Annotated in this window: 50 protein-coding genes and 4 tRNA genes (1 of these 54 running past the window's edge); 19 read left to right on the forward strand and 35 right to left on the reverse strand. The window is 73.1% G+C overall.

From position 1 onward, the window contains the following. Positions 1–38: 38 nt before the first annotated feature. The 12 genes from fusA to ACFI33_RS07315 form a co-directional block, all read right to left on the reverse strand. Positions 39–2,153 carry an elongation factor G gene (gene fusA, locus ACFI33_RS07260; RefSeq protein ID WP_127434968.1) on the reverse strand — a complete coding sequence of 705 codons (2,115 nt, stop codon included), beginning with the start codon at positions 2,151–2,153 and terminating at the stop codon, positions 39–41. A 117-nt stretch (positions 2,154–2,270) separates the two neighbouring features. Further along, a complete protein-coding gene (gene rpsG, locus ACFI33_RS07265) occupies positions 2,271–2,741 on the reverse strand; it encodes a 30S ribosomal protein S7 (protein WP_010080379.1) in 471 nt (156 codons plus the stop codon). Beyond that, a complete protein-coding gene (rpsL, locus tag ACFI33_RS07270; protein ID WP_002854787.1) occupies positions 2,741–3,115 on the reverse strand; it encodes a 30S ribosomal protein S12 in 375 nt (124 codons plus the stop codon). The genes rpsG and rpsL overlap by 1 nt, the downstream gene beginning before the upstream one ends. Before the next feature lie 309 nt (positions 3,116–3,424). Then, positions 3,425–7,321 carry a DNA-directed RNA polymerase subunit beta' gene (locus ACFI33_RS07275; protein WP_127434970.1) on the reverse strand — a complete coding sequence of 1,299 codons (3,897 nt, stop codon included), beginning with the start codon at positions 7,319–7,321 and terminating at the stop codon, positions 3,425–3,427. An 83-nt stretch (positions 7,322–7,404) separates the two neighbouring features. Then, positions 7,405–10,911 (reverse strand): DNA-directed RNA polymerase subunit beta, encoded by a 3,507-nt coding sequence (rpoB, locus tag ACFI33_RS07280; RefSeq protein ID WP_036337930.1) that lies wholly within the window; start codon positions 10,909–10,911, stop codon positions 7,405–7,407. A gap of 285 nt (positions 10,912–11,196) precedes the next feature. After that, entirely contained in the window at positions 11,197–11,583 is a 387-nt protein-coding gene (gene rplL, locus ACFI33_RS07285; RefSeq protein ID WP_002854784.1) for a 50S ribosomal protein L7/L12, read from the reverse strand. 70 nt (positions 11,584–11,653) lie between these two features. After that, positions 11,654–12,175, reverse strand: a complete 522-nt coding sequence (gene rplJ, locus ACFI33_RS07290; RefSeq protein WP_127434969.1) for a 50S ribosomal protein L10 — start codon at positions 12,173–12,175, stop codon at positions 11,654–11,656. A gap of 344 nt (positions 12,176–12,519) precedes the next feature. Beyond that, complete coding sequence (rplA, locus tag ACFI33_RS07295; RefSeq protein ID WP_036337924.1) at positions 12,520–13,227, reverse strand: 50S ribosomal protein L1; 708 nt, start codon at positions 13,225–13,227, stop codon at positions 12,520–12,522. Between the two features lie 77 nt (positions 13,228–13,304). Further along, the gene (rplK, locus tag ACFI33_RS07300) at positions 13,305–13,736 is read right to left on the reverse strand and encodes a 50S ribosomal protein L11 (protein ID WP_010080374.1); all 432 of its coding nucleotides are present in this window, start codon (positions 13,734–13,736) and stop codon (positions 13,305–13,307) included. A gap of 132 nt (positions 13,737–13,868) precedes the next feature. Continuing rightward, positions 13,869–14,753: a transcription termination/antitermination protein NusG gene (nusG, locus tag ACFI33_RS07305; protein WP_036337921.1), complete on the reverse strand. Its 885-nt coding sequence runs from the start codon at positions 14,751–14,753 to the stop codon at positions 13,869–13,871. 105 nt (positions 14,754–14,858) lie between these two features. Continuing rightward, positions 14,859–15,110, reverse strand: a complete 252-nt coding sequence (gene secE / locus ACFI33_RS07310; RefSeq protein WP_002854774.1) for a preprotein translocase subunit SecE — start codon at positions 15,108–15,110, stop codon at positions 14,859–14,861. Between the two features lie 80 nt (positions 15,111–15,190). Further along, positions 15,191–15,263 (reverse strand) — tRNA-Trp (locus ACFI33_RS07315). Positions 15,264–15,436: 173 nt separating this feature from the next. Between ACFI33_RS07315 and ACFI33_RS07320 the strand changes: the two genes are divergently transcribed. Beyond that, a complete protein-coding gene (locus ACFI33_RS07320) occupies positions 15,437–16,645 on the forward strand; it encodes a pyridoxal phosphate-dependent aminotransferase (RefSeq protein WP_078025933.1) in 1,209 nt (402 codons plus the stop codon). Between the two features lie 47 nt (positions 16,646–16,692). Here ACFI33_RS07320 and ACFI33_RS07325 read toward each other — a convergent pair whose 3' ends face one another. Together ACFI33_RS07325 and ACFI33_RS07330 are read right to left on the reverse strand one after the other, a co-directional pair. Next, positions 16,693–17,391, reverse strand: coding sequence for a LuxR C-terminal-related transcriptional regulator (locus ACFI33_RS07325; protein ID WP_095353621.1), 699 nt, complete (start codon positions 17,389–17,391; stop codon positions 16,693–16,695). Continuing rightward, a complete protein-coding gene (locus ACFI33_RS07330) occupies positions 17,388–18,647 on the reverse strand; it encodes an ATP-binding protein (RefSeq protein ID WP_036381519.1) in 1,260 nt (419 codons plus the stop codon). The genes ACFI33_RS07325 and ACFI33_RS07330 overlap by 4 nt, the downstream gene beginning before the upstream one ends. Positions 18,648–18,743: 96 nt before the next feature. On the opposite strand from ACFI33_RS07330, the gene ACFI33_RS07335 reads away from it, so the two are divergent. The 3 genes from ACFI33_RS07335 (at position 18,744) to ACFI33_RS07345 (ending at position 21,677) form a co-directional block, all read left to right on the forward strand. Continuing rightward, positions 18,744–19,808: a PspC domain-containing protein gene (locus ACFI33_RS07335; RefSeq protein WP_036381516.1), complete on the forward strand. Its 1,065-nt coding sequence runs from the start codon at positions 18,744–18,746 to the stop codon at positions 19,806–19,808. Between the two features lie 88 nt (positions 19,809–19,896). Then, positions 19,897–20,928, forward strand: coding sequence for a 6-phosphofructokinase (locus tag ACFI33_RS07340; RefSeq protein WP_036381514.1), 1,032 nt, complete (start codon positions 19,897–19,899; stop codon positions 20,926–20,928). Next, positions 20,925–21,677: a GNAT family N-acetyltransferase gene (locus tag ACFI33_RS07345; RefSeq protein ID WP_036381511.1), complete on the forward strand. Its 753-nt coding sequence runs from the start codon at positions 20,925–20,927 to the stop codon at positions 21,675–21,677. The genes ACFI33_RS07340 and ACFI33_RS07345 overlap by 4 nt, the downstream gene beginning before the upstream one ends. A gap of 13 nt (positions 21,678–21,690) precedes the next feature. On the opposite strand, the gene ygfZ is transcribed toward ACFI33_RS07345, so the two are convergent. From ygfZ to ACFI33_RS07360, 3 genes are all read right to left on the reverse strand, one after another. Continuing rightward, positions 21,691–22,887, reverse strand: a complete 1,197-nt coding sequence (gene ygfZ, locus ACFI33_RS07350) for a CAF17-like 4Fe-4S cluster assembly/insertion protein YgfZ (protein ID WP_036381508.1) — start codon at positions 22,885–22,887, stop codon at positions 21,691–21,693. Continuing rightward, the gene (locus tag ACFI33_RS07355) at positions 22,884–23,564 is read right to left on the reverse strand and encodes a nitrobindin family protein (protein ID WP_036317725.1); all 681 of its coding nucleotides are present in this window, start codon (positions 23,562–23,564) and stop codon (positions 22,884–22,886) included. The genes ygfZ and ACFI33_RS07355 overlap by 4 nt, the downstream gene beginning before the upstream one ends. A 187-nt stretch (positions 23,565–23,751) precedes the next feature. Continuing rightward, positions 23,752–24,558 carry a hypothetical protein gene (locus ACFI33_RS07360; protein ID WP_233263201.1) on the reverse strand — a complete coding sequence of 269 codons (807 nt, stop codon included), beginning with the start codon at positions 24,556–24,558 and terminating at the stop codon, positions 23,752–23,754. A gap of 101 nt (positions 24,559–24,659) precedes the next feature. Between ACFI33_RS07360 and mshD the strand changes: the two genes are divergently transcribed. From mshD to asd, 7 genes are all read left to right on the forward strand, one after another. Continuing rightward, positions 24,660–25,613 carry a mycothiol synthase gene (gene mshD / locus ACFI33_RS07365; protein WP_036381502.1) on the forward strand — a complete coding sequence of 318 codons (954 nt, stop codon included), beginning with the start codon at positions 24,660–24,662 and terminating at the stop codon, positions 25,611–25,613. 138 nt (positions 25,614–25,751) lie between these two features. Next, entirely contained in the window at positions 25,752–26,762 is a 1,011-nt protein-coding gene (locus tag ACFI33_RS07370) for an NUDIX hydrolase (protein ID WP_036381499.1), read from the forward strand. A gap of 75 nt (positions 26,763–26,837) precedes the next feature. Beyond that, positions 26,838–27,194 (forward strand): GNAT family N-acetyltransferase, encoded by a 357-nt coding sequence (locus tag ACFI33_RS07375; protein ID WP_002854752.1) that lies wholly within the window; start codon positions 26,838–26,840, stop codon positions 27,192–27,194. A gap of 121 nt (positions 27,195–27,315) precedes the next feature. Further along, the gene (locus ACFI33_RS07380; RefSeq protein WP_002854751.1) at positions 27,316–28,146 is read left to right on the forward strand and encodes a thymidylate synthase; all 831 of its coding nucleotides are present in this window, start codon (positions 27,316–27,318) and stop codon (positions 28,144–28,146) included. A 22-nt stretch (positions 28,147–28,168) separates the two neighbouring features. Beyond that, the gene (locus tag ACFI33_RS07385) at positions 28,169–28,729 is read left to right on the forward strand and encodes a dihydrofolate reductase (RefSeq protein WP_036337888.1); all 561 of its coding nucleotides are present in this window, start codon (positions 28,169–28,171) and stop codon (positions 28,727–28,729) included. 1 nt (position 28,730) lies between these two features. After that, the gene (locus ACFI33_RS07390) at positions 28,731–28,961 is read left to right on the forward strand and encodes an NF038396 family protein (protein WP_036337885.1); all 231 of its coding nucleotides are present in this window, start codon (positions 28,731–28,733) and stop codon (positions 28,959–28,961) included. Positions 28,962–28,971: 10 nt separating this feature from the next. Next, positions 28,972–30,144: an aspartate-semialdehyde dehydrogenase gene (gene asd / locus ACFI33_RS07395; RefSeq protein ID WP_052001111.1), complete on the forward strand. Its 1,173-nt coding sequence runs from the start codon at positions 28,972–28,974 to the stop codon at positions 30,142–30,144. A gap of 177 nt (positions 30,145–30,321) precedes the next feature. Here asd and ACFI33_RS07400 read toward each other — a convergent pair whose 3' ends face one another. From ACFI33_RS07400 to ACFI33_RS07430, 7 genes are all read right to left on the reverse strand, one after another. Next, positions 30,322–31,521 carry a UDP-N-acetylmuramate dehydrogenase gene (locus ACFI33_RS07400; RefSeq protein WP_036381496.1) on the reverse strand — a complete coding sequence of 400 codons (1,200 nt, stop codon included), beginning with the start codon at positions 31,519–31,521 and terminating at the stop codon, positions 30,322–30,324. Beyond that, the gene (locus tag ACFI33_RS07405; protein ID WP_036381494.1) at positions 31,518–32,009 is read right to left on the reverse strand and encodes a MaoC/PaaZ C-terminal domain-containing protein; all 492 of its coding nucleotides are present in this window, start codon (positions 32,007–32,009) and stop codon (positions 31,518–31,520) included. Before ACFI33_RS07405 ends, ACFI33_RS07400 begins: the two co-directional genes overlap by 4 nt. Then, positions 32,009–32,458: an FAS1-like dehydratase domain-containing protein gene (locus ACFI33_RS07410; RefSeq protein WP_036381490.1), complete on the reverse strand. Its 450-nt coding sequence runs from the start codon at positions 32,456–32,458 to the stop codon at positions 32,009–32,011. The genes ACFI33_RS07405 and ACFI33_RS07410 overlap by 1 nt, the downstream gene beginning before the upstream one ends. Before the next feature lie 40 nt (positions 32,459–32,498). Continuing rightward, the gene (locus tag ACFI33_RS07415) at positions 32,499–32,792 is read right to left on the reverse strand and encodes a hypothetical protein (RefSeq protein WP_036381486.1); all 294 of its coding nucleotides are present in this window, start codon (positions 32,790–32,792) and stop codon (positions 32,499–32,501) included. A gap of 89 nt (positions 32,793–32,881) precedes the next feature. Next, a tRNA-Met gene (locus ACFI33_RS07420) sits at positions 32,882–32,955 on the reverse strand. A gap of 59 nt (positions 32,956–33,014) precedes the next feature. Then, positions 33,015–33,086, reverse strand: a tRNA-Thr gene (locus tag ACFI33_RS07425). An 85-nt stretch (positions 33,087–33,171) separates the two neighbouring features. Then, a complete protein-coding gene (locus ACFI33_RS07430; protein WP_095346308.1) occupies positions 33,172–35,319 on the reverse strand; it encodes a DEAD/DEAH box helicase in 2,148 nt (715 codons plus the stop codon). Between the two features lie 308 nt (positions 35,320–35,627). Here ACFI33_RS07430 and ACFI33_RS07435 point away from each other — a divergent pair, with 308 nt between their 5' ends. Beyond that, on the forward strand, positions 35,628–36,257 hold the full coding sequence (locus tag ACFI33_RS07435; protein WP_036337595.1) for a hypothetical protein: 630 nt from the start codon (positions 35,628–35,630) through the stop codon (positions 36,255–36,257). Positions 36,258–36,297: 40 nt separating this feature from the next. Here ACFI33_RS07435 and ACFI33_RS07440 read toward each other — a convergent pair whose 3' ends face one another. From ACFI33_RS07440 to ACFI33_RS07450, 3 genes are all read right to left on the reverse strand, one after another. After that, positions 36,298–37,506: an amidohydrolase gene (locus ACFI33_RS07440; protein ID WP_095346306.1), complete on the reverse strand. Its 1,209-nt coding sequence runs from the start codon at positions 37,504–37,506 to the stop codon at positions 36,298–36,300. 63 nt (positions 37,507–37,569) lie between these two features. Then, a complete protein-coding gene (locus ACFI33_RS07445; RefSeq protein ID WP_036383880.1) occupies positions 37,570–38,829 on the reverse strand; it encodes a cystathionine gamma-synthase in 1,260 nt (419 codons plus the stop codon). Between the two features lie 61 nt (positions 38,830–38,890). After that, the gene (locus ACFI33_RS07450; protein ID WP_095346304.1) at positions 38,891–40,456 is read right to left on the reverse strand and encodes a pyridoxal-phosphate dependent enzyme; all 1,566 of its coding nucleotides are present in this window, start codon (positions 40,454–40,456) and stop codon (positions 38,891–38,893) included. Between the two features lie 162 nt (positions 40,457–40,618). On the opposite strand from ACFI33_RS07450, the gene ACFI33_RS07455 reads away from it, so the two are divergent. Together ACFI33_RS07455 and ACFI33_RS07460 are read left to right on the forward strand one after the other, a co-directional pair. Next, a complete protein-coding gene (locus ACFI33_RS07455) occupies positions 40,619–41,647 on the forward strand; it encodes a DNA-3-methyladenine glycosylase family protein (protein ID WP_462623910.1) in 1,029 nt (342 codons plus the stop codon). Positions 41,648–41,852: 205 nt separating this feature from the next. After that, on the forward strand, positions 41,853–42,317 hold the full coding sequence (locus ACFI33_RS07460) for a hypothetical protein (RefSeq protein WP_036383888.1): 465 nt from the start codon (positions 41,853–41,855) through the stop codon (positions 42,315–42,317). A gap of 15 nt (positions 42,318–42,332) precedes the next feature. On the opposite strand, the gene ACFI33_RS07465 is transcribed toward ACFI33_RS07460, so the two are convergent. Together ACFI33_RS07465 and ACFI33_RS07470 are read right to left on the reverse strand one after the other, a co-directional pair. Next, positions 42,333–44,117 carry an AMP-binding protein gene (locus ACFI33_RS07465; RefSeq protein ID WP_036383891.1) on the reverse strand — a complete coding sequence of 595 codons (1,785 nt, stop codon included), beginning with the start codon at positions 44,115–44,117 and terminating at the stop codon, positions 42,333–42,335. A gap of 220 nt (positions 44,118–44,337) precedes the next feature. Continuing rightward, a tRNA-Tyr gene (locus tag ACFI33_RS07470) sits at positions 44,338–44,419 on the reverse strand. A 209-nt stretch (positions 44,420–44,628) separates the two neighbouring features. Between ACFI33_RS07470 and ACFI33_RS07475 the strand changes: the two genes are divergently transcribed. Then, positions 44,629–45,117: a YajQ family cyclic di-GMP-binding protein gene (locus tag ACFI33_RS07475; RefSeq protein WP_036383893.1), complete on the forward strand. Its 489-nt coding sequence runs from the start codon at positions 44,629–44,631 to the stop codon at positions 45,115–45,117. A 40-nt stretch (positions 45,118–45,157) separates the two neighbouring features. After that, positions 45,158–45,661, forward strand: a complete 504-nt coding sequence (locus tag ACFI33_RS07480) for a hypothetical protein (RefSeq protein ID WP_036383920.1) — start codon at positions 45,158–45,160, stop codon at positions 45,659–45,661. Positions 45,662–45,869: 208 nt separating this feature from the next. On the opposite strand, the gene ACFI33_RS07485 is transcribed toward ACFI33_RS07480, so the two are convergent. Beyond that, a complete protein-coding gene (locus tag ACFI33_RS07485) occupies positions 45,870–47,165 on the reverse strand; it encodes an MFS transporter (RefSeq protein WP_036383922.1) in 1,296 nt (431 codons plus the stop codon). A 41-nt stretch (positions 47,166–47,206) separates the two neighbouring features. Further along, positions 47,207–48,625 (reverse strand): FAD-dependent oxidoreductase, encoded by a 1,419-nt coding sequence (locus ACFI33_RS07490; RefSeq protein ID WP_036383925.1) that lies wholly within the window; start codon positions 48,623–48,625, stop codon positions 47,207–47,209. Positions 48,626–48,767: 142 nt separating this feature from the next. Between ACFI33_RS07490 and rarD the strand changes: the two genes are divergently transcribed. From rarD to ACFI33_RS07505, 3 genes are read left to right on the forward strand one after another with little or no spacing between them, the layout of a single operon-like run. After that, positions 48,768–49,787 carry an EamA family transporter RarD gene (gene rarD, locus ACFI33_RS07495; protein ID WP_044659539.1) on the forward strand — a complete coding sequence of 340 codons (1,020 nt, stop codon included), beginning with the start codon at positions 48,768–48,770 and terminating at the stop codon, positions 49,785–49,787. Positions 49,788–49,796: 9 nt separating this feature from the next. Next, entirely contained in the window at positions 49,797–50,291 is a 495-nt protein-coding gene (locus ACFI33_RS07500) for a hypothetical protein (RefSeq protein WP_036337079.1), read from the forward strand. Continuing rightward, a complete protein-coding gene (locus ACFI33_RS07505) occupies positions 50,288–50,785 on the forward strand; it encodes an HIT family protein (protein WP_036337071.1) in 498 nt (165 codons plus the stop codon). The genes ACFI33_RS07500 and ACFI33_RS07505 overlap by 4 nt, the downstream gene beginning before the upstream one ends. A 43-nt stretch (positions 50,786–50,828) precedes the next feature. On the opposite strand, the gene ACFI33_RS07510 is transcribed toward ACFI33_RS07505, so the two are convergent. From ACFI33_RS07510 to ACFI33_RS07525, 4 genes are all read right to left on the reverse strand, one after another. Further along, positions 50,829–51,893, reverse strand: coding sequence for a polyprenyl synthetase family protein (locus ACFI33_RS07510; protein WP_036337060.1), 1,065 nt, complete (start codon positions 51,891–51,893; stop codon positions 50,829–50,831). Beyond that, positions 51,890–53,290 (reverse strand): geranylgeranyl reductase family protein, encoded by a 1,401-nt coding sequence (locus tag ACFI33_RS07515; RefSeq protein WP_095346300.1) that lies wholly within the window; start codon positions 53,288–53,290, stop codon positions 51,890–51,892. The genes ACFI33_RS07510 and ACFI33_RS07515 overlap by 4 nt, the downstream gene beginning before the upstream one ends. Continuing rightward, on the reverse strand, positions 53,287–55,230 hold the full coding sequence (menD, locus tag ACFI33_RS07520) for a 2-succinyl-5-enolpyruvyl-6-hydroxy-3-cyclohexene-1-carboxylic-acid synthase (protein ID WP_095346401.1): 1,944 nt from the start codon (positions 55,228–55,230) through the stop codon (positions 53,287–53,289). The genes ACFI33_RS07515 and menD overlap by 4 nt, the downstream gene beginning before the upstream one ends. 116 nt (positions 55,231–55,346) lie before the next feature. Beyond that, positions 55,347–56,612: the 3' portion of a PhoX family protein gene (locus tag ACFI33_RS07525; RefSeq protein ID WP_174233337.1), read on the reverse strand. 864 nt of this gene lie beyond the right edge of the window; 1,266 of the gene's 2,130 nt are visible here — the last part of the coding sequence; the start codon falls outside the window, past its right edge — the gene reads right to left on this strand; its stop codon occupies positions 55,347–55,349.

A 56,612-nucleotide genomic window follows, 5' to 3' on the forward strand; every position in this document is an offset into this window, starting at 1 on the left:
CCCCCCGGGGCAGGTCGTTCAGAGCAGGTGACCTGCGGTCACTCGCCCTGGGACTTCTGGACGATCTCGTCCGCCACGGCCTTGGGGACCTCGGCGTAGGAGTGGAAGGTCATCGAGTACACCGCGCGACCCTGCGTCTTGGAGCGCAGGTCGCCGATGTAGCCGAACATCTCCGACAGCGGCACGAGGGCGTTGACCACCTTCACGCCGGTGGCGTCCTCCATGGACTGGATCTGGCCGCGGCGGGAGTTCAGGTCGCCGATGACGTCGCCCATGAACTCCTCGGGGGTGCGGACCTCCACGGCCATCAGCGGCTCGAGGATGATCGGGGTGGCCTTGCGGACACCCTCCTTGAAGGCCTGGGAGCCGGCGATCTTGAACGCCATCTCCGAGGAGTCGACGTCGTGGTACGCACCGTCGAGCAGGGTGGCCTTCACGCCGACCATCGGGTAGCCGGCCAGCACGCCGAACTTCATGGCGTCCTGGATGCCCGCGTCCACCGAGGGGATGTACTCGCGGGGCACGCGACCGCCGGTGACGGCGTTCTCGAACTCGTAGACCTCGCCCTCGGCGGTGTCCAGGGGCTCGAAGGACAGCTGCACCTTGGCGAACTGGCCGGAGCCGCCGGTCTGCTTCTTGTGCGTGTAGTCGACCTTGTCGACCTTGCGCTTGATGGTCTCGCGGTACGCGACCTGGGGCTTGCCCACGTTGGCCTCGACCTTGAACTCGCGCTTCATGCGGTCCACGAACACGTCCAGGTGGAGCTCGCCCATGCCGCCGATCTCGGTCTGACCGGTCTCCTCGTTGAGGTTCACGCGGAACGTGGGGTCCTCCGCGACGAGCTTCTGGATGGCGGTGGAGAGCTTCTCCTGGTCACCCTTGGTCTTCGGCTCGATGGCCACGGAGATCACGGGCTCCGGGAAGGTCATCGACTCGAGGATGATCGGGTTCGCGGGATCGCACAGGGTGTCGCCCGTGGTGGTGTCCTTGAGGCCGATCACGGCGTAGATGTGGCCGGCGACCACCTCGTCCACCGGGTTCTCCTTGTTGGCGTGCATCTGGAACAGCTTGCCGATGCGCTCCTTCTTGCCCTTGGTGGCGTTGAGGACCTGCGCACCGGACTCCAGGCGGCCGGAGTACACGCGGATGAAGGTCAGCGTGCCGAAGAAGGGGTGCGTGGCGATCTTGAAGGCGAGCGCCGAGAACGGCGCATCCTTCGACGGCTCGCGCTCCAGCACCACCTCCTCGTCGTTCACGGCGTGGCCCTTGACGGGGCCGGCGTCCAGCGGGTTCGGCAGGTAGGCGACCACGGCGTCCAGCATCGGCTGCACGCCACGGTTCTTGAACGCGGAGCCGCAGAACACCGGGTAGGCCTCGGCGTTCACGGTCAGCTGACGCGCGCCGGCCTGGATCTCCTCGACGGTGAGCTCCTCGCCCTCGAGGTACTTCTCCATGAGCTCCTCGGAGGTCTCGGCGACGGCCTCGACGAGCTCGTTGCGGTACTCCTCGGCCTTCTCCTGGAGCTCGGCGGGGATCTCGCGGGTCTCGTAGGAGGCGCCCATGGTGACGTCGCCCTTGGCGTCGCCCGGCCACACGAAGGCCTTCATGGAGATCAGGTCGACGACGCCCACGAAGTCGTTCTCGGCGCCGATCGGCAGCTGCATCACGAGCGGACGCGCGCCGAGGCGCTTCACGATCGTGTCGACGGTGAAGTAGAAGTCCGCGCCCAGCTTGTCCATCTTGTTGACGAAGCAGATGCGGGGGACGTCGTACTTGTCCGCCTGACGCCACACGGTCTCCGACTGGGGCTCCACGCCCTCCTTGCCGTCGAACACGGCGACGGCGCCGTCGAGCACGCGCAGCGAGCGCTCCACCTCGACCGTGAAGTCCACGTGGCCGGGGGTGTCGATGATGTTGATCTGGTGGTCGTTCCAGAAGCAGGTCACCGCGGCGGAGGTGATGGTGATGCCGCGCTCCTTCTCCTGCTCCATCCAGTCCGTCGTCGCGCCGCCGTCGTGGGTCTCGCCCAGCTTGTGGTTGACACCCGTGTAGAACAGGATGCGCTCGGTGGTGGTGGTCTTGCCGGCATCGATGTGGGCCATGATGCCGATGTTGCGGACCTTGTGCAGGTCAGTCAGCACGTCCTGTGCCACGGTGTCTCCCTTGGTCGGGTGGAATGGGGGGCTCGTGAGGTGGATGCGGTGGGTGGCCCGTCCGAGAGGACGCACCGGCGGCCCGAGGCGCGGATCGCGCGCCCCGGGCCACACGGATCACCAGCGGTAGTGGGCGAAGGCCTTGTTGGCCTCGGCCATCTTGTGGGTGTCCTCGCGACGCTTCACGGCACCGCCCAGGCCGTTCGAGGCGTCCAGGATCTCGTTCATCAGGCGCTCGGTCATGGTCTTCTCACGGCGGGCCTTGGAGAAGCCGACCAGCCAGCGCAGGGCCAGGGCCGTGGAGCGGCCCGGCTTGACCTCGACGGGCACCTGGTAGGTGGCGCCGCCGACGCGGCGGGAGCGCACCTCGAGGGCCGGCTTGATGTTGTCCATGGCCTTCTTGAGGGTGGCCACGGGATCGGCGCCGTTCTTGGCACGGGCGCCCTCGAGCGCGCCGTACACGATGCGCTCGGCGGTGGACTTCTTGCCGTCGACGAGCACCTTGTTGATCAGCTGCGTGACCAGCGGGGAGCCGTAGACGGGATCGACGACGAGGGGGCGCTTCGGCGCAGGACCCTTACGAGGCATTACTTCTTCTCCTTCTTGGCTCCGTAGCGGGAGCGGGCCTGGCCGCGGTTCTTCACGCCCTGGGTGTCGAGGGCGCCGCGCACGATCTTGTAGCGCACGCCGGGCAGGTCCTTCACACGACCGCCGCGGACGAGCACGATCGAGTGCTCCTGCAGGTTGTGGCCCTCGCCGGGGATGTAGGCGGTGACCTCGATGCCGCCGTTCAGGCGCACACGGGCGACCTTGCGCAGCGCCGAGTTCGGCTTCTTGGGCGTGGTGGTGTACACACGGGTGCACACGCCACGACGCATGGGGTTCCCCTGCAGCGCAGGGGCCTTCGTATTGACGACCTTGGGTGAGCGGCCCTTGCGGACCAGCTGCTGAATCGTAGGCACTCTTCAGCCTTCCTGTGTTTCGGTGATCGCTGACGTGATCGACCAGCGCCCGGGGCGCCGGCTGTTCGTTCCTCTGCTCTGCCTCTCCCTGGGGGCTCGCAACGAGCAGACGTCCGCAGGCGTGCAAAAGTGTGGCATCTGCCGCGCAATGACCCCGCGACCCGGACAGCGTCCAATTTGCCACACGAAAAACAATCCTTGACAGCATAGCACGCCCCGGCGCCATCGACGAGCCGGCCCCGCACGGCCAGGAGGCCCGCCCCTCCCCCGCGTGAGCGGCGGAGCGGCGGGCCCCCTGGGGGACACGGATCAGGCGCGGAAGTCGCCCCCGCGGCCGTAGTCGTCGAGCGAGACGGCGTGGAAGTCGTTCTCGCCGAGCGACTGGTCCAGGCCCGGGTAGTCGAAGTCCGCGAAGCCGGCCGGCGAGGCGAACAGGTTGGCCTTCGCCTCCTCCGTCGGCTCCACGACGGTCTTCGTGTAGCGGTCCAGGCCCGTGCCGGCCGGGATCAGCTTGCCGATGATCACGTTCTCCTTCAGGCCCAGCAGCGGGTCGGACTTGCCCTCCATGGCCGCCTGCGTCAGGACGCGGGTCGTCTCCTGGAAGGACGCGGCCGACAGCCACGAGTCCGTGGCCAGCGAGGCCTTCGTGATGCCCATCAGCTCGTCGCGGCCGGAGGCCGGCTGGCGGCCCTCGGCGACGGCGGCGCGGTTGGCGGCCACGAAGCGCGCCCGGTCCGTGAGCTCGCCCGGCAGCAGGTCGGTGTCACCGGACTCGATGACGGTGATGCGACGCAGCATCTGCCGGACGATGACCTCCACGTGCTTGTCGTGGATGCCCACGCCCTGGGACTGGTACACGTTCTGCACCTCGTCCACGAGGAACCGCTGTGCGGCCCGCGGGCCGAGCACGCGCAGGACCTGCTTCGGGTCCACGGCGCCGGCCACGAGCTGCGTGCCCACCGGCACGTGCTCGCCGTCGGCCACGAGGATGCGCGCACGGCGCAGCACCGGGTAGGCGATCTCCTCGGAGCCGTCGTCCGGGGTGAGCAGCAGGCGCACGGACGTCTCGGTGTCCTCGATGGTCACGCGGCCGGCGACCTCGGAGATCGGGGCCACGCCCTTCGGGGTGCGGGCCTCGAAGAGCTCCTGGATGCGGGGCAGACCCTGCGTGATGTCGTCGGCCGAGGCCACACCGCCGGTGTGGAACGTGCGCATGGTGAGCTGGGTGCCCGGCTCACCGATCGACTGGGCCGCGATGATGCCGACGGCCTCGCCGATGTCCACCAGCTGGCCGGTGGCCATGGAGCGGCCGTAGCACTTCGCGCAGGTGCCCACGGCGGACTCGCAGGTCAGGACCGAACGGACCTTGATCTCCGTGACGCCTGCGGCCACCAGCTCGCCGATCAGCACGTCGCCCACGTCGGCGCCGGCCGAGGCCAGCACCGTGCCGTCCTCGCCCGTGACGTCCTGGGCCAGCGTGCGGGCGAAGGCCGAGTTCTCGACCTGCTCGTGGGCCACCAGCTCGCCGTCGGCGTTCGGCGCGGCGATCGTCACGGACAGGCCGCGCTCGGTGCCGCAGTCGTCCTCGCGGACGATGACGTCCTGGGACACATCGACGAGACGACGGGTCAGGTAGCCCGAGTTCGCGGTCTTCAGCGCGGTGTCCGCGAGGCCCTTGCGGGCGCCGTGGGTGGCGGAGAAGTACTCGAGCACGGACAGGCCCTCGCGGTACGAGGACTTGATCGGACGCGGGATGATCTCACCCTTCGGGTTGGCCACCAGGCCGCGGATGCCCGCGATCTGGCGCACCTGGAGCCAGTTGCCTCGCGCACCGGAGGACACCATGCGGTTGATGGTGTTGAGCTCCGGCAGGCCGTCCTTCATGGCCGCGGCGACCTCGTCGGTGGCCTTGTTCCAGATGTCGATCAGCTCGGAGCGACGCTCATCGTCCGCGATCAGGCCCTTGTCGTACTGCTGCTGCACGCGCTGGGCCTGCTCCTCGTAGCCCTCCATGATGGCGGCCTTGTCGAAGTCGGAGGTGATGTCCGAGATCGCCACGGTCACACCCGACCAGGTGCCCCAGTGGAAGCCGGCGTCCTTGAGGTTGTCCAGCGTCTGCGCGGTGACGACCATCGGGTAGCGCTCGGCCAGGTCGTTGACCAGCTGACCGAGGGTGCCCTTGGTCGCCTGCTTGTCCAGCCACGGGTAGTCGTCCGGCAGCAGCTCGTTGAACAGCACCTTGCCCAGGGTGGTCTCGATGAGGGCGATCTCGCCCTCGGACCAGCCCTCGGGGGCCGGCACAGCCGCCGAGGGCACGAAGCCCTCGACGCCGATCCGTGCGGGCGCGTTCAGGTGCAGGTCGCCGCCGTCGAACGCCATGATGGCCTCGCCGACGGTCGCGTACAGGTTGCCCGCGCCGACCTCGTCCGGACGCACCGTGGTGAGGTGGTTCAGGCCGATGATCATGTCCTGGGCCGGCACGGCGACCGCGCGGCCGTCCGAGGGCTTCAGGATGTTGTGGCTCGAGAGCATGAGCAGGCGCGCCTCGGCCTGGGCCTCCGGCGACAGGGGCAGGTGGACCGCCATCTGGTCGCCGTCGAAGTCCGCGTTGAACGCGGAGCAGACCAGCGGGTGCAGCTGCAGGGCCTTGCCCTCCACGAGCTGCGGCTCGAAGGCCTGGATGCCCAGACGGTGCAGGGTGGGGGCGCGGTTCAACAGGACCGGGTGCTCGGTGATGACCTCCTCGAGCACGTCCCAGACCTGCGGACGGAAGCGCTCCACCATGCGCTTGGCGGACTTGATGTTCTGCGCGTGGTTCAGGTCCACGAGACGCTTCATCACGAACGGCTTGAACAGCTCCAGCGCCATCTGCTTGGGCAGGCCGCACTGGTGCAGCTTGAGCTGGGGACCCACCACGATGACCGAGCGGCCCGAGTAGTCCACGCGCTTGCCGAGCAGGTTCTGACGGAACCGGCCCTGCTTGCCCTTGAGCATGTCGGAGAGCGACTTGAGCGGGCGGTTGCCCGGGCCGGTCACCGGCCGGCCGCGGCGGCCGTTGTCGAACAGCGAGTCCACGGCCTCCTGCAGCATGCGCTTCTCGTTGTTGACGATGATCTCGGGCGCGCCGAGGTCGAGCAGCCGCTTCAGGCGGTTGTTGCGGTTGATCACGCGACGGTACAGGTCGTTGAGGTCGGAGGTCGCGAAGCGGCCGCCGTCCAGCTGCACCATCGGACGCAGCTCCGGCGGGATCACCGGGACGGCGTCCAGGACCATGCCCTCCGGCGAGTTGTCCGTGGTCAGGAACGCGTTGACGACCTTCAGACGCTTCAGGGCGCGGGTCTTGCGCTGGCCCTTGCCCGTCTTGATGGTCTCACGCAGCATCTCGGACTCGGCCTCGAGGTCGAAGGTCTGCAGGCGACGCTGGATCGCCTCCGCGCCCATCGCGCCCTCGAAGTACTGGCCGTACTTGTCCCGCATGGCGCGGTACAGGCCCTCGTCGCCCTCGAGGTCGGCGACCTTGAGGTTCTTGAAGCGGTCCCAGACCTGCTGCTTGCGGTCCAGCTCCGCGTCCGCGCGCTTGCGGATCTGCGCCATGGTCTTGTCCGCGGCGTCGCGGGCCTTCTTCTTCTCGGCGGCCTTGGCGCCCTCGGACTCCAGCTTGGCCAGGTCCTTCTCGAGGTCGGCGGCCACCGCGGCGATGTCGGAGTCGCGCTGGTCGGCCAGGACACGGGTCTCCTGGTCGTACTCGGCCTGGAGGTTGGCCAGGTCGCGGTGCCGCGCCTCCTCGTCCACCGAGGTGATCATGTAGGCCGCGAAGTAGATGACCTTCTCGAGGTCCTTCGGCGCCAGGTCCAGCAGGTAGCCCAGGCGCGAGGGCACGCCCTTGAAGTACCAGATGTGGGTGACCGGCGCGGCCAGCTCGATGTGGCCCATGCGGTCGCGGCGCACCTTCGAGCGGGTCACCTCGACGCCGCAGCGCTCACAGATGATGCCCTTGAAGCGCACGCGCTTGTACTTGCCGCACGCGCACTCCCAGTCACGGGTGGGGCCGAAGATCTTCTCGCAGAAGAGTCCGTCCTTCTCCGGCTTCAGGGTGCGGTAGTTGATGGTCTCCGGCTTCTTGACCTCGCCGTAGGACCAGCGGCGGATGTCCTCCGCCGTGGCCAGGCCGATGCGCATCAGGCCGAAAGAGTTGTCAGTGGACATGCTGTTCACGCTCATGCTCCGGTGAACTCCCTTGGTTCAGTGGTTCTCAGGTGACGTCTTGTGGATGCGGGATCGGGCCCGGCTCAGACTTCCTCCACCGAGCTCGGCTCGGCGTGGGAGAGGTCGATGCCCAGCTCCTCGGCGGCGCGGTAGACCTCGTCCTCCGCGTCGCGCATCTCGATGGCCTGGCCGTCGGCGGAGAGGACCTCCACGTTCAGGCAGAGGGACTGCATCTCCTTGATGAGCACCTTGAAGGACTCGGGAACACCCGGCTCCGGGATGTTCTCGCCCTTGACGATGGCCTCGTAGACCTTCACGCGGCCGTGGATGTCGTCCGACTTGATGGTCAGCAGCTCCTGGAGGGTGAACGCCGCGCCGTACGCCTCGAGCGCCCACACCTCCATCTCGCCGAAGCGCTGGCCGCCGAACTGGGCCTTACCGCCCAGCGGCTGCTGCGTGATCATCGAGTACGGGCCCGTGGAACGGGCGTGGATCTTGTCGTCCACCAGGTGGTGCAGCTTGAGCATGTACATGTAGCCCACGGACACCGGGTCCGGGAACGGCTCGCCGGTGCGGCCGTCGAACAGCTGCGCCTTGCCGCTGTCGCTCATGAGACGGTCGCCGTCACGGGTCACGTTCACGTGGCCGAGCAGGCCCGTGATCTCGTACGCCTCGGCGCCGTCGAACACCGGGGTGGCCACGTTGACCGGACCGGACTGCCGCGGGAAGTTCGGCAGGTCCTTGATCCACTCCGGCTCGCCCTGGATGTCCCAGCCTCGCGAGGCGGCCCAGCCCAGGTGCAGCTCCATGACCTGGCCGAGGTTCATGCGGCCGGGGACGCCGAGCGGGTTCAGCACGATGTCCACCGGGGTGCCGTCCGCCAGGAACGGCATGTCCTCGAGCGGCAGGATCTTCGAGATGACGCCCTTGTTGCCGTGGCGGCCGGCCATCTTGTCGCCGTCGGTGATCTTGCGCTTCTGCGCCACGTAGACGCGCACCAGCTGGTTCACGCCCGGGGGCAGGTCGTCGTCCTCGTCGCGGTCGAAGATGCGCACGCCGATGACGGTGCCGGACTCGCCGTGCGGCACCTTCAGGGACGTGTCGCGGACCTCGCGGGACTTCTCGCCGAAGATCGCGCGCAGCAGGCGCTCCTCCGGGGTCAGCTCGGTCTCGCCCTTCGGGGTCACGCGGCCGACCAGGATGTCGCCGGCCTCCACCTCCGCGCCGATGTGGATGATGCCGCGCTCGTCGAGCTGCGACAGCACCTCCTCGGACACGTTGGGGATGTCGCGCGTGATCTCCTCCGCGCCCAGCTTGGTGTCGCGGGCGTCGACCTCGTGCTCCTCGATGTGGATCGAGGTGAGGACGTCCTCCGAGACCATGCGCTGGGACAGGATGATCGCGTCCTCGTAGTTCAGGCCCTCCCAGGGCATGAACGCGACGAGGAGGTTCTTGCCGAGCGCGAGCTCGCCGTTGTCCGTGGCGGGACCGTCGGCGATGATGCTCAGCGGCTCCACCCGCTCGCCCTCGGACACGCGCACCCGCTGGTTGTAGGCGTTGCCCTGGTTCGAGCGGGCGAACTTCATGATCGGGTAGTGCGTGGTGGTGCCGTCGTCGTTCATGACGGTCACCAGGTCCGCGGCCACCTCGGTCACGACGCCGCCCTGGGTGGCCGTCACGGAGTCGCCCGCGTCCACGGCCACGTACTTCTCCATGCCGGTGCCCACGTAGGGGGCCTCGGAGCGGAGCAGCGGCACGGCCTGACGCTGCATGTTCGCGCCCATGAGCGCGCGGTTGGCGTCGTCGTGCTCGAGGAACGGGATGAGGGCGGTGGCCGCCGACACCATCTGGCGCGGGGACACGTCCATGTAGTCGATCTCGTCCACGGTCGAGAGCACGGGCTCGCCGTCGCCGCCGCGCTGGCGGCAGAGCACGAGCTCCTCCTCGAACCGGCCGTCCTCGTCCACCGGGGCGTTCGCCTGGGCGATCTGGAAGGCCAGCTCGTCGTCGGCGGTCAGGTAGTCCACGGTGTCCGTGACCCGGCCGTCGACCACGCGGCGATACGGGGTCTCGATGAAGCCGAAGGAGTTGATCCGGCCGAAGGTCGCCAGCGAACCGATGAGGCCGATGTTCGGGCCTTCCGGGGTCTCGATGGGGCACATGCGGCCGTAGTGCGACGGGTGGACGTCACGGACCTCCATGCCGGCACGGTCGCGGGACAGTCCACCCGGGCCGAGCGCGGACAGGCGGCGCTTGTGCGTCAGGCCGGCCAGCGGGTTGTTCTGGTCCATGAACTGGGACAGCTGCGAGGTGCCGAAGAACTCCTTGATCGCCGCCACCACGGGGCGGATGTTGATCAGGGTCTGCGGGGTGATCGCCTCGACGTCCTGGGTGGTCATGCGCTCACGCACGACGCGCTCCATGCGGGACAGGCCGGTGCGGATCTGGTTCTCGATCAGCTCGCCCACCGCGCGGATGCGACGGTTGCCGAAGTGGTCGATGTCGTCGATCTCCACGCGCACGTCCACCGGCTCGCCGTCGCGCGTGCCCTTGATGGCGGTCTCGCCGGCGTGCAGCGCGGCGATGAAGTGCACCATCTGGACGATGTCGTCCTCGGTGAGCACGGACGCGTTGGGGTCGCCGAGGTGCACGTCCACGCCGAGCTTGCGGTTGAGCTTGTAGCGGCCCACCTTGGCGAGGTCGTAGCGCTTCGGGGTGAAGTACAGGTTGTTCAGCAGCGCCTGCGCGGCGTCGACGGCGGCCGGCTCGCCCGGGCGCAGCTTGCGGTAGATGTCGAGCAGGGCCTCGTCCTGGTCCGCGGTGCCGTCCTTCTCGAGGGTGGCGCGAATGGAGTCGTAGTGCCCGAACTCCTCCAGGATGCGGGACTCGGTCCAGCCCATGGCCTTGAGCAGCACCGTCACGGGCTGCTTGCGCTTGCGGTCGAGGCGGACGCCGACCTGGTCGCGCTTGTCCACCTCGAGCTCGAACCAGGCGCCGCGCGAGGGGATGATCTTCGCCGAGAAGATCTCCTTGTCGGAGGTCTTGTCCGGAGTGCGCTCGAAGTAGGCGCCCGGGGAGCGGACCAGCTGGGAGACGACGACGCGCTCGGTGCCGTTGATGATGAACGTGCCGTTGCGGGTCATCAGCGGGAAGTCGCCCATGAAGACGGTCTGCTGCTTGATCTCGCCGGTCGTGTTGTTCATGAACTCGGCCTTGACGTACAGCGGGGCGGAGAAGGTCGCGTCGCGATCCTTGCACTCCTCCTCCGTCATCTTCGCGTCGGCGAACTCCGGCTCGGCGAAGGACAGGGACATGGTGCCCTGGAAGTCCTCGATCGGGGAGATCTCCTCGAAGATGTCCGTCAGTCCCGAGGTGACGGGCACGGAGTGGTCGTCGGCGGCCAGGGCGGCGTCGACGCGCGTGGCCCACCGCTCATTGCCGATCAGGCGGTCGAACGACTCGGTCTGCAGCGCCAGCAGGTCCGGCACGTCCAGCGGCTCGGAGATCTTGGCGAAGGAGACGCGTCCGGCGGAGGCGCCGGATCGCGGGGAGACGGTAGCGGTTTCGTTGGAGGTGCTCGAGGCGACCACGTAGGATCCTTCCACAGGCCTTCTGGGTTCCGTTCGCTCCCCTGCCGCGAGACGGCGGCGCCGGCCCACCGCTATATGAAGGCCGTGCGGAACCGTGCGAGCCACGGCGGGACGCGGGGTCCTGTGGGCAGCACGGAACAGGGGAGATGCAAAGATCCATCCTATCCCCGCCCGTCGCCCCTGTCCAGTCGCGGATGCGTGACCTGGAACGCCACGAGGCCCCCGGTCCGCAGTGCGGGTCCGGGGGCCTCGTGAGGAAGCGTGATGCGGCTCAGGCCGCGATCATCACTTGAGGGTGACGGTGGCGCCGGCGCCCTCGAGCTGCTCCTTGGCCTTCTCGGCGGCCTCCTTGTTGACGCCCTCGAGGACGGGCTTGGGGGCGCCGTCCACCAGGTCCTTGGCCTCCTTCAGGCCGAGGGAGGTGAGGGCGCGCACCTCCTTGATGACGCCGATCTTCTTGTCGCCGGCGGCCTCGAGGATGACGTCGAACTCGTCCTTCTCCTCGGCGGCGGCCTCGGCACCACCGGCGGCACCGCCGGCGGCGGCCACGGCCACGGGGGCGGCGGCGGTGACGTCGAACTTCTCCTCGAACGCCTTGATGAACTCGGACAGCTCGATGAGGGTCAGCTCCTCGAACGCGGCGAGCAGCTCTTCGGTGGTCAGCTTGGCCATGATGGCTCCTTTACGGGTACGTCTTGACTACGTTGTGAAGTGGTGGGCCGTGCAGCCCGGGGCGGGCTGCTCAGGCAGCCTCGCCCTGCGCGGCGCGCAGCGCCTCGACCGTGCGGACGGTCTTGGACAGCGGCGCCTGGAACAGGGCGGCAGCCTTGGACATGCTGCCCTTCATCGCGCCGGCGAACTTGGCCAGCAGCACCTCGCGGGACTCGAGGTCCGCGAGCTGCTTGATGCCGGCCTCGTCCAGGGGCTGGCCATCCATGTAGCCGCCCTTGAGCACGAGCTTCTCGTGATCCTTGGCAAAGTCACGCAGGGCCTTCGCGACGTTGACCGGGTCCCCGGTCACGAACGCGATCGCGGTGGGACCGGACAGGTGAGCCTCGAGGCCCTCCAGACCGGCGTCCTTGGCCGCGATCTCGGCCAGCGTGTTCTTCGCCACGGCGTAGGTCGCGTCCTGACGGATGGAGTCACGCAGCTGCTTGAGCTCCGCCACCGTCAGGCCACGGTATTCCGTCAGAACAGCGGCGCTGGACTCACGGAACAGGTCCGTGAGCTCAGCCACCGCCGACTCCTTCGCGGACGTCGCCATGGCACTCCTCTCGATGATGCGTGGGAACCGCCACCCCGAGACGAGAAAACGCCCCGTGCAGATGCACGGGGCGCGGCGGGAGCATCGACGCGGTCGGACCCGAAGGGTCGACGAGCGGATGCGAGCGTGGCTCACGTTCACCTGCGCGGGCCGTCTCCGTCAGGGAGATCCTTCGGTGGAGTCTGCCCGGAGGCAGGGCACCACGACCGGCGGTCTTCGGTACGCACCAGCGTACACGTCCGGGGCGGGCCCGCAAAATCGACCCGGGACGACGTCGGCCGGTCGTCCCCGCTGCGGGGACGACCGGCCGACGTCGTGGGCCCCGGTCGCCGGGGCCGCGTGGCTCAGAGCTCCGAGGAGTCCACCGAGGTCACGTTCGGGTCCATGGGCACGCCCGGGCCGAAGGTGGTGGCCACGGTGGCCTTGGAGATGTAGCGGCCCTTGGAGGAAGACGGCTTCAGACGCAGGACCTCCTCGAGGGCTGCGGCGTAGTTCTCCACCAGGGCCTTGGCCTCGAAGGAGGTCTTGCCGATGATGAAGTGCAGGTTGGAGTGCTTGTCGACGCGGAAGTCGATCTTGCCGCCCTTGATGTCGGCCACGGCCTTGGCCACGTCCGGGGTCACGGTGCCGGTCTTGGGGTTCGGCATCAGGTTGCGGGGGCCGAGCACCTTGCCCAGACGACCGACCTTGCCCATGAGCTCCGGGGAGGCCACGGCGGCGTCGAAGTCCACCCAGCCCTCGGAGATCCGGGCGATCAGGTCGTCGTCACCCACGACGTCCGCGCCGGCGGCGCGGGCGGCCTCGGCGCGGTCACCGGTGGCGAACACGACGACGCGGGCGGTCTTGCCGGTGCCGTGGGGCAGGCTCACGGAGCCGCGGACCATCTGGTCGGCCTTGCGGGGGTCGACCGAGAGGCGGAGGGCCACCTCCACGGTGGCGTCGATCTTGGAGGGGTTGGTCTCCTTGGCGAGGCGGATCGCCTCCACCGGCGAGTACAGATCCTCGCCGATCGCGGCCTTGGCCGCCTTGTATGCCTTGCTGCGCTGTGCCATCTGCGTTCTTCTCCTTGTGCAGTCGTGGTCTGCGGGCCGCGCTCGGCCCTGCCACTGGAAGGGGGTGGGGGTGGGCGTCAGCCCTCGACGGTGATGCCCATCGAGCGGGCGGTGCCCGCGATGATCTTGGCGGCGGCCTGCACGTCGTTGGCGTTCAGGTCCTCCATCTTGGTCTGGGCGATCTCCTCGCACTGGGCCTGGGTCAGCGTGCCGACCTTGGCCGTGTGCGGGGTGGCGGAGCCCTTGGCGACGCCGGCGGCCTTCTTGATGAGCTCGGCGGCCGGCGGAGTCTTGGTCACGAAGGTGAACGAGCGGTCCTCGTACACGGTGATCTCGACCGGGACCACGTTGCCGCGCTGCGACTCGGTGGCGGCGTTGTACGCCTTGCAGAACTCCATGATGTTCACGCCGTGCTGGCCCAGGGCGGGGCCAATGGGCGGGGCCGGGTTGGCGGCGCCGGCCTGGATCTGAAGCTTGATCAGACCGGTGACCTTCTTCTTGGGAGCCATGAGTGGATCCTTCTCTCACTGGGGGACCCTCGGCGCAGGAGCGCACCGGGGGCGGTGGCCGCCGTGGCGCGGCGGCCGGTGCCGCGTCCGGGCCGGCAGGCGGCCGGCCCGGTGCGGAAGCGTCGGGTGTCCTCAGATGGCCTTGGTCACCTGGTTGAAGGACAGCGTCACGGGGGTCTCGCGCTCGAAGATCGAGACGAGCACCACGAGCTGCTGGGCTTCCGGCTTGATCTCGGAGATCGTGGCCGGGAGGGTCTCGAACGGGCCGTCGTTGACGGTGACCGACTCGCCGACCTCGAAGTCCACGTGGATCGCAGGGGCGGCGGGCGCACCGGACTCGACCAAGGCGGGGACGGCCAGGCCGGCCTTCTCGGCGGCGCGGGCGGCCTCCTGGATCACGGACGGGGCGAGCATGTCGTACACCTCGTCCAGGCTGAGCGGCTGCGGGTGGTGGGCGTCGTTGCCCACGAAGCCCGTGACGCCCGGGGTGTGCCGCACGACGCCCCACGAGGCGTCGTCGAGGTCCATGCGGACGAGCACGTAGCCCGGGATGCGCACGCGCGAGACGATCTTGCGCGTGGTGTTCTTGATCTCCACGACCTCCTCCATGGGGACCTCGATCTCGTAGATCGAGTCCTCCATGTCCTGGGTCAGGATGCGGGCCTCGAGGTTCGTCTTCACGCGCTTCTCGTAGCCGGCGTAGGTGTGGACGACGTACCAGTCGCCGGGCTGGCGGCGCAGGCGGGTGCGCAGCTCCTCGGCGGGGTCCACGGCGGGCTCGTCGTCGGCCTGCTCCTCGACGGGGGTCGGCGCGTCCTCGCCCTCGGCGACGGCCAGGTCGGCCTCCTGCACGGTGGCCTCGGCGGTCTCGTCACCGCTGCCGGCGGCCTCGTCCAGGGCGTCCTCGACGGGCGTCCCGGCGTCCTGCGCGGTCTCGGCGGTCTCCTCGGCCACGGCGTCCTCCGACATCGGGACGGACTCCTCGGCGGGCTGACGATCCAGTTCCTGCTCGGACACGGTTCCTGCTTTCTGCTGACGGACGGCGGGCCCTGCCGTCGGGGAGGGCCCTCACGGGCGTGCGGGGGGACGCGTCCTGCGATGTCGGGACCGTCCGCGCCGGGCTCAGAGGCCGCCGGCGCCGAACAGGAGACCCGCCACGGTGCCGAACACCCAGTCCAGCCCCATGACCAGCAGGATCATGAACGCCACGAAGGCGAGCACCACTCCGGTCGTACGCAGCAGCTCCTCGCTCGTGGGGGTGACGACCTTGCGGAGCTCGTCCACCACCTGGCGCAGGAACAGCGCGATCCGCGCGAACAGCCCGCGACGCTGCCTGCTCGGCGTGGGGGTGGGTCCCCCGCCGTTCGCCGCCATCTCAGTCACGTGGCCTCACTCGTCGGATCGCCGAATCGCTTTCTACACGTCCGATGCCGAGCACGAGGCCCGGCATCGAGCAGGGCAGACAGGACTCGAACCTGCAACCTGCGGTTTTGGAGACCGCTGCGCTACCAATTGCGCCACTACCCTTCGGACCGACGGAGCCGGCCGAACCCTCGCGGGATCGACCGTGAACGCGGTACCGGAGACCCAGGATACGCCATCGGGCGGCGGGAGTCGAACGGGTCCCGGGCAGTCAGTACCCTGGCAGGACGGAGCCCCGCTCCGCCCCGCCCTCCCCGTCGAGCTCGAAGAAGGTCCCCATGGCCGCGCCCGCCCGCCGCGTCTCCGCCCGTCTGTCCGCCATCGCGCCCTCCGCCACCCTCGCCGTCGACGCCCGCGCCAAGGAGCTCAAGGCCGCCGGGCGCCCGGTGATCGGCTTCGGCGCCGGCGAGCCCGACTTCCCCACCCCGGACTACATCGTGGAGGCCGCCGTCGCCGCGGCCCGGGACCCGAAGAACCACCGCTACTCCCCCGCCTCCGGCCTGCCCGAGCTGCGCGAGGCGATCGCGGACAAGACGCTGCGCGACTCCGGCGTATCCCTCGAGGCCGCCCAGGTGCTGGTGACCAACGGCGGGAAGCAGGCCGTGTACAACGCCTTCGCCGCGCTGCTGGACCCGCAGGACGAGGTGCTCGTCCCCGCCCCCTACTGGACCACCTACCCCGAGGCGATCCGCCTGGCCGGCGGCGTGCCGGTGGAGGTGTTCGCCGGCCCCGAGCAGGGCTACAAGGTCACCGTGGACCAGCTCGACGAGTCCGTCACGGACCGCACCAAGGTGCTCCTGTTCGTCTCCCCCTCCAACCCCACCGGCGCCGTGTACTCCCCCGAGGAGACGGCGGCGATCGGCCAGTGGGCACGGGAGCGGGGGCTGTGGGTGGTCACCGACGAGATCTACGAGCACCTGACCTACGACGGCATGCCGTTCACCTCGATCGTCCGCGCCGTGCCCGAGCTGGCGGAGCAGTCCGTGATCCTCAACGGCGTCGCCAAGACCTACGCGATGACGGGCTGGCGCGTCGGCTGGATGGCCGGTCCGCTGGACGTGGTCAAGGCCGCCACGAACCTGCAGTCCCACGCCACCTCGAACGTGGCCAACGTGTCGCAGCGGGCCGCGCTGGCCGCCATCGCCGGCCCGTTGGACGCCGTGGCGGAGATGAAGACGGCGTTCGACCGCCGGCGCCGGGCCATGGTCGAAGCCATGGACGCCGTGCCGGGCTTCCACTGTCCCACCCCGCAGGGTGCGTTCTACGCGTACGTGGACGTGCGGGAGGCGCTCGCGAAGACCTACCGCGGCGGCGTCACCCCCGCGACGTCGGCCGAGCTGGCCGCCTTCATCCTCGACGAGGCGGAGGTCGCCGTGGTCCCGGGCGAGGCGTTCGGCCCGTCCGGCTATCTGCGACTGTCCTACGCGCTGGGCGATGCGGACCTCGCCGAGGGCGTCGAGCGCATCCGCGCCCTGCTCAGCGCCTGAGCCGCACACCCCACCCCTGAGCCCCGCGACGCCGCGTGCCGCGGGGCTCAGGCGTATCCGCGGCGCGCGGCCCAGCGGGTCAGCTCGTGGCGGTTGGAGAGCTGGAGCTTGCGCAGCACGGAGGACACATGGGTCTCGACCGTGCGGTCCGAGATGAACAGCTCCGCCCCGGCCTCCCGGTAGGTGTAGCCGCGGGCGATCAGCCGCATGACCTCCCGCTCCCGTGCCGAGAGCCGGTCGAGGTCCTCGTCGGGGGCCGCAGCCCCGCTCGTCGCCGCGGCGGGGACGGGCGGGGACGCGGGCGCCGTGCCGCGGAAGGCGTCGAGGACGAACCCGGCCAGTCGGGGCGAGAACACGGCATCGCCGTCGGCCACGCGGACCGCCGCGTCCGCCACCTCCACGCCGGAGGCCGTCTTGGTGATGTAGCCGCGGGCCCCCGCACGGATCACGGCGACGACGTCCTCGGCCGCGTCCGAGACGGACAGTGCCAGGAACCGCTGCGCGGGTCGGCGCGCGAGGACGCGTTCGGCCACCTCCGCTCCCCCGCCGCCGGCCCCGCCGGGCAGGTGCACGTCCAGCAGCACCACATCCGGCACCAGGTCCAGCACGGTGCGGACGGCCTCGTCCACGTCCCCGGCCTCGCCGACGATGGCCAGTCGGTCCGGGTCCAGGTCGGCGCGCAGGCCGGAGCGGAAGATCGCGTGGTCGTCCACGATGACGGCCGTGCGCGGGGCGGGGTCGGTCATGGGTGCTCCTGTCCGGCGCGCGCTCGCGCTCCCTCGGGCTCGGTCAGCGTCAGGTGGACCTCGGTGCCGCCCGGGCCGGACCGGATGCGGGCGGCCCCGCCGGCACGCTCCATGCGGCCGAGGATCGACTCCCGCACGCCGAGCCGGTCGGCCGGGACCGTGTGCAGGTCGAAGCCGGGGCCACGGTCCCGGACGAACACCTCCGCGACGGTGCGGCCATGGTCGTCCTCACCGGCCTCCGCGAAGACCTGCGCGTCGCCGGCGTGCCGGGCCGCGTTCTGCATGGCCTCGCGTGCCGCGGCCGCGAGCGGCTCGAGCCACGCCCCGGCGGCCCGGCCCACGGCCACGACCTCCACCCGGGACCCGTGTGCGTCCTCGACGGCGGCGGCGTGCTCTTCGAGCGCCTCCGCCAGGGAGCGCGGGCCGCCACGGGAGTCCAGGGCGAGGAACTGACGCAGCTCACGCTCCTGGGCGCGGGCCACCCGGGCCACCGCGTCTGCGTCATGGGCGCGCCGCTGGATGAGGGCGAGGGACTGCAGCACCGAGTCGTGCAGGTGCGCCGCGATCTCGGCGCGCTGGACCTGCACCGCGAACGCGGTCCGCTCCGCGTCGCGTCGGCGCAGCCAGGCCAGGACGTAGGGCATGGCCACCAGCGCCGCGCCGGCGAGCATCGCGACGGCGGCCAGCAGGGCCCGCCACAGCTCGCCCGAGCTCACGGCGCCCAGGACGATGGCCAGCACCGCCAGCAGCACGAGGGCCGTGCCGAGCACGAGGCGGACCAGTCGTCCGCTCCGCCCGGCCCGGGGCCCGCCCGCCAGGTCGAGCTGCATCCAGGCCAGGCCGAGGCCGATCACGAGGACGGCCACCGGGCCCACGAGCGCCCAGTCGACGGCGAGGCCGAGGCCGTCCGCGACGGTCAGCACGCCCACGCCGAGCACCACGGCGGCCAGCAGGACCGGCCAGCCGCCCTCGCGCACCCGCTCGAGCACCTCGGGGGCGCGACCACGCAGGGTGGGGGCGTCGGCGGCGGGAGCGCCGTCCGGGCCCTCCTCCGGCATGAGCAGCCAGAGCCACACGTACAGGGCCAGGCCCGCGCCGCCCATCAGGCTCAGCAGCGCCAGGGCCGCGCGGACACGGCCGACGGGCACCCCGAGATGCCGGGCGAGCCCCGCGGCGACGCCGGACACCGGGCGGTCGGCCCCGTGCCGCATCAACGGCGGACGTGGGGCCTGCGCGGGCGCGGACGGGGTGGGCATGCCCCCATCCTGCCGCGTCGGACGGGGTGACACATCCGGGGAGGATTCCGGGAGTTCCCGGATGGGCGGGGGCCGCGGGCGGACGAGGATGGAGACATGACGAGCACACACGACCCGTTCACCGGCCCCGGCCCCCACGTCGCCCCCGACGGAGCCACTGCGGGCGAGACCGGCCCCGACGGACTGGACGCCCTGCCGGGCTGGTTGCGCCGCGCCGTCCTGGGCTGGGGCGTGCGCCGCTCGCCGGCCTCGTGGGTCGGCGGGGTGCTCGGCGGCGTGGCCGAGCGCTACCGCATCGACCCGCTGCTCGCCCGCGGCGTGTTCGTCGCCGTATGCATGGTCTCCGCGGGCCTGGGCCTGCTGGCCTACGCGGCCGCCTGGGCCGTCCTCCCCGACGCCGACGGACGCGTGCAGTTCGGCCGCCTGCGCCGCGGGGAGTGGCAGGACGCCACCGTGGCCATCGGCGTGATCGGGGCGATCGGCGCCCTCAACCTGCTGCTCGGCGCCGGGTTCACCCTCATCGCCCCAGCCGTGGGCGGCCCCGGCTCCCTCGTGGGCCTGGGCGCGCTGGCCGTGCTCGTCTGGTGGCTCGTGACCCGTTGGGACGGCCGGGCGCAGGCCCGCGTGGCCCCGGGCCGGGCCCCCGACGCCGACCAGCCCACCCACGCCGTGCCGCGCCCGGCCTGGTACGTCGGCGGAGGCCCGGGCGAGCGGGCAGCCGAGGTCGCCGACCCGCACGGCTTCCGCCCCGAATGGATCGACCCCGCGACCGGCGCGTGGCGCGAGCCCGTCCACTCTCGCGAGCGGCGGGCCGCGGCGCGTCTGGCCGACGAGGCCCCGCGGGCGGCCACCGCCCCGACCGGCTCGGGGTCCGCAGCCACGGCCGCGAAGCCGCGCCTCGGGCCGATCGCGCAGGCCGCCACCTACGTCGGGGCCGTCCTCGCCGCGCTCGCCGCCCTCGGGATCAGCCTGCTGCTCGGCGTCGGTCCGACCCCCACGCTGCTGGCCGTGCCGATGCTCGTGGCCGCGCTCGCGGTGATCGCCCCCGTCATGCTGGGCACTCTGCTCAGCGGCCGTCGTCCCGGCACCCTCGGCCCGGCGAGCGGCATCCTCGTGGGTGCGACGGCCCTCCAGGTCGCCGTCCTCGTGGCCCTCGGCTGACCCGCCGCCCGTCGCCCGTCCCCTGACGCGACGCGGCGGGCACGCCTAGGGTAGTGCCGACCCCCACGAGAACGCCCGAGAGGACCCCATGCGCGTCGGAATGCTCACCTCCGGAGGCGACTGCCCCGGCCTGAACGCCGTCATCCGCTCCGCCGTCCTGCACGGCATCAAGTCGTACGACATGGAGATGGTGGGCATCCGCAACGGATGGTCCGGCCTGATCGAGAAGGACGTCGAGGACCTGCCCCGCTCCCGCGTGCGCGGCCTGGCCCGCACCGGCGGCACCATCCTCGGCACCTCGCGCACGCACCCCTACGACGCGGAGGGCGGCGGCCCGGAGAACATGCTCCGCAACCTGCGCGAGCTGGACATTGACGCCGTCATCGCCATCGGCGGCGAGGGCACCCTGGCCGGCGCGAACCGCCTGGCCGCGGACGGGCTGCCGATCGTGGGCGTGCCCAAGACGATCGACAACGACCTGCAGGGCACCGACTACACGTTCGGCTTCGACACGGCCGTGCAGATCGCCACGGACGCCATGGACCGGCTGCGCACCACGGGTGAGTCCCACCACCGGTGCATGGTCGCCGAGGTCATGGGCCGCCACGTCGGCTGGATCGCCCTGCACTCGGGCATGGCCGCCGGCGCCCACGCGATCCTCATCCCCGAGGTCCGCACCCCCATGTCCCAGGTCGCCGAATGGGTGCAGCAGGTCCACGACCGCGGTCGCTCCCCGCTGGTCGTGGTGGCGGAGGGCTTCATCCCCGAGGGCCACGACGACCCGCTGGCCGAGGCCGGCGTCGAAGCGTCCGGCCGGCCGCGTCTGGGCGGCATCGGCGAGTGGGTGACCCGCGAGATCGAGGAGATGACGGGCATCGAGACGCGCAGCACCATCCTGGGCCACATCCAGCGCGGCGGCGCCCCCACCGCCACGGACCGCGTGCTCTCCACGCGCTTCGGCATGGGCGCCGTCGACCTCGTCGCCCAGCGCCGCTGGGGACAGATGGTGGCGGCCAACGGCACGGAGATCATCTCCATCCCCATGAGCGCCGCCCTCAAGGGCCTCAAGAAGGTGCCGGTCTCCCGCTACGAGGAGGCGAAGATCCTGTTCGGCCGATGAGACCTGACCACCCCGCCGTCGGCGTGCTGGCCCTCGGGCTGGCGCGTCGGCTCGGCCTGCCCGACACCGCGCTCCTACCCGACGACGCCCCCACGGCGGGCGCCGAGCCGCGCCGCCTCGAGGTGGCCCGGCAGGGCGTGGCCGCGGCAGAGGTGCTGGCCCTGCCCTGGGCCACCGTCGTGGCGGGGCCGGCGTGGTTCACGCGTGCCTGCCGCGGCGTGCCCGCCGAGGCGCTGGGCGTGGAGTCGGCCCTGCTGCGGACGGCGGTGCGGGCGGCCACCGGGGAGGCCGTGCGCTCGCGCGGCGAGTTCACGCTCTACGCGGCCGAGGAACCGCCGCCGGTCGACCCCTCGCGCACCGTCGCCGTGTCCCACGACCCCGCCCACGTCCACGCCGTGGCCGCGCGGGCCCCCGCGGACGACGTGGCCGAGGCGGGTGTCCTCTCCTGGGAGTCCTTGGCCGCGCTCGTTCCCGACGACGGCGCGGGACGGGCGATCGAGGCCCCGGTGGCGGCGGCGGGGTATCACGTGACGGGCGGCGTGCTGGCCTCGCTGGGCACCCTCACCCCACCGTCACTGCGCGGTCGTGGGCTCGGCCGCTACGCGGTGGCCGTGGCGATGGACCGGGCGGCGCTGGAGGGGCTGCTGCCGTTCGCCGAGGTGCCGGCGGGCCACACGGCCGCGCACCACGTGGCGATCGCCGTCGGGCTGGAGGCGGCGGGCACGCGGACCGTGCTCGCGCTGGAGTGAGCGGGCGGGTCGGTCAGCGCAGGCGGCCCACGCCACGCGGTCGGCCGAGGACCTGCCCGGCGTCCGGGGACACGAGCGGCTCCTGGCTCGCGGCGATCCAGCCGCCCTCGGCGACACCGTCCTCGCCGGGAGCGTCCTCGCGGGCCAGCAGCTCGGCGTCCACGGGCACGGTGCGCTTGAGCAGCGCCAGGGCGACGGCGCCCGCCTCATGGTGCTGGGCTGCGGCGGTGACCGTCCCCACCGGACGGGCGGCGGCGCGGGCCTCGGGCGTGTCCTCGGCCGGCCGGAGGATCACGGGGGCACCGTGCTCGGGGAGCGTGTGGACGGAGCCGTCCAGGAGCAGGCGGGTGAGGCGGCGGGGCGGGCGGCCCAGGTTGTGCACGCGCGCCACGGTCTCCTGACCGCGGTAGCAGCCCTTGTCGAGGTGCACGGCGGTGCGCAGCAGGTCCAGCTCGTGCGGGATCGCGCGATCGTCCACGTCGAGGGCCCGGCGGGGGCGGCCGGCCTCGATGCGCAGCGCCTCGGCCGCCGTCGTGCCCGCCAGGGACCAGCCCGCGAGCGCGCCCGTGCCGAGTGCGCGGACGGTGGCCTCGAGGTCGGCCCGGGTGACGAGGTACTCGCGCCAGGCCCAGTCCGCCCCCGGGTGGGCCTCGGGATCCGGATCGGCCGTGTAGGCCCAGCCGCCCGCCCCGACGCGGGGCCACGGGTCCAGCCACACGGTGCGGTCCTCCCAGCCGGGCACGGGCGCGGTGGCACCCACGACGGCGACCGCAGCGGTGTGGTCCCGCAGCGTGACGTCGTGGGAGAAGCGCATCGAGGTGAGCCACGCGGCCAGGCCCGGGCCGTCCTCGCGGTCCGTGACGAGCCAGGCCGCGGCGCCGTCCTCGAGGAGGTGGGCGGCGTGCTCGATCCGCCCCTGCACGTCGAGGAAGAGGATCTCGGTGCTCGTGCCGGGGGGCAGCGTCTCGACGTGCTGCGTGCCGAGCGTGTGCAGCCAGCTCAGCCGGTCCGGGCCGGACACGGAGAGCACGGCGCGGTGGGAGAGGTCGACCAGGGCGCGGCCCCGGGCGAGGGCGCGCTGCTCGGGCAGGGGACGACCGTAGTGCGCGGCGACGCCGCCGTCCGGGCCGCGGCCCTCGACGGCGCCGCCGGCCGGCCCCTGCGGCTCGGCCACGGCCAGGTCCAGCAGCGGGCTGCGGGAGGCCGTCACGACTGCTCCCCGTGCTTCCGCCCGCCGGCGCCGCGAGGACGCTCGGCCCCCGGGGCGAGCCGACCCTCGGCCGCGCTCGGCATGCGGTCCAGGATGGCGGAGGCGTGCGCCTGGAGCTCGGCACCCGCGGCGTCCGCGACGTCCCAGCGCCAGAACAGCTGCCCGTTCACGAGACCGGCCATGCGTGTGGCCCGGTGGTACGGCCCGGCGGCGGAGCCGCGCAGGATCGCGTCCGTGGCCAACTGCAGCTGCGGGCCCTTGATGCGGCCGTAGTACAGCTCGGCCAGCGAGCCCGGATGCGTGATGGTGGCGGTCAGGCCGAAGCCCTGGTCGCCGGCGCGCAGCCCCTCGACGTCCTCGGCGGAGCGGAACGCGGGGACGATGTCCGCCGGGCGCATGCCGGGGCCGACGTCGCCGTCGCGCCGCTCCCGGTCCACCTGCCAGAAGCCGGACTCCACGGTCAGCGGACGCAGCAGCGTGCCGTCCGCCTCGCACAGCCATGATTCCGCGCGGTACTCCACGAACGGCAGACCGTGCTCGGTGAAGTCCACCCGCTGGTAGAAGATCTCAGTGTCGGCGGAGCCGTCGCCGAGGCGGCCCTGGCCCTCCCAGCTGCCGATGAGCCAGGACAGGGGGGCGAGCTCTGGGGTGAGGTCGTACGGGAGTTCAGTCGCCATGGCAGATCACGGCGCGGCCCGCCAGCGGGCCGCGCGTCCTCAGCGCTGGCCCTTGAAGAGGCCGTTGATGACGACCGCGGCGACGGCGGCCATGCCCAGGCCGGCCAGGACCACGAGGGCCAGGAAGAAGATCTCGAGCGCAAGAAGGGTATCCATGCGGGACATCCTACCGAGCGGGTCGGACCTGTCAGGCCAGGAAGCCCACCATGACGTGCGCCACGACGCCGGCCGCTCCCACGGGCGCCAACGCGAGGGCGTAGCCCGCCCGGCGCGGGCGCAGGGTGGTGCCCACCGGCCGGTCCTCGGGCCGCGGCCGCGACGACGGCGCCGTGGCGGCGGTCAGGGACACCAGCACGGCCACCGCGAGCGCCGCGGCCATGACGGCCGGCCGGTCCCGGGCGCCCACGCCGGCCAGCGCGGAGACGGGCCACGCGAGCACCGTGCTGAGGGGGATGACCACGAGCGCCAGGACTCCCGGCCGGCCCTGCATCCACGGGGTGAGGCCGACGAGGGAGACCGCGGCCACCGTGACTGCCAGGGTGATGACCAGCCCGGCGACCGCGGGGGTGTCGCTCCAGCGTGAGACGGCCACCCAGCACGCTGTCACGACGGCCACGAACGCCCCGCCCATCGTGGCGACGGTGGACTCGAGGCGCAGCGGCCGGCCGGTCCCGCGCACCAGCTGGACGACGAACGAGGCCATGGTGCTCCAGGCGACGACGACGGCGAGCGGCTCGAAGAGCGTCCAGGCCCCGCTGTGGCCGTCCTCGAGCGGCGGCCACAGCAGCATGAGCAGCACCGCGATGCCCCCGGCGACGGCCAGGGTGACGCTGAGCGAGAGGCGCGCGGGCGCCCCCATCTGCCGCGGCCAGCCCCAGGCGATGACCAGGATCACGACGGCGGCGGCGAGGGCGGCGGGGACCGGGCCCAGCAACGCGGCACCGCCCAGGACGAGGGCGGCGACGGCCGCACTCAGGGCCATGGACAAGCGCATCACCTGCCCCATCCTGCCAGGTGCGCACCGGCTCGGCCCTGGGCGGGCGACGGCGGGGCGCACCTCGCGGGCCACCGTCCTCCTTCCGTAGGGTGGCCGGCATGGCCGAACACCCCACCCCCACGACCTCCGACGCCGACGAAACGCCGCGCGTCGTCACCCCGCGCCCGGAGGAGGCGAGCGCCGTCCTGGACCTGGCCGACCGCGCCGGGGCGGCGGACGGTCATCCCCCGCTGTCGGACCAGACGCGCGTGCTGCTCGCCCGCGGCGGGCAGCTCTGGTGGGGGGCCACCCGGGGCCCGGACGGCGCGATCGACGGGGCGGCCGTGCTCGTGCCCGAGGGCGCGGCGGCGGTGCTCGAGCTCGTCGTCGACCCGACCGCACGCCGCACCGGCCGGGGGACGGTCCTGGCCGACGCCGCGGCCGCCGCGGTCCGGGACCTGGCGCGGGAGGAGACCACGAGCGTCTGGGCCCACGGCATGCTCCCGGGGGCGGTCCGGCTCGCCCGGCGGCACGGCCTCGAGCCCGTCCGCGAGCTGCGCCGGATGCGCCTGTCGCACGCGGCGCTCGCGGCCCTGCCGGAGGTGCGGCTAGCCGACGGGGTGGCCCTGCGCGGCTTCGTCCCCGGCCAGGACGAGCAGGCCTGGCTGGACGTGAACGCCGCCGCCTTCGCGGACCACCCCGAACAGGGCAGCCTGACCCGCGCCGACCTCGACGACCGCATGGCGGAGGACTGGTTCGACGCCGACGGCCTCCTGCTCGCCGCCCGCGAGGCGGACGGGCGGCTGCTCGGCTTCCACTGGACGAAGGTGGAGCCGGATGCCGGAGCCGACGGCCCGCGCGTCGGGGAGGTGTACGCCGTGGGCGTCTCCCCCGACGCCCAGGGCCTCGGCCTCGGTCGGGCCCTGACGCTGGCGGGGCTGCACCGGATGGCGGAGCAGGGAGTCGACGTCGTGGACCTGTACGTGGACGCGGACAACACGGCCGCCGTCGCGCTCTACGCGTCCCTCGGCTTCGAGCTGTTCGCCGCCGACGCCCAGTACCGCCGCCCCTGAGACCCTCGGGCGGGGACCGGCCGGGCACATCCCGGCGGCCTCGTATCCTGGTGAGGCCGGCCCCCGTGGGGTCGGCCACGCCCCGTGCCCTGCCCCAGCAGTCGTCGCGGCCGCCGCACCCCGAGAGGAACCCGCCCCATGCCTTCGTCCCACGCCGACCGCGTCGCCCGCTGGTCCACGGAGGACCGCGCCTCGGAAGGCCCCCGCGCCGAGGTGCTGGCCGCCGGCATGCTGCCGTGGCGCCGCGTGCCCGGCGGCCTCGAGGTGATGGTGATCCACCGGCCCCGCTACGACGACTGGTCGTGGCCCAAGGGCAAGCTCGATCCGGGTGAGACGCTGCCGGAGTGCGCGGTGCGCGAGCTGCGCGAGGAGGTCGGCCTGGAGCTGCGGCCGGGCATCCCGCTGTGCGTGACCGCGTACGAGGTGCCCGGCAAGCGGGGCGTACGTCAGAGCAAGGAGGTCTGGTACTGGGCCGCCGAGGTCGACGGCCAGCGCGCCCTCCCCGACGGCGACGAGGTGGACGAGGTCCGCTGGGTCGGGCCGGACGAGGCCCGGCGGCTGCTGACGAACGACTCGGATCGCGAACCGCTCGACCTGCTGCTGCGTGCCGCCTCTCGGGGGCGCCTGCGGACCGTGCCGCTGCTGGTGCTGCGCCACGCCAAGGCCAAGCCCCGCTCCTCGTGGTCCCGCGCCGAGCAGGAGCGTCCGCTGGCGGCGACGGGCCGGCGGCAGGCGCTCGCCGTCGAGGGCCTCGTGGGGGCCTGGCAGCCGGAGCGGCTGGTCTCCTCCCCGTGGCGCCGCTGCGTGGAGACGCTGGCCCCGCTCGTGAAGTCCAGCCGGCTGCCGCTGAAGACCAAGGGCGCCTTCACGGAGACCACGGCCCGGGAGAAGCCCAAGAAGACCCGCAAGGTGATGGCCGAGCTCATGGGCCGCTCCCAGCCCCTGGTCGTGTGCACGCACCGGCCGGTGCTGCCGACGCTGTTCGAGGTGATCGAGGACGCGGCCGCCGGCCAGGCGGACCGCGTGCTGCGGGCCCTGCCGACCGAGGATCCGTGGCTGCGGCCCGGCGCCGTGCTCGTGGCGCACCGCGCCCTCGACCTCGACGGCGACGTGGTGGCCGTCGAGGTCTACGACCCCTGGGACGACTGAGCCGCCCGCACAGGCCTCGGCCCGCACGACCGGGCCACCGTTGAGCAGGTCCGCCCCCGGCCCTAGGCTCGGGTCATGGAGAACACCGCCGCCCAGAGCCAGCCTGAGAAGATCGTCCACGAGCGCCTCACGGTGACCCGGGACCCGGACCGACAGCGCTTCGAGCTGCGCCAGGACGGGACGTTCATCGGGTTCCTCGGCTACGACCAGGAGACCGTGCGCGGCGAGGACGGCGAGGACACCGTGGTCCTGCGCCTGCAGCACACCATCATCGACGAGCAGTTCGGCCGCCGCGGCTTTGCCCGCGCCCTCGTGACCATGGTCCTGGACCGGCTGCGCGCGGAGGGTGACCGGATCGTGCCCGAGTGCTCCTACGTGGAGGACTACCTGCGCCGCTACCCCGAGTACCAGGACATGGTGTTCCACGGCTGACCGGGGCAGGGGGCCTGCCCTGCCGGCACCCGCCTCCCTGCCGTCCGGGCCGCGGGCTGGGACGCGGCCCGCCTGCGCCGGGCCGTCGACGACGCTCAGCGCGTCCGCTCGGATCGCTAGAGTGGGCCGGGTGAGCATCCCCACCCCCTACGAGGACCTCCTCGCCGACGTGATGGCCCACGGGGCCGTCAAGACGGACCGGACCGGCACGGGCACGCGCAGCGTGTTCGGCCGCCAGCTGCGCTTCGACCTGGCCGAGTCCTTCCCGCTGATCACCACCAAGCGCGTGCACTTCAAGTCGGTCGCGCTCGAGCTGCTGTGGTTCCTGCGCGGGGACTCGAACGTGCGGTGGCTCCAGGAGCGCGGCGTGCGGATCTGGAACGAGTGGGCGGACGAGGACGGCGAGCTCGGCCCCGTCTACGGCGTGCAGTGGCGCTCGTGGCCCACCCCGGACGGGGGCCACATCGACCAGATCGCCAAGGTCGTGGAGCAGATCCGGACGAACCCCGACTCGCGCCGGCACATCGTCACCGCGTGGAACCCCGCCGAGGTGGACGAGATGGCGCTGCCGCCGTGCCACGCGCTGTTCCAGTTCTACGTCTCCCCCGGTCAGGACGGCGCCCCCGGGCGGCTCTCATGCCAGCTCTACCAGCGCTCGGCGGACCTGTTCCTCGGCGTGCCGTTCAACATCGCCTCGTACGCGCTGCTCACGGTGATGGTCGCCCAGCAGACCGGGCTGACTCCCGGCGAGTTCGTGTGGACCGGCGGGGACGTGCACATCTACGCGAACCACGAGGAGCAGGTGCGCGAGCAGCTCTCCCGCGAGCCGTACCCGTACCCGCGGCTGCGGCTGCGGCGCACCCCCGCGTCGATCTTCGACTACGACTACGAGGACTTCGAGGTCCTCGACTACCGTCACCACCCCACCATCACGGCGCCGATCGCCGTCTGAGCCGAGGATGCGCAGCGACCCCATGAGCCGGGCCACCCGTCCCACCGAGCCCGTGATCGCCATGATCTGGGCCCAGACCCCCGAGCGCGTCATCGGCCGCGACGGCACCATGCCGTGGCACGTCCCCGAGGACCTCGCGCACTTCCGGGCCCACACGCACGGCCACCCCGTGATCATGGGCCGGCGCACGTGGGAGTCGTTCCCGGCGCGCTTCCGCCCGCTGCCCGGGCGCACGAACATCGTGGTCTCCCGCACCCTGACGGCCACCGAGGAGGCCGGCGCGGAGCTGCGGGCCGCGGGCGCCGTCGTCGTGCCGAACTTCGGGGCGGCCCTGGCCGCCGCGGCCGAGGCCGACGGCTGTGACACCGTGTGGGTGATCGGCGGTGCGACGCTCTACGAGCAGGCCCTCGACGTGGCCTCGCGCGCCGAGGTGACCGTGATCGACGCCGACGTCGACGGCGACACGCACGCCCCGCCGCTCGACGCCCGCTGGCGGCGCACCGCCGTCGACCCCGCCCCCGACGCGTGGCTGGACTCCGCCTCCGGCCCGCGCCACCGCTTCGAACGATGGGAACGCGACTGACATGGCCCCGACCGACTCCGACCAGCGTCTGCTCTCCCCGCAGGCGGTCTCGTTCCTCGCGCTCGTCGCCCTGCCCGTGCTGGCGTTCGTGTGCGCCGTGTTCGGGCTGATCCTCGTGCTGCAGGGCAAGACCATCGCCGGGCTGGTGTTCCTGCTCGTGCTGACCCAGGTGTTCGCCGTGGGCGGTCTCATCGCGTGGAACAGGCGGAAGCGTGCGCAGCAGGGCCGCTAGCCTGGAGGGCATGACTTCCGCTGCCCCCGCATCTGTGAACGCCCCCGACGCGGCCGCCGTGCCCACCGTGGGACTGGTCGGCTGGCGCGGCATGGTGGGGTCCGTCCTCCTGCAGCGCATGGCCGAGGAGGGCGACTTCGCCCGCGTCCACCCCGTCTTCTTCTCCACGTCCAACGCCGGCGGTCCCGCGCCCGTGCTCGAGGGCATGGCCGGCGACCCGGGCGTGCTCCAGGACGCGTACGACGTGGACGCGCTCAAGGCCCTGCCCGTGATCCTCACCGCGCAGGGCGGGGACTACACGCAGGCCGTGTACCCGAAGCTGCGCGCCGCCGGCTGGGACGGCATCTGGATCGACGCCGCCTCCACCCTGCGCATGGCGGACACCTCCGTGATCGCGCTGGACCCCGTGAACCGCGGCGTGATCGACGCCGCCCTGGCGAACGGGACGAAGGACTTCATCGGCGGCAACTGCACCGTGTCCTGCATGCTCATGGGCCTGGGTGGCCTGTTCAAGGCGGGCCTGGTCGAGTGGGGCACCGCCATGACCTACCAGGCGGCCTCCGGCGGCGGCGCCCGGCACATGCGCGAGCTGCTCACCCAGTACGCCGAGCTGGGCGGCGCGGTGCGGGCCGAGCTGGCCGATCCGGCGTCGGCGATCCTCGAGATCGACCGCAAGGTGATCGAGCTGCAGCGCGGCGGCCTGGACTCGACGCAGTTCGGCGTGCCGCTGGGCGGCTCGCTGATCCCCTGGATCGACTCCGACCTGGGCGACGGCGTCTCCCGCGAGGAGCGCAAGGCCTACGACGAGACCAACAAGGTGCTCGGGCTGACCGGGGCGGACCGGATCCCGTTCGACTCGCTGTGCGTGCGGATCGGCGCCATGCGCTCGCACTCGCAGGCCCTCACCCTCAAGCTCACCCGGGACGTGCCGCTGGACGAGGTCGAGCAGATCATCGCCGCGGACAACGAGTGGGTGCAGGTGGTGCCGAACACCAAGGAGGTCACGGTCACCGACCTGACCCCGATCGCCGCGACCGGCACCCTGCAGATCCCCGTCGGCCGGCTGCGCAAGCTCAACATGGGTCCCGAGTACCTCTCGGCGTTCACCGTCGGCGACCAGCTGCTGTGGGGTGCGGCCGAGCCCGTGCGCCGCATGCTGATGATCGCCACCGGGAACCTCTGAGCCGCGACGCCGGCGCCGAGGCGCGCACCCGGCCCCGCTCCGGCCCCCGTTTTCGTTCGGGAAACGGCGGGTGCTCGGGCGTTGTCGTTCGGGAAACGGCGCCCGCGCCGCCTCGGGGCGCCGTTTCCCGAACGAAAGCACTCCTGGGGGCGCCGTTTCTCGAACGAAAGTGAGGGGTCAGAGGCTGGTGCCGATGATCATCGGCTCGGGGTGCAGCTCGACGCCGAAGCGTTCACGCACGCCGTCGCGCACGGTGCGCGCGATCGTCAGGACGTCCTCGGTACTCGCGTCGCCGCGGTTGGTCATGGCGAGGGTGTGCTTCGTGGACACCGACGCGCGGCCCCCGGCCAGGCCGGTGCCGTCCACTCCGCGGCCGTCCGGCCCGCCCTCGCGGGGTGCGACCTCGGGCAGCCCGAAGCCCTTCGCGAAGCCCGCGCGATCGATCAGCCAGGCCGCCGAGAGCTTCACGAGCGGCGTCCCGTCCTCGGCCTCCCCGGCGGCGAACGCCGGGGCGCCCTCGGGCAGGGAGGCCCGCACGGACGCGGGCACGATCGGGTTCGTGAAGTAGCTGCCCGTGGACCACGTGTCCGGGTCCGCCGGGTCGGACACCATCCCCTTGGCGGCGCGCAGGGCCAGCACCTCGCGGCGGACCACCGCGAGCGGGGCATGGGCGCCCTCCTCGACGTCGAGCGCGGCCGCCAGCTGCCCGTAGCGGACCGGCGCCGTCGGCTCGGCGTCGGAGGAGGCGCGGCGCAGCCGCAGGTCGACCGAGAGCACGATCCACCGGGGACTCGGCGCGCCGGTCTCCAGCATGGAGCGCTTGATCACGGAGTCGCGGTAGCCGAAGCGCAGGTCCGCGGGCGTCAGCTCGACGACGTCCCCCGCCTCCCGATCCCACGCGCGCAGGGCGACGAGCACCTGCGAGACGTCCGCGCCGTAGGCGCCGACGTTCTGCACGGGCGTCGCGCCGGCCGAGCCCGGGATGCCCGAGAGCGCCTCGATCCCGCCGAGCCCGTGCGCCACGGTCCATGCGACGGCGTCGTCCCACGGGTGGCCCGCCGCGATCCGCACGACGACGGCCTCCCCCTCGTGGTCCGCGGACCGGGCCCCGTCGCCGGCGGGCGGCGCCTCACCCTCGCCGGGCGCCGGCCCGTCCAGCACGTGGATGCCCTCGAAGGCCAGCCGCACGACGGTGCCGGGGAAGCCGGCGTCCGCCATGAGGGTGTTGGAACCGCCGCCGAGGACGAACAGGGGCTCGCCTGCCGCGTCGGCGGCGCGCACGGCCTCGATCGCCTCGGCCTCGGTGCGCGCGGTGACCCACGCGCGCGCGGGCCCGCCGACGCGGGTGGTGGTGTGGTCCGCCAGCCGCTCGCTCACGCGCTCTCCCCCGCGGCTCCGCCGAGGCGGACCACAGCCTGCGCCTTGGTCAGCACGCGCGGCTTCACCGCGTCCGGGTTGGTGACGTTCAGGTCGATCCGCACCGTCCCGGCAGCCTCATCCACGGCGCCGACCGTGCCGACGACCTCGAGCGTGGCGCCGGGGACGGGCGCGCCGTCGTCGTCCGTGCGCCCCGTGGTGTCCGCGACCGGCACCATGCCGGTGAAGCGGGTCTGGTAGTCGACGACGGCGCCCGGGTCGCCCGCCCAGTCCGAGACGAGCTGCACGGCCGCGCCCATGGTGAGCATCCCGTGGGCGATGACGCCGGGCAGGCCGACGTGCTCGGCGAACGTCGGGGACCAGTGGATCGGGTTGCGGTCGCCGGAGGCACCCGCGTAGGCGACGAGGTCGGCGCGGGTGAACGTGACGGTGCGCGTGCCGACCACCTCGCCCCGGGCGAGGTCGGACAGGCGGGGGGCGGTGCTCATCAGGACTCCTCTCCCCGGACCAGCAGGGTGGACGTGACGGTGGAGACGGCAGCGCCGTCCAGATCCGCGATCTCGGTGACGGTGGTGACCATGCGGTTGCCGCCGAGGGACTTCACGGCCTCGACCCGCACGGTCGCCACGACCTCGTCCCCGGCCACCAGCGGGCGGTGGTGGACGAAGCGCTCGTCCGCGTGGACCACCCGCGAGAAGTCGATCCCCAGCTCGGGATCGGCGACGACGGCGGCCTCGGCGCGCTGGGCGATGACGACGGCGAAGGTCGGGGGGGCGACCAGGTCGGCGTGTCCCAGGGCCCGGGCGGCCGCGACGTCGTGGTGCGCGGGATGGTGGGCCTGCACGGCCTCGGCGAAGCCGCGGACCGCCTCACGACCGACCTGGAAGGGGGGCGCGGGCGGATAGCTCCGCCCGGCGACGTCGGGGTTCACGCTCAACTCGGGCCTCCTGCGGGACGGTTCTCGACTGCCGTCCAGCCTAACGGCCGGGGCGCCGCTCCCCCTGCCGGCGGGCGGCCTGGCGGAAGCGCACGAGCTGGGCGGACAGGTGCACGGCGACGCCCGCGCCGAGCACGCCCAGGGCGGTCCCGGAGACGGCGAGGCGTCCGGTGGTCCCGCCGACGACCGCCAGCACGATGCCCACGAGGAACAGCGCGGAGCCGGTCAGCACGAGGGTCCGGTACAGCCGGGAGCCGTGCTCCCACGGGGAGACGAAGCCGCGGGGCGCGGTGGTGCCGCGGGCGGGCTGGGGGGCGGGGCGACGCGTGGACATGCCCGCCAGGCTACCGGGGCGACGGACGGGCCCCGGAACGCGAAAGGACCCGGCCCCTCCGAGGAGGTGACCGGGTCCGTCCGATTCCGTAGCGGCGGGGGGACTCGATCCCCCGACCTCACGATTATGAGTCGTGCGCTCTAACCAGCTGAGCTACGCCGCCACGACACAAGAACGCCCGCACTCACGGTTTCACGCCGCGAGGGCGGGCTCTCATGTCAGAGCCCCGACCGGGAATCGATCCCGGGACCTCCATCTTACCAAGATGGCGCTCTACCACTGAGCTATCGGGGCAACGAGGTGAGACTCTACCAGGGCCCCGGGGCCGATGCAAAATCGGCCCCGGCTACGGCCTCCGGGGGTCCGCACCCCGGCCGGATCAGCGGCGGGCGCCCCGATCCGAGCGCTCCTGGGCGCCCCAACGGGGCTTGCGGCCGCCGGGGCGTCCCCCGCGGTCGTCCCGGTCCTTGCGGAAGCCACCGCGATCCTCACGGAAGCCGCGGTCGTCCCGGTCCTTGCGGAAGCCGCCGCGCTGGCCGCCGTCGCGGTCCCCGCGGAAGCCTCCGCGCTCGCCGCGGTCCTTGCGGAAGCCGCCGCGGCGCTCACCGCGGTCCTCGCCGTCGCGCTCGGCGCGGGTCGGGCGGCCGGTGTCCTTGCGCAGGCCGAGGCGACGGCCGTTGATCTCGGCGTTGGCCGCGGCCTCGAGCTGGGCCGAGGTCAGGTCTGCCGGCAGCTCGACGAGCGAGTGGTTGCCACGCAGGTCGATCGCGCCGATGGCCGAGGCGGGCAGGCCCACCTCGTTCGCCAGCGCACCCACGATGTTGCCCGGCCGCACGCGGTCCTGGTGGCCCACGGCGATCCAGTACGTCGCGTTGCCGGCCGCAGGTTCCCGGGCCGGGCCACGCGAGCCGCGGCCGTCACTCGTGCCGCGCTCACGGCCGCCGTCGCGCCCACCCTCGCGGCCTCCGTCGCGGTCCTTGCGGCCGCGGGCGCCGCCGAACGGGATCTCCTGCTCGCGGGCCAGCAGCGGGCGGCCGCCCTGGGTCATCATGCCCAGCGCGGCGGCCACACGCGCCGGCTCGACCTCGTGCTCGTCGACGTACGCGGCGACGATCTCACCGAACACCGCCAGCTCCTCCTCCGAGGCGCGCTCGAGGGTGCGGGTGATGCCGTCGGCGAAGCGGCGCTTGCGGGCCGCGTTGACGTCGGCGACGGAGGGCACGGCCATCTCCTCGACCTGCTGGCGGGTGGTCCGCTCGATCTGCTTGAGCAGGAAGCGCTCGCGCGGGGTCATGAAGAGCACGGCGTCGCCCTGGCGGCCGGCGCGGCCGGTGCGGCCGATGCGGTGCACGTAGGACTCGGCGTCCTGCGGGATGTCGTAGTTGACCACGTGCGAGATGCGCTCGACGTCCAGGCCGCGGGCGGCGACGTCGGTGGCCACGAGGATGTCCACGCGGCCGGCCTTCAGGTCCTCGACGGTCTTCTCGCGCTGCTTCTGGGCGATGTCGCCGGAGATGGCCACGGCCTTGAACCCGGCGCGCGTGAGCTTCTGGGCGAGCTCCTCGGTGCCGGCACGGGTGCGCACGAAGGCGATGACGCCGTCGTGCTCCTCGGTCTCGAGGATCCGGCTCAGGGCCTCGAACTTCCACTGGTGACCCACCTGCAGGTAGCGCTGGCGGATCGTGGCGGACGTCGTCGACTGACGGGCGACGGCCACCTCCTCCGGGGCGTTCAGGTACTGGGCGGAGATGCGGCGGATGGCCGGGGGCATGGTGGCGGAGAACAGCGCGGTCTGCTTCGTGTCCGGGGTGGAGGCGAGGATGCGGTCCACCTCCTCCGCGAAGCCCATGCGCAGCATCTCGTCCGCCTCGTCCAGCACGAGGGTCTGCAGGTCGGACAGGTCCAGCGAGCCGCGCTCGAGGTGGTCGATCACGCGGCCCGGCGTGCCGACGACGACCTGCGCGCCCCGGCGCAGTCCGGCCAGCTGCGGTCCGTAGGGGGAGCCGCCGTACACGGCGAGCACGGAGACGTCGTCGAGGTGCTTGGCGTAGCCGTCGAAGGCGTCGGCCACCTGGAGGGCGAGCTCGCGGGTCGGGGCGAGGACGAGCACCTGCGGGGTGTCCGCGCGCCCGTTCACGTCCGTGGTCTCGGCGAGTCGGGACAGCGCCGGCAGCGCGAACGCGCCGGTCTTGCCGGTGCCGGTCTGGGCCAGGCCCACGACGTCGCGGCCGTCCAGCAGCAGCGGGATGGTCGCCTCCTGGATCGGCGAGGGGTGGGTGTAGCCCAGGTCCTCGACGGCGGCCAGCACGCGGGCGTCCAGGCCGAGGTCCAGGAAGGTGGGGCCGGCGGGCTCGGCGGGGGTTTCGGGGGCGGCGGGCTCGGCGGCGTCGACCTGCGGGACGGTCCCGGTGGCCTCCTGCTCCGCCTCGGCGAGCTCGGGGGCGACGGTCTCCGCCTCGGGGGCGGTCTCCACGGGCGCGGCGGTCTCCGCCTCGGCGGTGGTCTGGGGATCGAGGATGTCGGACATGGGTCCTCCTGGGGGGATGCGCGGGCGCACGCCGGAGGACGTCGGTCGCGGGTCGACGTCGTGGGGCGCAGGGGCCAGCTGGGTCAGATGATTCCGTCCACCCGGCAGCCCCCGAGGGCCACGACGTTCGTGGCCCGCACACACATCTGCACAGACATCTGCAGTCCGGCGTGGCACACGCGTCCACGCTCACTCATCACAGGGGAAAGACCGGATCCGGTCTGATCAGTCTACGCCACCGGACTGCGTGGTGGGCTGTGCCCTCGGACACCCCGGCCGCGCACCGGCCGGGGAGATAGGCTCGGCACGTGCCCCAGAACAGCGAAGACCACCCCCTCGCCCGCGGGCTCGGCCGGGCCGCCGGCCGTGCCGCCCAGTCCTTCCGGGAGAGTCAGCGGGCCGACGACGCACGGCTGCGCGCCGAGCGCGCCCGCCTCGCCGCCGAGGACGAGGAGCGCCTGGGACGGCGTCGCGCGGACCGCGAGCGCGACCTGGCCGCGCGGGACGCGGCCGAGTCCGATGCCGGCCTCGTCCACCCGCTCCTGAAGGTCGCGCGCCTCTACTGGCTCGCGGTCACCGTGGTGCTGATCGGCATCGCGGGCGCGTTCCTCTGGAACGGGGCCCGCGCACAGGACAGCGGCGAGCCCGTCATCGATCCGCTCACCGGCATGGAGTCGGTGGGCGTGCTGGGCGGCGCGACGGGGCAGTTCACGATGGGCACCGCCGTCGCCCTGCTGGCCGCGGCGTCCCTGTGGGGCTGGATCGGTCTGCTGCGCCGCCGTCGTTCGGCGATCGGGACCCTGACGTTCATCGCCGTCCTGCTGGCCGCCCCCGCGTTCCTGCGGGCCAACGGCCTGCTGATCATCCTCGCCGTCGTGATGCTCCTGGGCGCCGCGCTCGTCTGGCTGCCGCCCGTGCACTCGCGCCTGCGGCGCTGAGCCCGCGCGTCCCGCCCCCGCCGGCGGGCGGCGGCGCCGCTCAGTCCTCCACGGGACGGGCGGAGGCGACGACGGGCCGGGCCGTGGCGAGGTCGTACTCCATGACCTGACGGCCGCCGATCCACACGCGCAGGGCCCGCTGCATGACATCGAGCGGGTCGCCGGACCAGAGCACCAGGTCGGCGTCCTTGCCCACCTCGAGGGAGCCGATGCGGTCGTCCAGCCCCAGCACGCGCGCGGGATGCAGGGTGATGGCGCGCAGGGCGGTCTCCCGGTCCAGGCCCTCCTTCACCGACAGCGCGGCCTGGTAGACGAGGAAGTCGATGGGCACCACCGGGTGGTCGGTGATGATGCTGATCTCGACGCCGGCCCGCGCCAGACGCCCCGGGTTGCGCATCGAGCGGCCCCGCAGCTCCGGCTTGGACTTGGTGGTGAACAGCGGGCCGATCAGCACCGGCACGCCGCGGGCCGCGAGCTGGCCGGCCAGCGGGTGCGCCTCGGTGCCGTGGTCCAGGACGAGGTCGTAGCCGAACTCGTCGGCCAGGCGCAGGGCGGTGGCGACGTCGTCCGTGCGGTGGCAGTGCTGGCGCCAGGGGATCGTGCGCTCCAGGACGAGGGCGAGGGCGTCGAGGTGGGGATCGCGAGTGAAGGGCTTGTCCTCGCGCTCGGCCTCCGCGCGGCGGGCCATGTAGCCCTGCGCCCGCAGGAACGCCTCGCGGATCACGAGGGCGGTGCCCAGCCGCGTGGACGGGGTGCGGCCCTTCTCCTTGTAGACGTTCTTGGGGTTCTCGCCGAGGGCGGACTTCACGCCCGAGGGGCTGCGCAGCACCATCTCGTCCACGGTGCGTCCGTGGGTGTGCAACGCGACCGCCTGGCCGCCGATCGGGTTGCCCGAGCCGGGGTTCACGTTCACGGTGGTCACCCCGCCGGCCAGGGCGTCCTTCCAGCCCGGCTCGTTCGGGTCGACGGCGTCGATCGCCCGCACCCCGGCCATCACGGGGTCCGTCATCTCGTTGACGTCCGCGGTCGCACCGACCTCGCCCTCGGCGTGCATGCCCAGGTGGACGTGCGCGTCCACGAAGCCGGGCAGCACCCAGCGTCCCTCGCAGTCCACCACCTCGGCGCCGTCGGGCGCCTCGACGTCGGGGCCGATCGCGGTGATCCGGCCGTCCTCGACGAGCAGGGTGCCGTCGAACGGCTCGGCGGCGACGGGGACGACATGGGCGTTGACGAAGGCGGTGAGGGTCATGACCGTCACACTACGCCGCCGGGTGCTCCCCACCCGTGCGCTTTGGGGGCGGACATCGGCCGGTCAGAGGCTGCCCAGAGCCCGTTCCAGGTCCGCCACGAGGTCCTCGGCGTCCTCGATGCCCACCGACAGGCGCAGCAGGTCGTCCGGGACGGCCAGCTCCGTGCCGGCCACGGACGCGTGGGTCATCTCCGCCGGGTAGTTCATCAGCGACTCGATGCCGCCCAGGGACTCGGCGAGCTGGAACAGGCGGGTCGACTCGGCCACGCGGCGGGCCGCCGCGGCACCGCCGGCCAGGCGCAACGAGACCATGCCGCCGAAACCGCGCATCTGGCGCCGCGCGAGCTCATGGCCGGGGTGGCCCGGCAGCCCCGGGTACAGCACCTGGGAGACCTCGGCGCGGCCGGTGAGCCACTCGGCGACGGCCTGGGCGTTGGCCTGGTGGCGGTCCATGCGCACCCCGAGCGTCTTGAGGCCGCGCGTGGTCAGGTACGCGTCCAGGGGCCCGTTCACGGCCCCCGCCGCGAACTGCTGGAACTTCACCTGCTCGGCGAGTGCGGCATCCGGGATCACGAGCGCCCCGCCGATCACGTCCGAATGGCCGCCGATGTACTTCGTGGTGGAGTGCACCACCACGTCCGCGCCGAGGGCGATCGGGGACTGCAGGTACGGCGTCGCGAAGGTGTTGTCCACCACGAGCAGGGCGCCGTGCGCGTGGGCCGCCTCGGCGACCGCGGCGACGTCGGAGATCTTCATCATCGGGTTGGACGGGGTCTCCAGCCACACCATGACCGGCCCCGTGGCGGCGGCGCGCTCGACGGCGGCGGCGACCTGCTCGGCGTCCCCCATGTCCACGACGACGTGCTCCACGCCCCAGGGGGCGAGCACGCGGGAGATGAGGCGGTAGGAGCCGCCGTACACGTCGTTGCCCAGCACGATCGTCATGCCCGGCCGGCCCGCGCCCATGATCAGCGCGGTCTCCGCGGCCAGGCCGGAGGCGAACGTGAGGCCGGTGGCCCGGGGCGCGCCGGACTCGTCGACGCCGGCCTCGAGCGCGGCCAGCTGCTCCTGCAGCGCGTCCCGGGTGGGGTTGGTGCCGCGGCCGTAGTCGTAGCCGCGCCGCAGCTCGCCGACGGCCGTGGGCGCGTACGTGCTCGAGAGGTGGATCGGCGGGACGACGGCGCCGAACACCTCATCCAGGTGCTGGCCCGCGTGCACGGCGCGCGTGCCGAAGCCTCCCCCCCGGGGGTGGGCGGCGGCGTCTTCGGCGCCGGTGTCGGGGGTGGTGGCGTGCGGGTCCTCGTGGACGTTCTGCTCGGTCATCTCAGGAGCCTCCTCGGAGAGATCGGGTCGGGTGGGGCGGGCACGGCCGGCGCGGCCGGCCTCAGGCGGTGACGTGGGCGAGGACGTCGTGCAGGGTGACGACGCCCTGGACGCGGCCGGCCTCGAGCACCAGCAGCACGGGGTCCTGGGCGAGGCGGCGGGCGACGGCGCGCAGCGGGGTGCGCGCCCCCAGGCAGGGCAGCACGGGGCCCATGACGTCGGCCACGGGGGTCTGCGCGGTGGCCCGCCCCTCAGCGAGGGCGTCCGCGAGCGCGGCGGTGGAGACGGTGCCGCGGACCTCGCCGATCCGCAGGTCGTGCCGGGGCTCGAGGATCACGGGCAGGGCGTCGACGCCGTACCGGTTCATGGTCGCGACGGCGTCCGCCACCGAGGTGGTCGGGGCCGCGGTGACGAGGGTGGGCACGGATCCCGGGAACAGGTCGGCCTTCTCGGTCAGCAGCTCCCCCGCCGTCGCGGACCAGCGGTCGGTCTCGGCGGGGGCGCCCGCGCGGGTCGCCGGCTCGGCGTCGGCGTGCTCGAGCACCTCGACGGGCGTTCCGGCCCCGCCGGCGGCCCCCGTGGCGCCGTCGTCGTCCGTCTGCGGGACCGCCGAGCGGGTGCGCCCGCGCGCCCACGCCGGCAGCACGGTCTCGCGGACGTCGTAGTCGAAGCCGCGCTCGTCCATCCACGGGTCGTTGAAGATCTTGGCGAGGTAGCCGCGGCCCGAGTCGGGCAGCACGATCACCATGACGTCCTCCGGGCCGAGCTCGCGGGCGGCGCGCAGGCCGGCCACGACGGCCAGACCGGAGGAGCCGCCCACGAGCAGGCCCTCCTCGGCGGCGAGGCGGCGGGTCATGGCCAGGGCCTCGGCGTCCTCGACGGCGATGACCTCGTCCGGGACCGCGGGGTCGTAGTTGTCCACCCACATGTCCTCGCCGACACCCTCGACGAAGTAGGGCCGGCCGGTGCCGCCGGAGTACACCGAGCCGCTGGGGTCCGCGCCGATCACGCGGACGGGACCGGACGGGCGGTCCGCCGAGACCTCCTTGAGGTAGCGGCCGGTGCCCGTGATGGTGCCGCCCGTGCCGGCGCCCATCACGACGTGGGTGACGCGGCCGGCCGTGTCCTCCCAGATCTCGGGGCCGGTGGTCTCGTAGTGGGAGGCCGGGGCGGCGGGGTTGAAGAACTGGTTGGGCTGATAGGCCCCGGGGATCTCCCGCACGAGGCGGTCGGCGACCCCGTAGTAGGACTCCTCGGACGTCGGGTCCACGGCGGTGGGCGTGACGACGAGCTCGGCGCCGTACGCGCTGAGCACGTCCCGCTTCTCCTGACCCACCTTGTCCGGGGTGACGAACACGGTGCGGTAGCCCTTGAGCTGCGAGACCAGGGCCAGCCCTACGCCCGTGTTGCCCGAGGTGGGCTCCACGACGGTGCCGCCCGGGCCGAGCAGGCCCTCGCGCTCGGCCTCCTCGATCATCTTCAGCGCGATGCGGTCCTTCACGGAGCCACCGGGGTTCAGGTATTCGACCTTCACCAGCACGGTGGCCTCGATGCCCTCCGTCACGGAGTGCAGCTTCACGAGCGGGGTGTGCCCGATCAGCTCGAGGACGTTCTCGGCGTACTGCATGGGCTGCGCAGGGGTGGGCGCGGGGGTCTGTTCAGTCACGCACCCCACGCTACGCCAGGGGCCGGACGCCGAAGGAGGGCCCCGGACACGCGGGGCAACGCCCGGCGTGCGCGCCGTCACGGCCGACGTCGTCCTGTCCGGGCCCGGGTGTACGGTGCGGGCATGATCGCCCCGGACGCCGAGCGCCGCGTACGCGTGCCCGTCCCCGTGGACGTCGCGCTCACCCTGCGTCCCCTGCAGCGCGGCGCGGCCGACCCCACGGTCCGCGCCACACCGCAGGGCGTCTGGCTCACCCTGCGCTCCCCCGCCCCGGACGCGGCGTCGGGCGGGCCGGGCCGGCCGACGTCCTTGCTGGTCTCCGGCGCCCGGGAGGCCGCAGGGGGCGGCACCGCGGTGACGGCCCGCGCGTGGGGCGCGGGCGCGCGCACCGCCGTCGCCGACGTGGAGCGTCTGCTCGGCCTGCACGACGACGGCTGGGCCGCCTTCGACGCCCTGCTGCGGCCGGACTCCGGCGCGCCCGCGCTGCCGCGGCACGTGCGCGAGGCGCGGTGGACGCGGGCCGGGCTGCGGCTGCCGGCGGCGGGCGCGCTGTCCCGGCAGCTGCTCACCGCCGTGCTCGAGCAGAAGGTCACCCACGACCAGGCGCGGCACGGCTGGCGCACCCTCGTGCGGCTGGCCGCCCGGATCGACGACGACGGGCCCGCCCCCGGCCCGGTGCCGCCGGGGATGCTGCCGCCGCCGACCCCGGCCGCCGTCCTGCGGATCCCCTCGTGGGACTGGCATGCGCGGGCCTGGGTGCAGCCCTCCCAGTCACGGACCATGCTGGAGGTCGCCCGGCGGGCCGCGAGCATCGACCGGCTCGGCGACGCGGTCGCCCCCGGGGACACGGCCGGGGTGGCCGCGCTGGCCCGGCGCCTGGAATCGGTGCCCGGGATCGGGCCGTGGACCACGGCCGAGGCGCTGCAGCGCAGCCACGGGGCGGCGGACCTCGTCTCCGTGGGCGACTACCACCTGGCGCAGTACGTGGGGCAGGTCCTCACGGGACGCCGGACCGACGACGCCGGGATGCTCCGCCTGCTCGCGCCGTGGGCCGGGCACCGGCAGCGGGTGGTGCGGATGATCGGGCTCTCCGGAGAGCGCAAGCAGGGGTTCGGACCCAAGCTCGCCCCGGCCGACCACCGCGCCCACTGACGCGACGCCGGATCGGCCGGGGCCGTGCCGGCGCGTCCGCGCGGCCCCTCCACTCCTGCACAGGCCACTGCTCCCGGCGCGTCCTCCCCAGCCCCGGCCGGGCCCGACCGGCCGACCGCCCCGGGTTCCTAGCGTGGGCGATGCCGCCCCGGCCGGTGCGGCGCCGCCGGGACCCTGATGAGTCCCCACCCGGGAGGAGACCGCCATGACCACCGCCTTCGAGCCCCGCCCGCACGCCGCCGCCGCCCCGCGCGAGCCCGACCCGCACGGCCCCGGCACGGCCGGCTCCCTGCGTCCGGGCGCGCGCGGCTCCGTGCTCATCGTGACCCGCCATCCCGACCCGGACGAGGCCATGCGGCACGCGATGGCCTGGATCACCGCCTTCGAGGAGGACTGCGGCCTCGTGCTGGACACGGACGAGACCGCGCTCTACGCCGTCGGACGGGCCGGTGACCTGGGCGAGGCCCTGCGCCGCGGCCCCCTGGTCCACGAGGACGGCAGCCCCGCCGACACCTCCGCGTTCGTGGACGCGGTGCTCACGGACGGCACGTGGCGCCTGCGCGACGCCGACCCGCGGGCGTGGTCGACCACGTACCGTGCCGCCATCCTGGGCGCCGCCCCCGAGGCGGTCTGCACCATCTGGGACGTGTTCCCGCTGCCCGCCGCCTGAGGGTGACGGCCGCCGTCAGCCCACGCTCTGGGCCTGGGCCTGGGCCTGGGCCTGGGCCTGGGCCTGGGCCTGGGCCTGGACGACCTTCGCGCCCTCCTCGCGCAGCTCGACCTTGCGGACCTTGCCGGAGACGGTCATGGGGAAGGCGTCGAGCACGCGGACGTGGGCCGGGATCTTGAAGTGCGCGATCCGGCCCGCGGCGAACTCGCGGACGGCGTCCACCGTGAGCGGCTCGACGCCGTCCTTCATGATCACGCAGGCCATGAGCTGCTCGCCGTACTTCTCATCCGGCACGCCCACCACCTGGACGTCCTGGATGTCCGGGTGGGTGTAGAGGAACTCCTCCACCTCGCGCGGGGAGATGTTCTCGCCGCCGCGGATCACGAGGTCCTTGATGCGGCCCTCGATGCGCACGGAGCCGTCCTCGTCCATGGAGGCGAGGTCGCCGGAGTGCATCCAGCCGTCGGCGTCCAGCACCTCGGCGGTCTTCTCGGGGGCGTCCCAGTAGCCGAGCATCACGGAGTAGCCGCGAGTGCACAGCTCGCCCGTGGCCCCGCGCGGGACGACGTCACCGGTGGCGGGGTCCACGATCTTCGTCTCCACGTGGGGCATGGTCCGGCCGACGGTCTGGGTGCGCACCTCCAGGGAGTCGTCGCGGCGGGTCATGGTGGACACGGGCGCGGTCTCCGTCATGCCGTAGCAGATGGCGACCTCGGACATGTGGAACCGGTCGATGACCTTCTTCATCACCTCGACGGGGCACGTGGAGCCGGCCATCACGCCGGTGCGCAGCGTGGACAGGTCCAACGCGTCCGCCTCAGGCCGGGCGAGCATGGCGATGAACATCGCCGGCACGCCGTACAGGCTCGTCGCACCGGTGGCGGCCACAGCCCGCAGCGCCGAGACCGGCTCGAAGCTGCGCGCCGGGATGACGGCGAGCGAGCCGTGGGAGACGGTGGCGATCACGCCGATCACCATGCCGAAGCAGTGGAAGAACGGCACTGGGATCACCACGGTGTCCTCCTCCGTGTAGCCCAGAAGCTCGCCGATGTGGAAGCCGTTGTTCAGCACGTTGCGATGCGTCAGCGTGACGCCCTTGGGGAAGCCGGTGGTGCCCGAGGTGTACTGCAGGTTCACGGGGTCCGCCGGCCCGGTGGCGGCCTCGCGCACGGCCAGGTCCTCGTCCGAGACCCGCGCGGCCTCGGCCAGGAAGTCGGCCCACGTGCCCTCGGCCACGGGATCGGCGGCGTGTCGGCCGGCCACGTCGCCGGCCTGCACGTGCGCGTAGGCGTCCTCGCCGCTCCCGGCCGGCAGCATGATCAGCTGCCGCAGGTGCGGCGCCGACTCACGGGCCACGGCGCGTGCGGTGGCGGGCGGGTCCATGCGTGCGTCCGCGCAGGCCACCACCAGCCCGCGCATGTCGCACTGCTCGACCACGTAGGTCAGCTCGTGGGCGCGGTACGCCGGGTTGAGGTTCACGAGGATGACGCCGGCACGCGCCGCGCCGTAGAGCAGCGAGACCCACTCGGCGACGTTGGGGCTCCACATGCCGATCCGGTCCCCCGCCTCGTAGCCCGCGGCCATGAGCGCCTTGGCCACCGTCACGGACTCCTCACGCAGCTGCCCGTAGGTCCAGGTGCGGCCGGTGGCCGGGTCCCCGTCCGGTCCACACTCCAGGAGCGCGGCGCGGTCGGCGAACCGGCGGGCGGTGTCGTCGAGGTTCTGGGCCAGGGTCTGCTCGAGCAGCTCGACGTCGGTCGGTCCCTGGGTGAAGGACTCGGGGGCGGTGGACTCGGTCATCGGGCGCTCCTCGCGGATGGTCGGGCGACGCCGCACGGCGTCACGATGCAGGGCCGTGCCGCCACCGGACCGCACAGGGCATCGGGTGTGACACGGACCACAGGCAGGCTACGTCGCCTGGCGGGAGGCCGCCACCTCCCGGGGCGGGGACACGGGGGGTGCCACGGCCCCGGACGGCAGAAGACCCCGGGACCGTGTGGTCCCGGGGTCTTCGTTCCGGTGGCAGATACTGGATTCGAACCAGTGAAGGCAATGCCAGCTGATTTACAGTCAGCCCCCTTTGGCCGCTCGGGAAATCTGCCGTGCCACCCGGCGGCTGCCGGGCGTCTCGAGGACGACCGCACCGGCCGGGCGAGAGTCGACTGTACAGCATCCCCGCGCCACGCCGCCAATCGGCCCGGGACCGCGTCCGCCGTCCCCGGTAGGCTGGCCCGCAGAGCGCCCGGCGCGGCCCCGCAGTGGCCGTCGTCGACGGGCGCACCCCGTCCGCAGACCCTGAAGGAGAGCACCCGTGGCCAGCGATTCCACGTTCGACGTCGTCAGCAAGGTGGACAGCCAGGAGGTGTCCAACGCCCTGAACCAGGCGCAGAAGGAGATCGCCCAGCGCTACGACTTCAAGGGCGTCGGCGCCGAGATCGACTTCTCCGGCGAGAAGATCCTCATGAGGGCCTCCTCCGAGGAGCGCGTCAAGGCCGTCAAGGACGTGTTCGAGTCCAAGCTCGTCAAGCGCGGCATCTCCCTCAAGTCCCTCGACGCCGGCGCCCCGTTCGCTTCCGGCAAGGAGTACCGCATCGAGGCGACCATGAAGGAGGGCATCGACCAGCCCACCGCGAAGAAGATCACCAAGCTGATCCGCGATGAGGGCCCCAAGTCCGTCAAGGCCCAGATCCAGGGGGACGAGCTGCGCGTGTCCTCCAAGTCCCGCGACGACCTGCAGTCGGTCATCGCGATGCTCAAGGACTTCGAGGACGCGGACCTGCAGTTCGTGAACTTCCGCTGATCCGCACGCCGCCTCCCCTCCGATCCCACCAGGAGTCCCCATGCTGTACCTGATCGACCCTCGCGGGGCCGTGTGGTCCGCCGACACCACGATCGGCCGGGCGCGGGCCCGGGCCCGCGTGGACGGCCGCCCGGTCGACGACCTGAAGTTCGCCAAGGCCGCCATGCTCCTGACCTTCGACGACCATGTGGACCTCGCGCTGCGTCACGGCGTCGCCGCCCCGCGGGGCCTCCTCCTCGACCACGGGTTCGTGGCCCAGGTGCTCGCCCCCGCGAACCTGAAGGCCCAGCGCGCCAACCAGGACGCGATCGCCGAGCAGCTCGCGGTGGTGGAACGTCGCACGGAGGACGTCGGATCGCTGCGCTCCCACCGGCACGCGGCCGCCTACGAGGGCGCGGACCAGAGTCTGGAGCGCCGCATCAAGAAGGCGGAGGAGGCGGCCCGCGAGACGCTCCAGGCGGCCCCGGACGAGGACCTCGTCCGCCACTGGACGCGCCTGGGTGGCGCGGTCCCGGCCACGCTCCAGGCCGGCCGCGACCGCTGACTCGCCGGCCGCCGTCGTCGTGGTGGCTCCCGCGGAGGGCGGCTCAGGCCGCCGCGAGCCAGACGTTTCGGCGGTCTCGCGGCCCGATCTGCAGCAGAATCATCTGGCTCACGGGCAGAAACGTCGGGCTCGGCGCTCCCTGGTGATCCCCGGCGCTCGCTGGCTCGCAGCCTCCCGCCTCGCCACCGCCACGGAACCCCGCGCCTGCTCAGGGCGTGGGGTTCCGGGCGTCGTAGCGCAGGAAGCCGGGCTGCCACCGCATCAGCGCGCTCACGCCGAGCATGCACAGCACACCGCCGGCCAGCAGGGTCGGCCCCTCCCCCAGGACCACGGACGCACCGCCGGTGATCAGCTCGCCCAGGCGCGGCCCGCCCGCCACCACGACGACGAACACGCCCTGCAGCCGGCCGCGCAGGTGGTCCGGGGTCGCGGACTGCAGGATCGAGCCGCGGAAGACGCCGGAGAGCGAGTCCGCGGCCCCGCCCACCGCCATGCACAGCGCGGCGAGGGCGAACGCGAGCGTGAGGCGGGGATCGCCGTCGGGCAGCGACTGTGCCCACCAGACCACGCCGCCGAACGCGGCCACCGCCCCGCCCCACACGAGGATCGAGACGTACACGCCCCAGCCCTGCGCATGCAGGCGGGTGAACGGAGCGGAGAACAGCCCCGCGAGGAACGCGCCCGCCGCCATCGCGGCCAGCAGCACCCCGACGGCGGCCTCACCCCCGCCGAGCACCACGGCGCCGATGGCGGGCAGCAGGGCGCGCGGGAACGCCGTCGTCATGGCCACGATGTCCGCCAGGAAGGTCATCCGCAGGTTCGGTCGCGAGCCGAGGAAGCGCAGGCCCTCGACCACCGAGGCCAGGCCCCCGCGCGTGCCCGAGGCGGCCGCGGCCTCGGCCTGCTGCGGCGGCAGGGACGGCAGCCGCCACACGGCGTACAGGGCGGCCAGGAAGGTGACGACGTCGATCGAGTAGGTCCACGCGTAGCCGACCGCCGCCACGAGCACGCCGCCCAGCACGGGGCCGACCATGAGGGCCACGGAGAACGTCATCATGTTCAGCGCGTTCGCCGCCGGCACGAGCGGCAGGCCCACGAGCGCGGGGATGATCGCGCCGCGGGTGGGCTGGTTGATGCCGGACGCGCCGGAGTGCAGGGCCACGAGGGCGTACAGCACCGGCACCGACTCGAGCCCGGCCCAGGCCTGCGCGGCGATGCCGACCGTGGTCAGCCACATGACGGCCGAGGAGGTCAGCGCGACGCGGCGGCGGTCGTGCCGGTCCGCGATCGCGCCGCCGTACAGGCCCGCGACCACGAGCGGCACGAGCGCGGCGAGGCCGAGCAGGCCCACCGCGAACGAGGAGCCGGTCAGGGCGAACACCTCGAGGGACACCGCCACGAGCGTGAGCTGCGTGCCCACGTACGCGAGCGTGTTGCCGAGCCACAGCCGCCGGTAGGCGGGTGAGACCCGCAGCGGGGTGATGTCGAGGAGGAGGCGGGCCACCCCGGAAGCCTAGCGCCGGGGCGGCCAGGGCCCGCCCCGGATCAGGCGGTCGGGACGGAGGCCCCGTCGCGGGAGATGCGGGTCATCTCCTCCCGGTCCACGACCTTCACCCGCTCCCGCGCCACCGGCCCGGCCTCCGTCGCCTGCGCACCCAAGGACTTCTCATGCTCATCCAGAGCATGCCAACCAGCCCACGTGGTGTACGGGACCTCACGGGACTCGAGCAGCTCGATCACGGACTCCTCCGACGGCTCCTGGGCCGTCCACAGCCCCGGCTCGTCCTCGATCAGATGCTTGATCGTCTCCAGGGAGTCACCCTTGGTGTGCCCGATCAACCCCACCGGGCCCCGCTTGATCCACCCCGAGGCGTACAGGCCCGGCACGGGGGCACCGTCCGCGTCGAGCACCCGGCCTTCCGCGTTCGGGATCACCCCGCGCACCTCATCGAACTCCACCCCCTCCACGGGCGAACCGAAGTAGCCCACCGCCCGGTAGATCGCCTGCACCGGGTAGTCCACGGTCTCGTCCGTCGGGCGGACCCCACCGGAACCGTCCAGCTCCATTCGGCGCATCCGCAGGCCGTCCACCCGGCCGTCGCCGTCCTCGTCCAGGAACTCCTCGGGGGCCTGCAGGAAATGCAGGTGCAGCCGACGCGAGGCGCTCTGCTGACGGTCCTCCTGCTCCATGAGCCAGTTCGTCAACGTGCCCACCATGGTGCGGACCTGGTTGTTCTCCTCGATCGCCTTCTCCGAGGCCGCATCGAAGTCGAAGTCCTCCTCGTACAGCACGATGTCCACATCCCGGGAGTGCGCCAGCTCCCGCAGCTCCAGCGGGGTGAACTTCACCTGCGCCGGCCCGCGCCGACCGAACACGTGCACGTCCGTGACCGGGGAGGCGGCCAGGTCCCGGTACACGTTGTCCGGGATCTCGGTGGGCAGCAGGTCCTCGGCATGCTTGGACAGGATCCGGGCCACATCCAGGGCCACGTTCCCGTTGCCGATCACCGCCACCTGCGTGGCCTCCAACGGCCAGTGCCGCGGCACATCCGGGTGCCCGTCATACCAGGACGCGAAGTCGGCGCCACCGAACGAGCCGGCCAACTCCACCCCGGGAACGTCCAGGGCCGCGTCCCGCACGGCACCGGTGGAGAACACGATCGCGTCGTAATGCCGACGCAGATCCGCCAGGCTCAGGTCCGTGCCGTAGTCCACGTTCCCGAGGAAACGGATGTCCCCGCGGTCCATGACCTTGTGCAGGGCGGTGACGATGCCCTTGATGCGCGGGTGGTCCGGGGCCACCCCGTAGCGGATGAGGCCGAACGGGGCCGGGTACCGGTCGAACAGGTCGATGCTGACACGGAAGTCCCGTTCCTCCTTGGTCAGGATGTCCGCCGTGTACACCCCGGCGGGTCCGGCACCGATGATGGCGATGCGCAACGGGCGGTCAGGGCGAACGGTCACGGTGGGTGGGTCCTTTTCGACGACGGCGGGGCACGCCGGCGGAGCGCGGGGCAAGGCCCGGCACCGGCGCGCGGGATCGACCCCCCAGTCTACCGCCGTGACCGGGAGGAACCTGGGTGAGAGTGCTCACCCGGACCGTACAGTGGTCCGCGTGAGCCCCTCCTCCCCCGCTGTCCGGCCCGGCGTGACCCCCGACGGCGCCGCCCCCGACACCGGCGCCCTGCCCACCGTCTCCCCCGCCCCGGCCGATGACCCGCGTGGGCTGGCCCTCGGCTTCACCGCCTACTTCGTGTGGGGCCTGCTGCCGCTCTACATGGCGGTGCTCGCGCCCGCCGGGGCCCTGGAGATCGTGGTGGTGCGCATCGGCTTCGCCCTGATCTTCTGCCTGCTGCTGCTGACCGTGATGCGCCGCCTGCGCGAGCTGGGGACGGCGCTGGCCACGCCCGGCCGCTGGGGCACCACGGGTCTGGCCGCCGGGATCATCGCGGTGAACTGGCTGCTGTACGCGGTCTCGGTCACCACGGGCAACGTGCTCCAGGCGTCGCTGGGCTACTTCATGAACCCGCTGGTGAATGTCCTGCTCGGCGTGCTCTTCCTCGGGGAGCGGCTGCGGCGGGGCCAGTGGGTGGCCGTCGGGATCGCGGTGGCCGCCGTCGTCGTGATGTCCGCGGCGATGGGGCAGGTGCCGTGGATCGCGCTCGGGCTGGCCACCTCGTTCGGGCTCTACGGCTTCGTGAAGAAGCGCTTCCCCTCCCCCGTGCACGCGGTGACCGCGATGACCGCCGAGACCGTGGTGCTGATCCCCGTGTTCGTGGTGGGCAGCGTGCTGCTGGCGCAGGCCGGGCTGCTCACCACCGTCACCGAGGGGCCCGGCCACTTCTGGCTCATGGCCGGGCTCGGCGTGCTCACCGCCGTTCCGCTCATCCTGTTCTCGGCGGCGGCCCGCTCCCTGACGCTGACCACGCTCGGGATGCTGCAGTACACGGCGCCCATCCTGCAGTTCCTCGTGGCGGTCACGGTCCTCGGCGAGCAGATGCCCGCGGCCCGCTGGGCGGGCTTCGGGCTCATCTGGCTCTCGCTGGCGGTCTTCACCCTCGACCAGCTGAACGCCTCCCGCCTGCAGCGTCGGGCGGTCCGGGCCGGGCAGGGCGCGCACGCCTAGACTGACGACATGCCCGCCAAGCCCCCCGCCCCCGTGTACCTCCCGGCCTTCCAGCGGCTCGTCCCGGACCTGCTGGGCGACGCCTGGGCCGAGGACGACGGCCTCTCCCCGGCCGACGTCGACGCCCGACTGGCCCAGTCCCCCGCGGCGGAGCAGCTCGGTGCCGGGCTCATGATCCCGGCCGCCCTGCGCGAGTTCTACCTCGCCCTGGGCAACTGCGGCGACCTCATGGAGACGGACCACTACGTGTGGGACCCCGAAGACCTCGAGGTGCGGGACGGCTTCCTCATGTTCCTGGAGGACGCGGACGAGACGGTCGTGTGGGGCCTGCCGGTGGACAACCTGGCGTTGCCGGACCCGCTGGTGTGGCGGCGCTCCGCCGGCGCCGACGCGCCCGAGGGCGAGTGGCAGGACGAGGGCGGCACCTTCAGCGAGTTCCTGACGGACCTGCTCGCGTGGACCTTCGAAGACCCCGAGGACGACGGCGAGGGGCTGGACCGGTGACCACGCCCGCCCCGGTCTCCCACGCCCCGGACGACTACGTCTGCCCGTTCTGCGGGCTCGTGGCCGGCGACGTCTCCGACCCGGGCAACCGGTGCGAGCTCGGGGACACCGTCTACCAGGACGAGGACCTGCTCGTGCTGATCGCCGTGGACGGGTTCGGCGACCACGAGGGCCACGCCATGGTCTGCCCGGCCGAGCACTACGAGAACCTCTACGACCTGCCCCCGCGCGCGCTGCAGCGCATCGCCCTGATGGCCCAGCAGGTGGCGCTGGCCATGAAGCGCGCGTGGGCCCCGGACGGGGTCTCCACGCGCCAGCACAACGAGCCCGCCGGCAACCAGCACGTGTGGCACTACCACCTGCACGTGTTCCCCCGCTTCGAGGGGGACATGCTCTACCGGCAGCTGCGCCACCCGGTGGCCCCGGAGGTCCGCGCCCGCAAGGCGCGGGAGCTCGCGGCCGCGCTGGACCCCGCCCCGACCCGCCTGGACTGAGCGGCCGCCCCGGATCGAGGCGGCGACGCCTCCGACCGCGGCGTCAGGCCGAGCGCCCGACCACGTAGTCGGCGAACGCCTCGAGCGCCGCCTTCACGGCGGAGTCCGGCAACGGGGTGAGCGCCTGCTTCGCCTGTTCCGCCCAGTCACGGGTGATCGCCCACGCCTCGTCGATGGCGGGGTGGCCCGTGAGCGCGGCGACGGCGGCGGCCAGCTGCTCGTCCGAGTCGAGCGGCCCGTCCACGAGCGCGCGCACCCGGTGGGCGTCCTCGGCCTCCGGCCCCTCGCCCTGCGCGGCGCGGGCCAGCAGCAGCGTGGTCAGGGTGGGCACGCGCTCGCGCAGGTCCGTGCCGGGGACCTTGCCGATCCGCTCGGCGTCGCCGGTGAGGTCGATCAGGTCGTCGGCGAGCTGGAAGGCCAGGCCCACCTTCTCGCCGTAGGCGCGCATCACCTGGACGGCGGCCTCGTCGGCTCCGCCCAGCAGCGCGCCGAGCATGCCGGCCGCGGCGATCAGCGAGCCGGTCTTGCCGGAGAGCACCGCGTAGTAGTGCTCGATCGGGTCCGCACCCTCGGCCGGGCCGCGGGTCTCCCACAGCTGGCCCTGCACGAGGCGTTCGAAGGTGTCCGCCTGGATCTGCACGGGCCGCGGGCCGAGCTCGGCCATGAGCTGGGAGGCGCGGGCGAAGATCAGGTCGCCGGCCAGGATCGCCGCCGAGTTGCCCCACAGCCGGTGGGCGGCGGGGGCGCCGCGGCGCACGGGGGCCTCGTCCATCACGTCGTCGTGGTACAGCGTGGCCAGGTGCGTCAGCTCCATCACGACGGCGGCCTGGCGGGCGGGCGCGTCCACGTCGGCGACCTCGCCGGAGGCCAGGGCGGGGTCGCCCAGGAGGGAGGCGAGCACCGTCAGGACCGGACGGACCCGCTTGCCGCCGGCGGCCAGCAGGTGGTGGGCGGCGGTGTCGGAGAAGAGGTCGTCGAAGCCGAGGGCGCTGTCCAGCTGCTCCTCGACCTGCTCGAGCGCGGTCAGCACGACCTCCAGGACACGGCCGTGCTCGGCGAGGGGTTCGAAGCCGGAGGGCAGGGCGAAGCCGGGGTCTGCGGTGGTCACCGGGCAAGCCTACCCAACGGCGCGCCGCCCGCGGTCGTCAGCGCGGGGGTGAGCGCCTCGAGCACGCGGACGGCCCGGTCGACGGCGTCGCCGCCCCGCGCGTCCACCGTGTTGCCCATGACCTTCACCGCGGCCCGCAGCAGCGGGGGTGCGGCCATCCCGGCGCCCAGTGCCGCCTTCATCACGCGCGGATCGCCGATCAGGCGGGCGAACCGGGCGCCGAGGGCGAAGTGTCGGCCCCACAGGTGCTGGGTGATCACCGGGTAACGGGACAGGATCGCGTCCGCGGCGCCGTCGGTCCCGGCCGCGTGCGCCTGCACCGCCAGGTCCGCGGCCAGGCGGGCCGCCTCCATCGCGAACCCGATGCCCTCGCCGTTGAACGGGGAGACCATGCCGGCCGCGTCGCCCACCAGGAGCATGCCCGGCACGTGCTGGGGGGTGCGGTTGAACGCCATCGGCAGGGCGGCGCCGAGGATCCGCGAGGTGCGCGTCTGCTCGGCGATCCCCCAGTCCGCGGTGAGCGCCCCGGTCCAGGACTTCAGCAGCCCGCGGTAGTCCAGCTTCCCGAACTGCGGGGAGGTGTCCAGGATGCCCAGGCCCACGTTCACGGTGCCGTCCGCGAGCGGGAACAGCCAGCCGTAGCCGGGCAGCGGGTTGCCCTCGGCATCCGGCAGGCGCAGCCAGGACTCCATCCACTCCCCGCGGTCGCCGGGCGGGGCGGGGATCGCCCCGTCGACGGCGGCGCCGGCGGTGTAGTAGGCCCGCACGGCCACGCCCATGGGCCGGTCCTCGCGGCGGTGCAGGCCCGCGGAGACGGCGGCACGGGCGGAGACGCCGTCGCACGCGAGCACGATCGGCGCGGTGAAGCGGGCGGTCTCCCCGGTCTTGCGGCCGTTCGGCGCGATCAGCTCCGCGTCCAGCCCGACCACGCGTCCGGCCTCGTCCCGCACGACGCCGGTGACGGCGTGCCGCTCGCGGACCTCGGCGCCGCGGGTGCGCGCCAGGTCCGCCAGGAGGGCGTCGAAATCGCGGCGGGTGCGCGTGAGCGCGTAGTCCGGCCAGGTCTGGGTGGGCGCCCACGGCACGTCCACGCTGCGCTCGCCCGCGCGCAGCCGCAGGCCGCGGATGACGCGCCAGCCGCCGTCGTCGCCGGGCTCGCCCCGGTGGGGCACGCCGAGCAGCTGCAGCTCCCGGACCGCCTGCGGGGTCAGGCCGTCGCCGCAGACCTTCTCACGCGGGTGCGCGGTCTTCTCGAGCACCACCACGTCCAGCCCCGCCGCGGCGAGGTGGGCGGCGGCGGTGGCGCCGGCGGGGCCGCAGCCGGAGATCAGCACGTCGGCACGGCGCACGACGGCGGGGGTCGAGTCGGGCGCGGGCGACGTCGGCGTGTCGGTCACTGGGGGGCCTCCTCGGCGGCGAGCTCGGCGGTGGGCGGGGCGGGGGCCGGGCCGGCGTCCGGCGCGGGGTCCGGGACGGGGCACGCCGGCGGGAACGTGGCGCGCACCGCCGCGGCCAGGGCGGCGGCGACGCGCGGGCGGTCGGCGCGGTCGCAGCGGATCTCGAGCAGGCGCCGGCCCCGTACCGGGTCGGCGAGGGCTCGGACGAGGTCGACGCGGTCGGTGACCCGCGTGTGCGGGACGCCGTACGCGGCGGCCAGGGCGGCCAGGTCCACGCCGTGCGGGGTGCCGAAGAGCCGTTCGACGGGGTCCGCCATGCCGGGCGCCTCGGCCACGGCCCCGTGTTCGAGGCTCGCGAAGATCGCCCCGCCGTCGTCGTTGACGACCACGAGGTCGAGGTCCGGCTCGGTCTCGGTGGGGCCCACGAGCAGGCCGCCCGCCTCGTGCAGGGCGGTGAGGTCGCCGAGCAGGGCCACGGTCCGCCGTCCGCGCGCCAGTGCGACGCCCGCGGCCGTGGAGACGGTCCCGTCGATCCCGGCGAGCCCGCGGTTGGCGTACACCTCCGCGTCCGGCGCCGAGGGGGGCCGCCAGGTCAGGTCCACGTCCCGGATCACCGAGGACGAGCCCAGCACGAGCGGGCCCCGGACCATGGCGGCGCTCACGTGCGCCACCGTCTGCGGGCTGAGCCGGTCGCCGGCGTCGGTGGTGACGAGCACGTCCTCCACGGCGGCCTGGGCGCGCATCGAGGCGTGCTGCCACGCGGCGAGCCAGCCGGGCTCGCCCTGCCCGGCGAAGGCGGCGAGCTCCTCGAGGGTCTCCACGGGCGTCTCCCGGCGCCGGCCCGGCTCGAACCACGGTGCGGGCTCGGGGGCGTGCAGGGCCGTGGCGACGTCGGGGCGGGCCAGCAGGGCGTTGACCGTCCGGGTGAGCGTGGGCCGGCCGAACAGCACGACCCGTTCGATGCGGGCGGCCAGAGGGTGTGCGTCCGCGTCGCGCCCGCCGGCCGCGCCCAGCAGGAGCGGATAGGCGGCGATGGCGTTGGCGGAGAACCGCGCGTTCGAGGACGGCTCGGCCAGCAGGGGCAGGCCCAGGGACAGCGCGAAGGCGGCGGCCGCGGGGCCGGCGCCGTGACAGGCCAGCACGACGGTGCGCCGCTGGTCCAGGCGGGCGACGTCCAGCTCGGGCAGACCCGAGAGCACCGCCCCGGGTGCCCGGTAGGCCGACGCGGCGGCGGGGGCCGGACTCGCGCCGGACGGGGCGACGGCCGGAACAGGGGCGTGCGGCACCGCGGCGGCGGCGCCCATGGCGGCCGCCTCCTCAGGGCTCGGCACGAGCGGATCGCGGAAGTGCAGGTTCAAATGGACGGGTCCGGCCGGGGCCTCTGCCATCGTCACCGGACCGGGCCCGCCGTCGTCGGGACCGGTCTCGGCGACGACCCCCTCGGCCGCCAGCAGGGCCCGGCGCACGGTGGCCCGCACGTGGCGCAGATGCTGCTCGGCGTCCACGCCGTCGGCCCCCTCGCAGCCGAGGGAGGCGGCATGGCGGACGTGCGTGCCGAACACATCCCTCTGGCCCGTGGTCTGGTTTGCGCCGGTGCCGTGCAGCTCGGGCGGACGATCCGCGGTCAGCGCGATCACGCGCGTGCCGGCGTGGAAGGACTCCATCAGGGCGGGCAGCAGGTTCCCGACGGCGGTGCCCGACGTGGTCAGCACGCCCACCGGGCGCCCCGAGGCCAGCGAGAGCCCGTGGGCGAGGAAGCCGGCCGAGCGCTCGTCCACCCGCACGTGCAGGCGGACCTCGCCGGCGCGCTCGAGGGCCGCGAGCGCGTAGGCCAGCGGGGCGGAGCGGGAGCCGGGGCAGACCACCGCGTCCCGCATGCCGGCGTCGATCAGGGCGGTGGCGACGGCGCGCGCCACGGAGAGGGAGTCGACGGAGGTCATGGTGGCCACCAGTCTAGGCCCGGGCGCGGACGGGCCCCGGACGCGGCGAGGCCGCCACGGTGACGCGGTGGCGCCGGCCGTGACGGCCTCGTCGAGGGTCCTCGCGGAGGCGGGGGTCAGCCCTTCGGGCCCTTGCCGTTGCCCTTGCCGTTGTTGCCCTTGCCCTTGTTGCCCTTCTCCTTGCCGGCGCCCTTGCCGATGCCGTTGTTCCCGGTGGCGTTGAACACCTGGACGACGCTCGGACGCGGGGCCGCGACCTTGTCGCCCACCTGGACCGGGCCGGTCGGGCTCAGGAAGTCCGGGAAGTAGGAGGTGTGCGCGCCCCAGGTGCCGTCCTCGCCCGGGTGCTGGACGTTGACGAACACGGAGTTGTCGCGGTCGTGGATCACGGGGCCGCAGGTCTCGGCGTCGCGGGGGACAGCGAGGAACTGCTGGACGCGGCCGCGCTCGGCGCCGTCGAGGGTGACCTTGTGCAGCGCGTCGGCGTAGCCGATGGTGCCGGGCTGGCCGTCGGTGGAGATCCAGAGGTTGCCCTCGGAGTCGAACGCCAGGTTGTCCGGGCAGGAGATCGGGGAGACCTTCTCCTTCGGGTAGCCGGCGAAGTAGGCCGAGGAGGAGACCGCCGGGTCGCCGGCGAGCAGCAGGATGACCCAGGTGAAGGTGGTGGAGGTGTGATCCCCGCCCCGCTCGGTGATCTCGATGACGTGGCCGTCGCGGTTGCCGATGACCGGGTTGGCCTCGTCCACGGCGGTGCGCTTGGTGTTGTTGGTCAGGGCCGCGTAGACCTTGCCGGTGACCGGGTTGGTCTCGACGTCCTCCGGACGGTCCATCTTGGTGGCGCCCATCTTGTCTGCCGCGAGGCGGGTGTAGACGAGGACCTCGGCCAGGGACATGCCCGGGACGAAGGACGTCTTCTCGTCGGCCAGGGCGATCCACTCGCCGGAGCCGTCGAAGGCCCCGTCCGAGGGCAGGGTGCCCCTGCCGTCGATCTGGGCGGCCGGGGAGTCGCCGGAGAACTTGGCCACGTAGAGGGTGCCCTTGTCCATCAGGCGCATGTTGTGCTTCTTGTCGCCCTCGCGGACCTTCTCGGCCGAGACGAACTTGTACAGGTAGTCGTGGCGCTCGTCGTCGCCGGAGTAGACCACGGCGTGGCCGGACGGGGAGATCACGGCGGTGCCGGCCTCGTGCTTGAAGCGGCCCAGGAGGGTGTGCTTCACGGGCGTGGAGGTGGGGTCCTCGGGGTCGATCTCGACGACCCAGCCGAAGCGGTTGGCCTCGTTCTCGTAGCCGGGCTTGGTCAGGTCGAAGCGGTCGTGGACCTTCTCCCAGCCACGGCGGGTGGCGGAGGCGGAGATGCCGTAGCGCTTCTCCTCGGCGGTGCC

Source organism: Micrococcus sp. PSi08 (genome assembly GCF_054960655.1).

What these genes read in the sequence shown, in the direction of transcription:
- rpsG (WP_010080379.1), bottom strand. Translation starts at nt 2,741, where the DNA reads ATGCCTCGTAAGGGTCCTGCGCCGAAGCGCCCCCTCGTCGTCGATCCC.
- ACFI33_RS07275 (WP_127434970.1), bottom strand. Translation starts at nt 7,321, where the DNA reads ATGTCCACTGACAACTCTTTCGGCCTGATGCGCATCGGCCTGGCCACG.
- rplL (WP_002854784.1), bottom strand. Translation starts at nt 11,583, where the DNA reads ATGGCCAAGCTGACCACCGAAGAGCTGCTCGCCGCGTTCGAGGAGCTG.
- rplJ (WP_127434969.1), bottom strand. Translation starts at nt 12,175, where the DNA reads ATGGCGACGTCCGCGAAGGAGTCGGCGGTGGCTGAGCTCACGGACCTG.
- rplA (WP_036337924.1), bottom strand. Translation starts at nt 13,227, where the DNA reads ATGGCACAGCGCAGCAAGGCATACAAGGCGGCCAAGGCCGCGATCGGC.
- rplK (WP_010080374.1), bottom strand. Translation starts at nt 13,736, where the DNA reads ATGGCTCCCAAGAAGAAGGTCACCGGTCTGATCAAGCTTCAGATCCAG.
- secE (WP_002854774.1), bottom strand. Translation starts at nt 15,110, where the DNA reads ATGGCGGCGAACGGCGGGGGACCCACCCCCACGCCGAGCAGGCAGCGT.
- ACFI33_RS07320 (WP_078025933.1), top strand. Translation starts at nt 15,437, where the DNA reads ATGGCCGCGCCCGCCCGCCGCGTCTCCGCCCGTCTGTCCGCCATCGCG.
- ACFI33_RS07325 (WP_095353621.1), bottom strand. Translation starts at nt 17,391, where the DNA reads ATGACCGACCCCGCCCCGCGCACGGCCGTCATCGTGGACGACCACGCG.
- ACFI33_RS07330 (WP_036381519.1), bottom strand. Translation starts at nt 18,647, where the DNA reads ATGCCCACCCCGTCCGCGCCCGCGCAGGCCCCACGTCCGCCGTTGATG.
- ACFI33_RS07335 (WP_036381516.1), top strand. Translation starts at nt 18,744, where the DNA reads ATGACGAGCACACACGACCCGTTCACCGGCCCCGGCCCCCACGTCGCC.
- ACFI33_RS07340 (WP_036381514.1), top strand. Translation starts at nt 19,897, where the DNA reads ATGCGCGTCGGAATGCTCACCTCCGGAGGCGACTGCCCCGGCCTGAAC.
- ACFI33_RS07345 (WP_036381511.1), top strand. Translation starts at nt 20,925, where the DNA reads ATGAGACCTGACCACCCCGCCGTCGGCGTGCTGGCCCTCGGGCTGGCG.
- ACFI33_RS07355 (WP_036317725.1), bottom strand. Translation starts at nt 23,564, where the DNA reads ATGGCGACTGAACTCCCGTACGACCTCACCCCAGAGCTCGCCCCCCTG.
- ACFI33_RS07360 (WP_233263201.1), bottom strand. Translation starts at nt 24,558, where the DNA reads ATGCGCTTGTCCATGGCCCTGAGTGCGGCCGTCGCCGCCCTCGTCCTG.
- mshD (WP_036381502.1), top strand. Translation starts at nt 24,660, where the DNA reads ATGGCCGAACACCCCACCCCCACGACCTCCGACGCCGACGAAACGCCG.
- ACFI33_RS07370 (WP_036381499.1), top strand. Translation starts at nt 25,752, where the DNA reads ATGCCTTCGTCCCACGCCGACCGCGTCGCCCGCTGGTCCACGGAGGAC.
- ACFI33_RS07375 (WP_002854752.1), top strand. Translation starts at nt 26,838, where the DNA reads ATGGAGAACACCGCCGCCCAGAGCCAGCCTGAGAAGATCGTCCACGAG.
- ACFI33_RS07385 (WP_036337888.1), top strand. Translation starts at nt 28,169, where the DNA reads ATGAGCCGGGCCACCCGTCCCACCGAGCCCGTGATCGCCATGATCTGG.
- ACFI33_RS07390 (WP_036337885.1), top strand. Translation starts at nt 28,731, where the DNA reads ATGGCCCCGACCGACTCCGACCAGCGTCTGCTCTCCCCGCAGGCGGTC.
- asd (WP_052001111.1), top strand. Translation starts at nt 28,972, where the DNA reads ATGACTTCCGCTGCCCCCGCATCTGTGAACGCCCCCGACGCGGCCGCC.
- ACFI33_RS07405 (WP_036381494.1), bottom strand. Translation starts at nt 32,009, where the DNA reads ATGAGCACCGCCCCCCGCCTGTCCGACCTCGCCCGGGGCGAGGTGGTC.
- ACFI33_RS07415 (WP_036381486.1), bottom strand. Translation starts at nt 32,792, where the DNA reads ATGTCCACGCGTCGCCCCGCCCCCCAGCCCGCCCGCGGCACCACCGCG.
- ACFI33_RS07430 (WP_095346308.1), bottom strand. Translation starts at nt 35,319, where the DNA reads ATGTCCGACATCCTCGATCCCCAGACCACCGCCGAGGCGGAGACCGCC.
- ACFI33_RS07440 (WP_095346306.1), bottom strand. Translation starts at nt 37,506, where the DNA reads ATGACCCTCACCGCCTTCGTCAACGCCCATGTCGTCCCCGTCGCCGCC.
- ACFI33_RS07445 (WP_036383880.1), bottom strand. Translation starts at nt 38,829, where the DNA reads ATGACCGAGCAGAACGTCCACGAGGACCCGCACGCCACCACCCCCGAC.
- ACFI33_RS07450 (WP_095346304.1), bottom strand. Translation starts at nt 40,456, where the DNA reads ATGCAGTACGCCGAGAACGTCCTCGAGCTGATCGGGCACACCCCGCTC.
- ACFI33_RS07455 (WP_462623910.1), top strand. Translation starts at nt 40,619, where the DNA reads ATGATCGCCCCGGACGCCGAGCGCCGCGTACGCGTGCCCGTCCCCGTG.
- ACFI33_RS07460 (WP_036383888.1), top strand. Translation starts at nt 41,853, where the DNA reads ATGACCACCGCCTTCGAGCCCCGCCCGCACGCCGCCGCCGCCCCGCGC.
- ACFI33_RS07465 (WP_036383891.1), bottom strand. Translation starts at nt 44,117, where the DNA reads ATGACCGAGTCCACCGCCCCCGAGTCCTTCACCCAGGGACCGACCGAC.
- ACFI33_RS07480 (WP_036383920.1), top strand. Translation starts at nt 45,158, where the DNA reads ATGCTGTACCTGATCGACCCTCGCGGGGCCGTGTGGTCCGCCGACACC.
- ACFI33_RS07500 (WP_036337079.1), top strand. Translation starts at nt 49,797, where the DNA reads ATGCCCGCCAAGCCCCCCGCCCCCGTGTACCTCCCGGCCTTCCAGCGG.
- menD (WP_095346401.1), bottom strand. Translation starts at nt 55,230, where the DNA reads ATGACCTCCGTCGACTCCCTCTCCGTGGCGCGCGCCGTCGCCACCGCC.